Raw genomic sequence first — 57,283 nt, forward strand, 5'->3', positions numbered from 1 at the left:
TCGTCAGCTTTCTGGATGGCGATAGCTCGCAGCCGATCGTCACGGGCAGAACGCACCGGTCGATCAACCCGCCGCCCTACGAGCTGCCGCGCCACAAAACGCGCATGACGATCAAAAGCCAGACGCACAAGGGCGAGGGCTATAACGAGCTGCGCTTTGAAGACGAACGGGATCAAGAAGAGATCTACGTTCACGCGCAAAAAGACCAGAACCTCCACGTCAACCACAACGAGACCACCTTCGTCGGCAACGACCGCAGCGAACAGGTCGAGCATGACGAAACCATCACCATCGGCCACGACCGCAGCGAATCGGTGGGCAGCGATGAACAGGTCCACATCGGCCAGGACCGCCGCCACACCGTCGGCCAGGACGACTTCCTGACCATCGACCGCAACCACACCATCGCCACCGGCCGCGACCGCACGGAAGACGTGGGCAACAACCGCCGCGACAAGACGGTGGCCAATCACTGGATTGAAACGGGCGGCCATGTGGAACACAAGGTGCAGGGGCATTTCCAGGTGCATGCGGGCGAGCGGATCGAGGGCAAGACGGTGACGCTGGAATTGCAGGCCGCGCAAAGCGTGGTCATCAAGGGGCCGGGCGGCACCATCACGATCAACGGCTCCGGCATCACATTGGAAGCACTTGCCATCAACCTAAAAGGCCCGGTGGCGCAGGCGGGCGGCGGCGGCAATTCCCTGTCGATGGCGGGCGATGTCGTCGAAGGCTTGCTGGACGATTGCATGGAACGCGCGCGATGACGGGGCGCACGGTGACGTTGGGCAATATGACGGCGGCTACGAAGGCGGCTACGAAGGGGGCGGTCCGGCCCGCGGCACGCATGATGCCGACAGACACCACGACGCCAGGCACGATGGCCGCCCTGGTCGCAGAGCGCCGCGCAGCAGATGACAGCGTCTACCTGTTGTTGAATCCCCTGGCGGACTGCGCGCCGGAGCATGGGCTGAGTCTTGCGTCGTTGACCCAGGTGTTGGGCGCCGGTGCGTCAACGACCGTCGCGCGCCCCGACCTGGCCCACTCGCCAAAGGCATGCCCAGTGCTGGTCCGGTTGGCGGGATGTGCGGATGTGCCCGCGCCCGAACTCATGGAGCTGGCCCGACGCCTTGCGCAGGCGGACGCCGCCCGCCGCCGTCGCTATGTGTGCGGCTGCCTGCTCAGTCCCCTGGACGGGCAGACGTTGGCCGATCACGTGGCCGCGCGCTGCATGGACTTTTCGGCCGATTCCCCGCGCGGAATGTCACCATGGTTTGAACCGTTGCGCCTGGAACTGCTGGCCGCGTCCATCCACGCTGAAACGCTGGGGCCGCTGATGTGGCCGATACGCACGTGGTTGCTGCCCACCAGTTGGGGATCGCTTGCGATGGTGAGTGGTTTCCAGCGCAGTACGGGGATTGATGTCGGGATTGGAACAACAAGCGCGACGATGACCGGGCCAGCGGCCGGCACCGCGCTTCAGCCGTCGATCCAGCTCCCAGCGCTTGCCCGACAGACTCAACGTGACGCGCCGCTAATTGCGCAACTGCTGTCGGCCTGGCGCCGATCGCTGCAATTGCCATTGTCGTACGCAACGGGTCGCTGGCAAGGTCCCTCGCTATTGCCCCCGCAGGCCGCCGCACAAGCCTTTCGCTGGATACGCCAAGCACGGCAGGCGGGGCTGTCGGATACGCGGGACATCATCGTGCTGGCGCTGCATCAAGCCGCAATACACCCGCGCTTACTCGATTACGAACCGCTGCGACTCGCACTTGCCCGTGCAGCGCCCGGCGGTGCGTCCACCGTGCTGGCTGCGTATGGCGACCATGCCTGGCACCGCATTGCCACCCATCTTGACCAAGTAGGTTCCCCGCCATGACCACCAGCAGCCAATTAGCTATTGCCGCCCAAGAGACGTCGCCCCTGCCATTGGGCAGCTGCCCCGCCTGCCGGCGCACCGGCATCCCGATCCTGTTGCTGCGCCCGGCCGTCATTCCCAAGGCAGCATCGTTGCACAGGCACGGCGCAACGACGCACCCCGACTTGCAACAGTCGCTGCGCATTCTGCGTAGTGGATACGTCTACGTGCTGTTGGACCATGAGGTCTGGCAGGCGTACGAAGTCACTGACGCCGGTCACTTGCGTCAATTCGACCCTTACGAGATGGCCAAGGGCCCACCCGCGCTCTTGTCCGAACGCTGCGTCCAAAGCGCGCACGATCTGCCGGCATCTTTTATCGGTATCGACGTGGATATGTACACGACAGCCTGGGTCGCGTACGCACAAGACCCGTGGCCCGTGGCGGTGCTGGACGCGTACAAGGCCGACGCGGGTGCCGCGAAGGCGGCGGGGGCCTCACAGCCGGCAGCGGGCGCCTCACACGGGACGGCACGCGCGGCACATGCAGTCGCTGGTGTCCAACAGGCGACAGCCAACTCGGACCACGCACTGCGCTTTGTCATCCTGGACCTATCCAAGCTGCGCAAAGAGCCCACGGCGGGAGGCGCGGCGCTGGCGCTGGAACACGCCCACCGCATCGATCGACACATAGCAGAGTACAGCCACGCCGTCCGTGATTTTGGCAGCGTTCATGGCTGGCATTCGCGGGTATTGCAGGCTACGGGCATGCGCAACTATCTGAGGCTGATGGAGCTTCAGCACGATCTGGCCAAGGGCGTGCCCGGGCTGATCCTGCCCGACCCGGTGGGCCTGGCGCAGGAATTGAACAACTTCCGTTTGGCCGCCTACACGCAAAAGCGCATGTGGGCGGAAGAGCCGCAGCGGCGCTATGCGTATCTGACCTCGCAATGTTTGCTGGGCATTGAACAGCTTTACGCCGCACAGGCCGATGCCGAGATACCGGACAGCCCCACCTACATGCTGGACACGATGCCCAGCGAATCCGGCATGGCGCCGATCTTCCGGGATCCGGCCTTGGAGCGCCGCGAACGCATCGCCTACAAGACCGAGCAGCGGATGGATCGGCTGAAGGAACGCTATTGGGAATCTGACCCGCCCTCCGAGCTAGGCCGCAAGGGCCGCGCCAGTTTTCAAGCGAGCTATGACCAGGAGTCCAAACGGCTGGAGGCAATCATCGATGCCTATGGCGAAGACTGGGCACAGGTTGTGCGCGGCGCAGCCTGGAAGCGGGTGGTAGACCTGGATTACAGCGACACCGATGAACGCTCGCGCCGCCTGCGCCTGCTGATGGTCAGCGCGTGCCTGGACGGCGGCATTACCGATGCGGTGTCTGTGCCGCTTGTCGTTGCGGGTAGCGGCGTTTCCTCCGCCGCCGCCAGTTCGGCTGCGACGGCGAATCCGCCGACTGCCGGACATACGGGTGGTGCTGCCGATCCCGCCCGCACCGACAATCCAGGTCCCACATCGCAGGCTTGGAAGCAGCTATTGTCCGACCCCCACAGCGCCGTCTATCTGGCGTTGAACGGCCAACGCAGCGATCTGCAATCCAGCTTTCTGCCCCTGTTCAGTGCCGGGGCTGGGGGCGGGGCCAACGACGCCGCGAAGAAATACTTCGACGCCGTCAAAAACCTGGTCAGCAGCAAAGAGATCGGCGCCTGGCGCGAAGGCTTGGCGGCGGACGCCGCGGACCAACTTCTGGCCGCCGTGCACGGCGCCAGCAGCCGCCTTCACGCCCAGTTAAACGACGCCACCCGCGCGGCCGTCAACGCCGTGCACGTCGGCGGCGCCTGGCTGTACCGTGGTGCGCAAATGACGCAGGTCGTGATCCAACTGACGGTCAGCGAACTCCTCGCCATTTACGCCGACGAACTGCAACGCGTCGGCGAATCCCTGAACCAAAACACCGGCCGCCGAGTACGCGCTTTCATCTTCGCCGGCCTGATCAGCGTCCCAGACCCTGCGTTGCACAAGCTGCTGGTCGACGTGACGATCTGGATGGAAGGCAGCGCGGAGGATATCGCCCAGAGAATAAAAACAATGAGGACCGGCGCGGCGGACGTGTCCGACGCAGCGCGAGACGCCGCGCACAGCATGCAAGCGGCCATTGATGACGTCACGCACAGTACGCGCGCCATGGCGGGCGGCCTGATGCGAAGACTGTCGATAGGCGTCCATCACCTGGAAGCCCCCGTGGCCGACCTGCTGATCGATCTGGAACTGACCGCCGAACAAGCCCGAGAATTCGCCAAGAACGGCTTCGTCAGCTTGAAGCGTCTGTCGGTAGGCTCGGGCTACGGCGCGCTATCGCTCGTCAGCCTTTACTTTCTGCACGACAGCGTACAAGCCAGCCTGGAATCCGCTCGAAACGCGGTGGGCGCGGAGCATGCAGAGGCGATGGCTGCGTTGTACGGAGCGGGCATCGGCATGCTAGGCGCGGGTGTCGAGGCGGGCGGGTTGGCGGTCAGTGTGGCAGGCGAGGCGGTCCAGCCGTTTATGCGGAGGATTGCGAATGCGGAGCTGGGCGTGGTCGCGAAGGCGATTGGGTTGGGGAAGGGGTTGGTGAAAGCGGGTGGGGCGATAGCGGCGTTGGGGGGAGTGGCGGATGGGGTTGGAAGTATGCGCGCCTTGTTGCGTGTTGCGAGGCAAGGCGATACATCAGCAGGACTGGCAAATGTAGTTGCCGCAGTTTTGTCAATCCTCGGAGGTGGCTTTGCCTGGGCTGGCGCGATTGGCAGCGGCGCGCTACTCGGGCCCTTGGGGATCGGTGTTGCGCTTGGGCTCGCGGCCTTTATCGCCGCAGGCACAGCAAAGAAAATGGAGTCGGATGCCCTGGAACTTTGGGCGCGACAGTCATATTTCGGAAAAGCCGAAATGGAGTTGAGGTGGGCCGAGGGGCATCAGATGGACTTTGCCGTTGCTGCGCTAAATGCCGCCGTTTTGGGAATGGAGGCATCCCTTGGATTTGACCCTGACAAGCGTGCCGTAGATTTGGATGGGCTGATCATAATGGACGTTTTGCAGGCTAAGGAAACAGGTGGATTTGAATACGGCACCGTGTTGAGCTATCGGGTCGTTCTCCCCGGTTTCGATCCGATCAGGTCACGCTACGAATTTACTCTGAGCATTGAGCAATTTGGCGTGGCGAAAGGTCGACGTAGCCAAGCGGTAGCGTCGGCTGTGCTCGCATCGGTGTATCACAACAGTCAAGTCGAAGCGCCCAAGTTGAGCGTTGCGCCCGAGCTAGTCCCGGAACAGATTTGGATGCCGGTCGAGGAGAGCCCCGTGTTGCGTTGCCGCTATTGGCTTGGAGGCGCGCACGCTCTCAAGAGCGCCACCATCGATATTCGCTACTGGCCAAACAAGGATGATGAGCTCGGACATGCCTGGCTATGCCGCAGGGAGCAGCCCTGATGCCCAGTCCTATGCTCGACCCGCCGTGTCCGGGGTGGAAGCGCGATTTGCCGGGACCGACTGACCCGCCCAAGGCGTTGGGTGGTCCAGAGCAGCCGCCAAACTACCTGGATGGCATCTATTTGGAACTGTCCAGACGTTCTTCGAGTGTCCGAGGAACCTTTGTTGTAACTGTTCCGTTGTGCGCCTACGCCTTCATTTGGCAGCTGACTATTGCCATCCGCTACGACTGGTTTTCGTCCGGGGATATGACGGATCGACTAATTGCTTTGTTCGTTATTGCGCTTTGTTCCGCAGGCTATTTTTACTTGGCCGCGTTTCTATACCACATAGACGTTTCTACACCACGCGATTTACCGATTCGGTTCAATCGAGTCCGTCGCAGGATCTACGTCTATGGGTTCCACCAGGTATGGTGGAATCCCTTCGGGGGCCGTTATGCAACCACCGCCAGCCACGACTGGAACGATGTGCGAGCCGAAGTGTGGGAGCAATGGGGGCCTACAGCCGGTGGTGGTCTCATCATCAAGTGGGGCGTCTCAATCGCCATCGTCAAGCCCGGCACGAACGAAGTCCTCGAACGCTTCCACCTCAGCACCTACAACAAGGACCTGGACAATCTCTGGGCCTATGTCTGCACCTACATGCAACTAGGCCCCGACGCCTTGCCGCCGTGCGACATCGAACCACGCGATGCGAATGACGTGCCGGCATACAACCTGGCGCTGCGTTGGGCGCCGTTGGTTGAATGGCCGGAGGCAATGGATATCGAATCGCGGAGCGCGCCGTGATGGTGCGGCTAGCGCGGGCGACTGCAATATCTTGGCCCCAGTGCGACTCTGTTTCGGCATACGGCGCGCTATCGCCTGTCAGCCTCTACTCTTTTCACGACAGCGTGCAAGCCAGCCTGGAATCCGCTCGAAACGCGGTGGGCGCGGAGCATGCAGAGGCGACGGCTGCGTTGTACGGAGCGGGCATCGGCATGCTAGGCGCGGGTGTCGAGGCGGGCGGGTTGGCGGTCAGTGTGACAGGCGAGGCGGTCCAGCCGTTTATGCGGAGGATTGCGAATGCGGAGCTGGGCGTGATCGCGAAGGCGATTGGGTTGGGGAAGGGGTTGGTGAAAGCGGGTGGGGCGATAGCGGCGTTGGGGGGGGGGTGACGGATGGGGTTGGGAGCTTTGGGGCTGCGGGGCGTGCCGGTGCGGTGGGGGACGGCGATGCAAGCACGACATACACCATCGCTGGATCGGTCTCATTTGCTGGAGCTGTCTTTAGCTTTATTGGGGCCGCGACTGGGGCCGTATTGATGGGGCCCCTAGGGATCGGGATTGCGGCCGGGCTTTTGGCATTCACTCTGTTGCAGGCTGCAAAAGCTCAAGAGTCAGACGCCCTGGAGTTATGGGCTCGTCGTTCGTATTTCGGTCAGGCAGAAGCCAACGTCCGATGGCTGAAGGCCGACCAAATGGATGCCGCCATCTCGGAGCTGAATGCCGCACTTATCGGTATGGAGGCGATCCTCGGCTTTCGTTCGATCAAGCGGCCAATGGATGTCGATTCGCTCCTGAAGACCGATATATTGCATATCCAGGCAACGGGCGGCATGGAATCGAGCTCGGAGCTCGGCTATCGAATCGTCCTGCCGGGCTTCGATCCGGAGGTGTCACGCTATGAATTCAAGCTTCTTGTAGAGTGCTTCGGGGTAAACAAAGTCGGACGACATACTCCGGCGACGGTAGAAGGCGTTCTTGAGTCCGTCCATCACAACAGCGTCCTAAGTGCTCTCACTCTCGATGAATTCCGGTGGTTGACGCCTAGAGGCCAGGTGTTGCCGACTAAGGAAGCGCCAGTGCTAGCCTGCAATTACTGGCTGGAGCCCTTGCACGGACTCAAGACTGCAACGGTCAGCATCATCTATTGGTGCGACAAGGACGATCTTGCCGGATATGCCAGCGTCACAAGGACGGAGGAGGCGTGATGGCGCGATCCAAACTCATTCCTTCGTGTGCGGGATGGCAGCGCGATTTGTCGGGCCCAAATGAAAAGCCCGTTGTGACGCCAAGCATCAGGACGGATGCCCCCAATCACGTTGACTACATCTACTTGGAATTATCCAGACGTTCATCCACCGTTCGGGGGCTATTGCTGTTCGCGGTGGTCTTAACAGGTTATTGCGCCATCGTTGAGTCGCCACTCGTCCTTTTTAGAGTGATTTTGCGCGCGCTTTCCACTTTCAGTGCATTCCATCTGCTTATGGTTTTAGCCGCGTTGCTCGCCATGGCGTTATGCATCTGGATCACCGTGCTTGTTTATCGAATCGAGGTGACGCAACCCCGCGACCTCCCCATCCGCTTCAACCGTCTCCGCCGAAAAATCTACGTCTACGGTTTCCAAATGGTCTGGTGGAAACCCTTCTCCCGCTGGTACGTCACCACCGCCAGCTACGACTGGGACGACGTTCGCGCGGAAGTCTGGGAACAATGGGGGGCGTCATCCAGCGGCACCCTGATGATCAAGTGGGGCCTCTCACTCGCCATCGTCAAACCCGGCACGAACGAAGTTATCGAACGTTTCCACCTCAGCACCTACAACCAAGACCTGGACAATCTCTGGGCCTACGTCTGCACCTACATGCAACTAGGCCCCGACGCCTTGCCCCCGTGCGACATCGAACCACGCGATGCGAATGACGTGCCGGCATACAACCTGGCGCTGCGTTGGGCGCCGTTGGTTGAATGGCCCGAGGCAATGGATATCGAATCCCGGAGCGCGCCGTGATCCGCGATACCAGAGTGAATCAAGCTCGCGAAACAGCCAGAGGCTGACCCCTCCGCTGCCTTACTTCCAGCCACCGCCCCACCGCCTTCCTCCACGCCTCACTTCGCGATGCGCGCATCCAGACTGTTATCCGCCAGCGCCTTCGCCTGATCTTGCGTCATGCCCAAATGCTCATGCAGCGCCTGAAAATTCTCGGTCACATACCCGCCGAAATAAGCCGGATCATCCGAATTCACGGTGACCTTCACGCCCGCGTCCAGCAGCGACAGGATGTTGTGGTCGCGCATGTGTTCGAAGACGCGTAGCCGGGTGTTGGATAGCGGACAGACGGTCAGGGGGATCTGTTCGTCGATCAGCCGCGCGATCAGGTTCGGGTCTTCGGCAGCGCGCACGCCGTGGTCCACGCGCAGCACCTTCAACAGGTCCAGCGCTTCCCAGATGTACTCGGGTGGGCCTTCTTCGCCCGCATGCGCCACGGCGGGCAGCCCTTCGGCGCGGGCGCGGTCGAAGACGCGCTGGAACAAACGCGGCGGGAAACCTTTTTCGCTGCTGTCCAGGCCGACGGCGATGAATGCGTCGCGAAAGGGCAGGGCCTGTTCCAGCGTGCGCATGGCTTGCTCTTCGGGCAGGTGGCGCAGGAAGCTCAGGATCAGTCCGCTGGATACGCCCAGCTGCTTGCGGCCGTCTTCCAGTGCGCGGCTGATGCCATCCAGCACGACCTGGAACGGAATACCGCGATCGGTGTGCGTTTGCGGATCGAAGAAGGGTTCGGTGTGCACCACGTTCTGCTCGCGGCACTTCAACAGGTAGGCCCAGGTCAGGTCGTAGAAGTCCTGCTCGGTGCGCAGCACGTCCGCGCCCATGTAATACAGGTCCAGAAATTCCTGAAGGTTGCCGTAGTTGTAGGCGCCGCGCAGCGCATCGATGTCGGGCCAGGGCAGCGCAACACCGTTGCGATGCGCCAGCTGGAACAGCAGCTCGGGTTCCAGCGAGCCTTCCAGGTGCAGGTGCAGTTCCGCCTTGGGCAGTGCGTTGAGCCAGTCGTACATGGGTGCTCCGAAAAAAAGGGGCGTGTTCAGAAAAAGAGGATCGGCGAAAAGTGCCGGCGTTATAACGAACGATCACGCGGCCAGCGCGATGTCGTCCGCTTCGATGGCCTGCGCCAGATGCGCCGCGAAAGCGCGGGCCTGTCGGGTGCTGGGGCGGTCGCGCCGCCAGATCGCGGCAAGCGGGGACTTCTTGATCGCGGGGCGCGCGGGCAGCACGACCAGTTCGCCGCGAGCCTGGCGCACTGTGGCCACGCTGCCGGGCAGCATCCACAGGTAGTGCCCGTCCAGCAGCATTTCGCGGCCAAACTCCAGGGACAGGGCGCCGATCATATCCGGAATCGCCAAACCGGCCTGGCGCAGGGACATTTCCAGCTCGCCTCGGATACGGCTGCCAGGCAACGCGGTGATCCAGGGGTAAGCCACATAGTCAGCCAGCGTCGTGCCTGCCACGCCGGCCAACGGATGGTGCGTGGCGCAACCGAGCACGACGGCGTCTTCCAGCAAGGTGGTGGAACGATAGATCTGCGGGTTGACGGTGGACGAAAATCGGCTGATCAGCACGTCCAGCGCGCCCGCATCCAGGTCTTCGATCAGGCGTTCGTGCGTGCCGATCTCGATGGTCAGCGTGATGCGCGGATAGGCTTGTCGAAACGAGCGCGCCGCCTGCGCCACCGGCCAGCCGGCAAACATCGAGAAGCAGCCGACGGTCAGACTGCCTTCGTCGCCGCGCGACACGGCGGCCAGGTCGATCTCTGCCTTGCGAAAATCCGTCAGCAGCAGGCGGGCGTGGCGGCACATCGCCTCGCCCAGCGGCGTGCAGGTGGTGCCCTTGGCCGTGCGCTCGAACAGGCGCGCGCCCACCAGCTCTTCGATCTCGGCGATGGCGCGCGACAAGCCGGATTGCGTGCTGTGCAGCTGCGCCGCCGCTTTGGACAGGTTGCCCAGCTCGGAGACGGTCAGCACGATTTCCAGGTGCCGGATGCGAAGTTTGCCTCGGAACGGTGTCATGGTGCGTGGCCGGTGGAGATGTGCCGATTATTCTCCGCCGCGCACCGCTTGGCAACGGCGGGGCGGGTTTCAGATATAGTTCAGCGCCGATCTCGGCTGGACGCGCGCAACCATGAATTCATCCAAGTTTTCCGCCCGACCGCTTGCTACGCCCTGCGCGAGCCGCGCGCGTTCGCTTGTCCGCATGGGGGCGGCCGGCCTGTTGACGTTGACCTTGGCCGCTTGCGGCGTGTCGCGCGTGGATGAAGTGGCCGTCACGTGGCCGTCGTTCAAAAGCGGCGAGCCGGTGGTGCTGCCTTCGGATCCCGCGCAATGTCCGGAGCTGGCGGGCACCTATCGCGCCCGGGGCGAATTGCGCGCGGGCGAAGAAAACGGGGCGTTAAAGGACTTGCGCACCTTCTTCCTGTATCCGCTGGACTTGCCCGGCATGCGCGAATCGCTGCTGCCGGAATGGCGGTCGACGGATCAGGCGACTGTGTCGATGGCGGCCGAGGGCCGGGGCTGGAGCGTGCTGGCGCTGGACGGGCAGGGCGCGAGGTCCGCCGCGCGGCTGCCGATGCAGGACGGCGCGCAGGATATGACGGCCATGCCGGGCGATGCGCGTTTGAACATGCCCGACGGCATCCGGCGCTACACCGGCTGCACCCAGGGCAGGCTTTGGGTCAGCGTGCGGCACGATTGGCGCCAGCATGAAGCCATGGGTGTGCGACGCCACGTGGCAATGTTTCGACCTCAGGATGGCGGCCTGCTGGTGACGGTGCAGCGCGAGTCTGACAGCATCGGCTTGCTGCCGTGGTATTCCAACGAAAGCAGTGTGTCGCAATATTGGTTCGCGCCGGTTCAGCCCTGATTTTCATCCCGTATTTCATGCCCCCATGACTCGTAAAAACCTGCTTATCGTTGCCTTGGTCTTCATCGCCTTCATCCTGCTGACCGCGTTGTTCTGGCGGCAGCAGTTTGCACATAACCCGCCTTCGCTGCGCGGCATGATCGAAGACCCGGTGGGCAATGACGCGCACGTGTATGGCGAGTCGCCGCGTCAGGACGCCCTGGCGCAGCGCGCCTTGCTGGCCGATGCGCAGCGCGGCAATCCCGATGCGCAGTACGTGCAGGCGATGATTCTGGAACAGACGGATATGAAAGCCGCCCTGCACTGGTACGAAGCCGCCGCTGCGCAAGGCCTGGAGGCGGCCATCGAACGCTTGCAGCAGCTGCGCGGCGACGCGGTGCCTCGGTAGGCGGCGGTGGATACGCCCGGCGCGAAGCGACCTGAAGCCGCATCCACCAGCGTGGGGCTTGAGGCGGGCGTAGACGACCACGCAGCCGGCGGCGCCGGCCAGTCAGCGTATCCCCAGGCTGACCTCTCGGGCGCCCGTTTCATAGTGGGGCCGCTCGGCCCGCATGTGCTGGAAATGGTATTGACCGGCTGGGCCAGCATGCTGGCGGTCTTCGCTGTGGAATTCCTGTCGCTGCTGTATCTGGGCACCTTGCAGAACGAAGCCGTGATGGGCGCGGTGGGCTTTGGGTCGATGACGCAGTTCACGATCACGTCCGTGTGCATCGGCGTCACCGTGGGCGGCGCCGCGCTGGTGTCGCGCGCCCTGGGCGCGGGCAATGCGGCGCGCGCGCGCACGTTGGCCGGTGCGTCGCTCATCTTGATGGCAGGGTCCGCGCTGGCGGCCGGTGTCCTCTTTTTGGCGGCAATCGGCCCGTTCACGGCGGCGATCAATTTGGCGCCCGACATGCGCGAACACCTGTTGTCCTACGTGCTGATCACGACGCCGTTCGCAGCGGTGATGGGCATCGGCATGATGTTGTCCAACCTGCTGCGGGCATCGGGGCGCGGCAGGCAGTCCATGTGGGTGCTGTTGGCGGGCACGATGACGGTGGCGGTGCTGGATCCCATCGTCATCTTCGTGCTGGACGGCGGCATGCAAGGCATTGCGTGGGCGGGCGGGGTGGGGCGCATGGCCACCGTGGCGTTGGGCGGCTGGTTGGTGTTCGGTAAGCATCGCCTGGTGGCTTGGCCTGGGCGGGCCGCGCTGCTTGGCGACCTGGCCGCCATAGGCAGGATCGCGCTGCCGGCCGCATTGACCGCGCTGGCGACGCCAGCGGCCGTGATCTTCACCGTGTCGACCTACGCCACGTTCGGCCCCAGCGTCATGGCGGGGGCGACGGTGGTCGACCGCGTGTTGCAACTGGCTTATTCGCTTTACTTCGTGCTGCCCGGCGCGATAGGCCCCATTCTTGGACAGAACCTGGGCGCGGGCCAATGGGACCGTGTCAGGCAGGCGGTAAGCCTGACGTCGCGCTGGGCTGTGGTGTATGGCCTGGGTGCGGCGACCTTGCTGGCCCTGGCCGCGCCGTGGGTGGCCGACCTGTTCCGCATGACGGGGCCGGGGCGTGACCTGGTGATTTTCTTTTGCCGCTACGGCAGCTTCGCCTGGGCAGTAAACAGCCTGTTCTTCGTGTCGATCGCCGTGTTCAACAACCTGGGGTACGCCACGTATTCGACGATGATCGGTTGGCTGCGGTCCACGGTAGGCACGATGCCGTTTGTGTGGCTGGGCGCGCACTATGGTGGCGCCGAGGGCGTGCTGCTGGGACAGGCGCTGGGCTTTGCGGTGTTCAGCCTGATTGCGATGGCGGTCTGCCTGCGTGTGTTGCGCGCGCCGCCGGTCGATAAAGCGCAGTCCCACGCGGCCTGACGTCAGGCGGGGCGGCAAGGGGCGACGCAAAAACATCACTGCGCCGCGTTCGATTTCGGCGGCCGGTCGCGGTACGATCCGGGCTGACTTGGATTTTTCAGGAATACCATGCGTCTGCGTTCTTCACGCCCTCGAATCGATTCCCCTGGCCTGTCGCGCCTTGTGTTGGCGGCGGCCATCATCGCCGTCGCGGGCGCTGCTCAGGCGCAATCGCCTGCGTCCGCCACCGGCACGCGCGTGCAGAGCGCGCCTGCGCCGGCCCAGCCGCCGCTGACGCCCAAGCGCAGTTTTGACGACGTTGTTGCCGAGCAGGAAGCCACAAAGGCCGGCGCCGCAACGCCCGCGCCGGCCCCCGCGTCGGCCCCCGCGTCGGCCCCCGCGTCGGCGCCCGCTGCCGCTCCGGCCGCTGCCGCTCCGGCCGCTGCTGCTCCGGCCGCTGCTGCTCCGGCCGCCGCTGCTCCGGCCGCCGCTGCTACGCCGGCCACTGCGACGCCCGCCGCGGCCCCCGCCGCTAGCGGGACGCCCGCTACTGCCGCCGCCGCGCCTGCCGCCGCCGCGCCGACGGTCATCATTCCGACCGAGCTGGACACGAAGGCGTGTATCGCCAAGTTGCGCAAGGGTGCCACCGCCAATGGCCTGACCGTGGCGGATTGGGATAAATACACAGCCAGCGCCAAGCTTCTGCCCACTACCGTTGCGTCCGCCAAGGGCCAGCCCGAAGGGCGCGAAAGCTGGTGGGACTACATCGCCAAGACCGTGGACGACGAACGCGTCAATGACGGCCTGGCGGTGATGAAGAAGGTGGGTCCGCAACTGGCCACCATCAGCCAGCAATACCAGGTGGACCCCGCCACGCTGGTGGCGATTTTTGGTATTGAAACGAACTACGGCCGGCAGATCGGCAAGACCGACGTGCTGAACGCCTGGTTGACGCGCGCCTGCACGGAAAACAAAACGCTGTGGGAAAAAAACGCCTACGCCTCGGTGCGCCTGCTGCGTGACGGCACGGTGCCGGCGGACAGCTTCGTGGGTTCCTGGAGCGGCGCTTTCGGGATGACGCAGTTCATTCCGACGTCCTTCTACGAACTGGCCGCCGATGGCGACGGCGATGGCCGCATCGATCTTTACAATTCGCTGCCTGACGCGCTGGCGTCTACCGCCAACCATCTGCGCAAGCGCCGCGCCAAGTGGACGCATGGGCTGCCGGCCGTGGTGGAAGTGCGCGTGCCGGCCGAATTGGCCGCCGCCATCCCGCCTGAACCGGACGCGGAGTATGTGGGCTCGCAAGACCGCCGCACGATTGCCCAGTGGGCGCAGGCCGGCTTGAAGCAGGGTGATGGGTCGGTGCTGAAGCTGCCGTCGGGCAATGACGAGCAAGCCTATCTGTTCGCGCCCACCGGCGCCAAGGGGCCGGTGTTTCTGGCGACGGTGAACTTTGACGCCATCCTGCATTACAACCAGTCGCGCCGTTATGGGCTGGCGGTGTCGTTGCTGCTGAACCGCTTGCAGGGCCGCCCGGGCATCATCGCGGCGTGGCCGACAGATGACCCCGGCCTGTCGCGCGCCGAGATCAAGCAGTTGCAAGAAGAGCTGTACGGCCGCGGCTACGACGTGGGCGAGGCGGACGGCATACCCGGCGCCAAGACCCGCGACGCGGTGCGCGCCGAACAGGAACGCCGCAACCTGCCGCAAGATGGCCGGGTGGGCAAACGCATTCTGGATGCGCTGAAGGCCGACAAGCCCGACGCCCTGCGCGCGCGGCCCGCGAAGTAAGCCCGCCGTACCGGGGCGGCTACTGTCATGCGTCGCCTTGCGCCGCTATGATGTAGCCGCCCCGTTTTCTTTTCGACTGTCATGCCGCACGCCGCATTTCCTGACGTTTTCCTGACACCCCGCTTGCGCGCCGAGCGCATGCGTCAGTCGCACCTGTCGTTCATCACGCGGATGCATGCTAATGCGGACGTGATGGCCACCATGGGCGGTACGCGCGACGCCGCCGCCAGCCGGTTGTACTTGGCGCAAAACGTGGCCCATTGGCTGGACCATGGCTACGGCATGTATGTGCTGCAAACGCGGGAGCATGGCGCGTTGGCAGGGCGCGCCGGCCTGAAGTTCACGCTTACCGATGAAGGCGGCGCCATCGAGCTTGCCTACGCGTTCGAGCCGGATTGCTGGGGCCGGGGTTACGCCGTCGAGATCTCAACGGCGCTGGCCGGATTGGGTTTCAGGCTGCTGCCGGTGGACACGTTGTGCGCGGTCGCGATCCGATCCAACGCGGCATCGCGCCGGGTGTTGGAGAAGATCGGCATGCGCCTGCTTGGCGATGTGGAGGTGGCAGCTGACGACGCCAGCGCCAACAACGCCAACAACGCCAACGCCAAGCCCGACTCCGACACCAAGGTCCGCTACGAGATCCACCGCAGGCAATGGCGCGACCAGCAAGACGTGGCCGATGCAAATACAGCGTTGCCGTCGCGTTAACATCCGGCCATGAGCACCCGCCTACCGACCCCTCCCGACGACGATCCCATCCCCGTCCCGCCGGAACCGCCCGCGCCGGACGAATGCTGCAACAGCGGCTGCATCCCCTGCGTGTACGACCGGTATGACGAAGCCATGGAAAACTATCGCCAGGCCTTGAAAGCCTGGCGTAGCCGCCATGAGGCGGTCAGCCCGCCAGCTTCATGTGAATGATGGGGAAGGGGCGGCCGGCGTCATCGTGCGCCGAGCGGCCGGTGTCGACGAACCCGTAGTGCTTGTAGAAGCCATGCGCCTGCGGGTTTTGTTCATTGACGTCCACCAGCAGCGTGCCATGCAGTGAACGGGCAAAGTTCAACAGGCGGCGGCCCGCGCCCTTGCCGCGCTTGCTGGCATCCACGAACAGCATGTCGACCTTGTTGCCCGTCAGCCCCATGAAGCCGGCGATGTCGCCGTCTTCGTCTTCGCAGACCCACACCCGCACGGACGGCAGGTAAGTGTTGAGGACCTGCGGGTACATGCCCTGGATTTCTTTTTCGGTCAGGAAGGAATGCGTGGCGCGCACCGAACGGAGCCAGATGTCCGCCAGGGCCAGGTCGTCGCCGTGATTGCGTTCTCGGATATTCATTTCTTATTGGTCTTTACAGCCCTGAGCGGTACAGGTCAGTCGCCGCCAGGACGGTTTCCATTTGCACAGTATGCGCGAAGATAAAGCGGTCGCCGTAGACCGTTTCATCCGGAAACTCGGAAATCAGCGCCAGCGGAAGTTCTTCGCGGTCGGTCTCGGTGATCTGCACGGGAATGCCGTTCATGACATCGAATCCCGTTTCGAGCGCATGCGCGTGAAACAGTTCCAATTGGCGCGCATTGAATTCCACCAGCCCCGGCACGTTACGCGCCAGCCGCGCGGTGACGCCTTCTATCAGGCGGCGCGCTCGGTCGCCCCAGCCCGGATGATGGCGCAGCACCAGGAAGAATCCCTTGGGAATCGTCCACAGCTCAAAATTGCGGGGCAGGTAGCCCGATAGCGGCCGGGTCCATTCGTGCGCGGGGTAGCCGTGCAGGTTGATGTGCAATTGCGCGCCGCTGATGGCATGCGCCTGATGGCGCCCGTCGCGTTCGAAAAACGGGGCGTGCTCGCGATACGCGATGTCGTCGCCTAGCGCGCTGTAGCGCGAGGCATGCAGCATGTGGCGCGGGTGGTGTTCGCGCAGGCGGTTGAACAGGGCGTAGCCATCGGGGTTTTCCAAGGCGATCAGCGCGAAGTGCGCGTCGCCGCGTTCGGCCAGCGCCTGGGTGGCGCGCAATGCGCCGACGACGCCCGAGGTTTCATTGGCATGCTGCGCGCCCGAAATGAACACGGCGGGGCCGGGGCCACGGACATAAGTCCCCAGCACCGGGCGGCCTTGACGCGACACTGCCTGGAAGGTGTCGCCGCCAAAAGCCGCCACACAGCCGGCGATCTGGCCCGTCGTCAGCGGCTCGCGGCATTGCGCCAGCGGGGCGTTGGGCAGGACGGGCGTGACCGGTGCGACGTGCGTAAACGGCTCAAGCGATATCTGCACGCGCGCCGCGCCGTCATGCCGGCGGATGTCGGGAATGATCTGGCCGGGTTGCAAGCCGCGGTCACCCGACGGGCGGCCGGAATGATGCTGGAAATGTTCCAGCAACGTGAAATACACGTCTTCGTGCAGGGCTTCGAAGGTGCTGACGATTTCTTCGTCTACCGGCAGCGCGAAGTCCATGCCGGGCAGGTCCACGCGGATCTCCAGGCGGTCGAAATACGGTTCATGCGCGCCCCACGGGTGGTTGCGCACCGTGTCCACGATGCTGCGGAACACCTGCTGGTATTCCGTCGATTGCGCGCCATCGGTTTGCACGACGCCGTCGGCGTCCTGCACGCGCAGCCAACCGGTAGGCGACAGTTCGGGCGTTCCATCCTGGGCCGCGCCCACGACGTTGGGGGCGAACACGCGTGCGTCAACCTGGCGGCCGTCGGCGTAGGTCAGGGTGACGTCGTAATGCAAGTCGTTGGCGCCGGCCTGCATGACGACGCGCACGCCGTCCAGCAAAGCAACCAGCGGATATGCTTCGAGCGTGAAGCGCTTGGCCTGCGCGTGTTCATGCAGCGGGTAGCGCACCAGCGCGGACACCAGGCCCTCGCGCTGGACGTCTTCCAAAAAGAAATGCAGCAGCGGCTTGTAGGCGCTGCGAAAACGCGCGGTGACGCCGGCCTGCGCCAGCCGGGCCTGCGCCGCGCGGCGGGCTTGCACGCCTTCGAACAGCCAGCCTTCCACGACCGCGCCACGCCAGGCGGGCGCCAGGTAGGCATGGGTCCAGGCGTCCAGCGTGCGGTCAAATGTTTTATCAAGCAAAGACATGCTTTGTGTTCCTTCGGGGTTCAGGCGGCGTCCTGCAAATTCACAAATGCCCCTTGCGGGGCATTTGGTCTTTTACACCTTTCCGGTGGGGTCCAGCCGGTCGCGCAGCCAATCGCCCAGCAGGTTCAGGCCTAACACGGTCAGCATGATCGCCACGCCGGGAAAAACGCTGACCCACCATGCGGTCTGCATATACGTGCGGCCATCGGCCAGCATGCCGCCCCAACTGGGAATCATGGGATCCACGCCCAGGCCCAGGAAGGTCAGGCTGCTTTCCAGGAGGATGTTGTTGGCCACGTTCAAGGTCATCAGGATCACCAGCGGGCCCAGCAGGTTGGGCACGATGTGGTGGCGGATCATGGCCAGGTCACGCACGCCGAAGGCGCGGGCGGCCAACACGAATTCGCGTTCGCGCAGCGCCAGCACCTGGGCGCGCACCAGCCGCGCATACTGCACCCACTGCGACACGATCATGAAGAAGATCACGTTGAACAGGCCGCCGCCCAGGATGGCAATGAACGTGATGGCCACCAGGATGAAAGGCAGCGCCAGCTGCACGTCGGCAAAGCGCATGACGATCATGTCCCAGAAGCCGCGGTAGTAGCCGGCGATCAGGCCCATGACGATGCCCAGCAGCGCGCCGCCGATCACGGACGCAAAGCCCACCATCAACGAGATCTTGCCGCCGACGATCACACGCGCCAGCACGTCGCGGCCCAGCGGGTCGGTGCCGAAGGGATGCGCGGCCGACGTGAACGGGGCCATCAGGCGGGCGGCCAGGTCCATGGATTCGCCGCCATCGGGAAACAGCCAGCCCGACGTCAGCACCAACAGGATCATCACGCCGGTCAGCAACGCACCCAGCACGAATTCCAGCGAACGATAGCGGCTGCGCGGCTTGAAAGGCTTGGGCGCGGCGGCGGTGGAGGAGGTTGTCTGCATAAGGCTCAACGCGTGCGGATACGGGGGTCGACGATGCCGTAGGCGATGTCGACGATCAGGTTGACCAGGACGATGACGGTGGCCAGCACGGTGACCGTGCCTTGCAGCACCGGGTAGTCGCGGCCCGAAATGGCGTCGAACGCCAGCGTGCCCAGGCCCGGCCAGTTAAAGACCATTTCAATGACGACGATGCCGCCGATCAGGCCGCCAAATTGCAGGCCCAGATACGTGATGAGCGGAATCGCGCAATTGCGCAGCGCATGCTTGTACAGCACCACGCGCTCCTTCAGGCCCTTGCTGCGCGCCACCATGATGTACTGCGCGGACAGCGTTTCCAGCATGGTTGTGCGCACCAGGCGGATGTTGGTGGCGCTAAGGATGATGGCCATCGTCAGCGACGGCAGCACCAGGCTCGCCGGTCCGCTCCAGCCCGAAGGCGGCAGCAGCGGAAAGGTGATCGACAGCAGCAGCACCAGCATCAGCGCCAGCCAGAAGTTCGGAAACGACAGGCCCACCAGCGACAGGATGCGGATGGCCTGGTCGGTGGCCTTGCCGCGCTTGATGGCCGCCTGGATGCCTAGCGGCAGCGAGATCAGAATCGACACGATCAACGACGTAAACGCCAGCATCAGCGTGGCGGGCAGGGCGTCGCCGATCAACTTGGCGACAGACGTGCCGCCCATGAAGCTGCGGCCGAAATCGCCGTGCAACAGCCCTTGCATGTACGACAGGTATTGTTCGTGGAAGGGGCGGTTCAGGCCCAGCGCCTGGCGGATGTTGGCCAGGTCTTGTTCGGTCACGCTGCCCGACCCCTGGCTGAGCATCAGCGCGGGGTCGCCGGTCAGGCGTACTGCATAGGAAACCAGCAATGTCACGGCGACGATCACGAAGACCGCCTGCAACACGCGCTTAATAAGAAATCCGGTCATGAGGCGCCGCCCCGGTTTTCACCGGGGCGGATCAGTGAGTGAATGCTATGAGTCCTGCTCGAACCCTGCCAGGGAGGGCCGCGAGGCCGGCCTTGCCGGCCGCGGGCTTGTCCCTGGGGCGAAGCGCCTGGCGCTTCGGGGCCGTTACTCCACGCTGGTCTGAAGGAAACGGAAGCGGATATCGCCGGGCACTTCCAGGTTCTTCACGCGCTTGTTCACGCCCACGATCGTGTTCAGGCTGTACAGCGGCATTTCCAGCGCCTGATCGGCGACGTACGCAGCGATTTCCTGCAACATGGCTTCGCGCTTCTTCACGTCATAGACGGTGCGTTGCGCTTCCAGCATGCCGTTCAGTTTGGCGTCGTTGTCGTACGGGTTCCATTTCTGGCCCGTGTGATACATCAGGTACGCGGTGTTGTCGTAGTCGTACGTCCAGCCGCCCCATTGGTTCTGCCACATCTCGCCCGTCTTGCCGCCCGGGATGATGTCGTTGAGCAGCACGCCGGTTTCATACGGCTTGATGGTGGCGCGCACGCCCACGCCTTGCAGGTAGCCGGACACGGCCTGGGCCACTTCGCGGAAGTTCGAATCGCTGCCGCGCACGTCGATCTGCACGGTGGCGCCCGGCTTCACGCCGGCGGCGGCCAGCAGCTTCTTGGCTTCGGCGGGGTTGAAGGGCAGCGGCTTTTGGTCGGGGTTGTAGCCGAACGATTGCGGGCCCTGGAAGCTGGCAATGACCTTGGCCTGGCCCAGCAGCAGCTGCTTGACGATGGCCTCGCGGTCCACCGCCATGATCAGCGCGCGGCGCACGTCACGGTTCTGCGTGATGCCGCCGGTGGTCTTGTAGCGCAGCGCAAAGGCAACCGGGCCGCCCGTCGAGATCACGTCGGCGTTGCCCGACTTCTTCACCGTTTCGATCAGGCCCAGCGGGATCAGCGTGGCAATGTCGATGCGGCCGGCTTGCAGCTCGGCCACTTGCGTGCCGGGTTCGCTGATGAAGCGGTACACGACCTTGTCCAGCTTGGGCTTGCCGCCCCAGTAGTCGTCGTTGCGCGCCAAGGTCACGTTGACCTTGGGCTGATAGCTTTCAAACTTGAACGGGCCGGTGCCGACCGGGTTCGTGTTGAAGTAGTCCTCGCCCTTTTCCTTGATGTACTTGGGCGGCACGATCATGGCGCCGTAGCCGGCCAGCTTGGTCAAGAGCACGGGGTCCGGCTGCTTCAGGATGAAGTCGACGGTGTAGTCGTCCACCACCTTGATTTCGCCGATGGAATCGTAGTTGGACTTTTGCGGGCCCTTGGCGCCTTCCGCGCCCAGAAGGCGTTCAAACGTGAACTTCACGGCTTCGGCGTTGAAGGGTTCGCCGTTATGGAACTTGACGCCTTCGCGCAGCTTGAAGCGCAGGCGCTTGTTGTCGTCCAGGTATTCCCAGCTGGTGGCCAGGCCGGGTTGCAGCTTCAGGTCGGCGCCGCGCATCGTCAGGCCGTCGTACAGGTTGCCGCCCACCGAGCCCCAGAACGTCACGAAGGTGTCGATGGGATCCCAGCTGCCCGGGTCCTGGTTGATGGCTACGCTGAGCGTGCCGGCGGCATGCGCGGTCGAGAAGACGGCGGGCATCGCGCCGCCCAACGCCAGGGTCAGGGCGGTGGCGGTGAAGGTGGTGCGTAGGAATTGCATGTTCGCTCCAGGGACGGGAACTCGGATCACACCGAGGAAAAAAGGGGGGCTGAGGCTAGGCCGCGCGGGCCACTTGGTGGCCGGGCGCGAATTCAGTCAGCGGAATGATGGCCGGTTCGTCGCCGACGCGGCGTACCGGGCTGGGGATTTCACCTTCGATCAGCGACGTGTCGATGTGGCGGCCGGGCTCGGCCACCGGCACGGCGGCCAGCAGCTTGCGCGTGTACGGGTGCTGCGGCGATTCAAAGATCTGCCGGCGCGTGCCCAGTTCCACGATCTGGCCCAGGTACAGCACCGCGACACGATGGCTGACCTTTTCCACCACCGCCATGTCGTGCGTGATGAACAGGTACGACAGGCCGCGGTCCTTTTGCAGATCCATCAGCAGGTTCAGGATCTGCGCCTGGATGGACACGTCCAGCGCCGACACGGATTCGTCGGCAATGATCAGCTTGGGGTTGCTGGCCAGGGCGCGCGCGATGCACACGCGCTGACGCTGGCCACCCGAGAATTCATGCGGATAGCGCTTGGCATGCTCGGGCTTCAGGCCCACCTGTTCCAGCAGCTCGCCCACTCGGCGCGCGATGGCGTCTTCGCCATGCAGCAAGCCGTGCGTGCGGATCGGTTCGGCAATGCTGAAAGCCACCGTCTTGCGCGGGTCCAGCGACGCGTACGGGTCCTGGAAGATGTACTGGATTTCCTGGCGCAGGCGTTGGCGGCCGGCGGCGTCCATCGAAAAAATGTCCTGGCCGTTGTAGCGCACGGCGCCCGAGGTGGGCGCCACCAGCTGCTGCAAGGTCTTGCCGATGGTCGACTTGCCGCTGCCGGACTCGCCCACGAGCGCCAGCGTTTCGCCGGGATAGACGTCAAAGCTGACTTCTTCCACGGCGTGCACGCGGTGCGTGACGCGGCCGAACAGATTGTGGCCGACGTCAAAACGCGTCGTCAGTTTTTCCACGCGCAGCACGGGGGCGTCGTAGGTGGCCGTGTCTTGTTCGCGGGTTTCGCCCACTTCGCGCAGCGTGTCGCCTTCCAGCACCGTTTGCGGCGTGCGCAGCGGCAGGTCGCGGCCGGTCAGGCTGCCCAGGCGAGGCACGGCGGCCAGCAGCGCGCGCGTGTACGGGTGCTTGGGCGCATTGAAAATCTGCTCGACGGTGCCTTGCTCGACTTTCTTGCCGCGCAGCATCACGACCACGTCGTCGGCCATCTCGGCCACCACGCCCATGTCATGCGTGATGAAGATGACGGCGGTGCCCAGGTCGCGTTGCAGTTCGCGGATGGTGTTCAGGATCTGCGCCTGGATGGTGACGTCCAGCGCGGTGGTGGGTTCGTCGGCGATCAGCAGCCGCGGCTGGCACGACAGTGCCATGGCGATCATCACGCGCTGGCGCATGCCGCCCGACAGTTGATGCGGATAGCGGTCCAGCAGCTGCTCGGCGTCCGGCAGGCGCACCTTGTCCAGCAGCTTGCGCGCGGACGCGCGTGCGGCCGAGCGCGACAGCTGCTGGTGCAGCATGATGGCTTCCACGATCTGGTCGCCGATGGTGAACACGGGGTTCAGCGACGTCATCGGTTCCTGGAAGATCATCGCAATGTCGTTGCCGCGAATGGCGCGCATCTGCTCGTCGGTGGCACGGGTTAGATCGGTTTCGCGGCCGTTGTCGTCGCGAAACAGGATCTGGCCGGTGGCGATGCGCCCGTTCGAGTAATCCGTCAGCCGCATGATCGCCATGGACGTGACGGACTTGCCCGAACCGGACTCGCCAACAATCGCCAGCGTCCGGCCCGGCTGGACGTCAAAGTCCAGGCCGTCGACGGCGCGAAACACGCCGTTGTCGGTATTGAAGTCAACCGATACGCCGCGCACGGACAGCAGCGGGGCGGATGAAGAAGCGGTGGTGCTAGACAACGTGGATTCTCACAGCGAGGTGGCGGCGCGGGCAGCCTGGTCGTACAGGCCCGACAGGGCGCGCAGGGTGTTGGCCAGCTGGTGGCTGGCTTCGTCCGCGGCGGGCGAGTCGATGAACGACTTGACCAGGCACTGCTCGCGCACTTCGGCGTAACGCGCAATGGCGGCGGCGCCGGCGTCGGTGGTGGTGTAGATCACTTCCTTGCCCGTCTTGGCGCTTTGCACGACGCCCAGCCGCTCAAGTTTCTTAAGCGAATAGTTCACCAGGTGCGTGTCTTCGACGTTCAGGGTGAAGCAGATGTCGGCCAGCTTCTTGCCGCGTCCACGGTGATACACGTGGTTCAGCACCAGGATGTCCAGCGAGGTCAGATCGGGCAGGCCGGCGCAGGCCATGCAGCGCACCATCCAGCGGTTGAACGCGTGCGACGCGATGATCAGGCCAAATTCCACCTCGGATAACTGCGGGGCGGACGTGGCCAGATGGGCGGAAGAAACGATGGCGTCCCGGATGGAGGTAGACATGGCACGTGTAAAGGGACGGATCGATGACAAAACGTTGGCGAATTATTGACGATTTGTTGTTATGCAGGCATTCGGGATAACCCTGGGTAATAAGGGCCAGTGCCGGGCGCACACCTACAAGCGGTGCGAGAGTCGAGGGCTACTCAGATTCATTTTAGTAATCGTCCTGGTGCTGATTGGGAATCTTCTGATAGTTCTTGCGCGTCCGCTCCCTATCATTTTTCAATCGCTTTGGCCTCAAGTCGGACACGGGCCGCCTTGATGCCAAAGCCCTTGAAAATCACAATAAAAATGGAAGTGGGATGCGGGATCTCAAGACGTTACTTAAGCGGGTGCTGTTCAAGTTGTCCCCAAGAACGGCCGAACGGTTGAATATCGATTTCCGCCTTCGCGCGCCGAACCGCGACTTTTTGGAGGAATCCGTATTCGGTTATCTGAATGAAATGGCGGCCGTAGCGGACCACGACATCAAAACCCTGTTCGTGGGCATCGACAAGCACAACTGGCATTACCCGCGCTTATTGCTATGCCAGTTTCATTCGCTGGATATCGAGGCGCGCAAGGCAGTTTATGGGCGGCCGGGTAGCCATTGGACGGGGAGCGCCATCCACATGGCGGATCACTATGGCCCGAACGCATTCGATGTGGTGGTGGCAAACGGCTTGTTGGGTTTCGGTATTAATAACGCAGCCGAGTTCAGGCGTCTGCTGACGCAATGCGAACTCGTATTAAAGCCGGGTGGCCTGCTGGTGCTGGGCTATAACGACCGACCGGATCGGGCACCGTTTCCAGTGATGCCCGTAGTACGCGAGTATTTCGAATCGTTCGTGCCGCCGATTGTCGGGGTGCAGGCTGACATTCATCGCGTGGACGACGACTTTCAGCACGTGTTCGTCTTTGCTAAAAAGCGCAAGGCGCCGCCTCGCCAGGCGCGACTAACCGACATGGCAGAGGCCACCTCCGGCGTCTGAAAAATCTATGCAGGAGCGCTTTCCCGTAGCGACCACGTCCCGTCGTCGCCGCACGTTAAATAGTGCGTTGGGCCGATCCGGTCCAGGAACGCCGCATCGTGCGACACCACCACCATGGCGCCGGGGTAATGCGCCAACGCGTCTTCCAGCGCCTGCGCCGAGGCCATATCCAGGTGGTTCGTGGGTTCGTCCAGCAACAGCAACTGCGCGGGTTGCTTGCGCCACAACGCGCAGGCCAGCGCGGCCTTGATGCGTTCGCCGCCGCTTAACGTGGCTGCGGGCGCCTGGACCTGCGCTGCGCCCAGGCCCAGCAGGGCCAGTCGGCTGCGCAGTTCGCCCGGTGACAGCGGCGCGCCCTGCGCCTCCAGGGTTTGCAATAGCGACGCGTTTGCCGGCAATTCGTTTGCCGGCAATGCGCTTGCGGGCAATGCGTTTGCAGGCCATGCGCTTGCAGGCAATGCATTTGCGGCCTGGTCCAGCATCGCGGTGGGCACGCGCACGTCGCAGCGGCCGGCACGGGGGGCAAGCACACCGGCCAACATCGCCAGCAGTGTGCTTTTGCCGCAGCCGTTGGGGCCTTGGATTGCCAGCCGGAACGGGCCGTCCAAGGTCAAGCTAAGCGGTTTGGCGCGGGGCGGCCACGGGGGCAGGGCGGCCTCCAGGTGTAGAACGCGCCGCCCGGCCGGCACCGTGGTATCGGGCATTGCCAGCGCAACCTCCGCGGCCGTGGGGACCCGCGAGGCGGCCTGTCTGACGGCGACGTCCAAGGCGGCGGCGGCGTCCTGACGGCGCTGGCGATCACGTCCCGCGTGCGCTTGCGCGCTGGCCTTTTTGCCGCCCAGCAACACGGCGGCCTGATTGGTTTCGCGGGCGTTGCGGCTGTTGCGTGCGGTGCGCTGCTGCTGGGCGTCGTGCTGTTGCCGCAGCGCACGCAGGCCCTTGGCGCGTTCATGGCGCGCATGCGCCAGGGCCGTGTGCGCGGCGGCGTCCTGGCTGTCGCGTTGCGCGCGCCAGGCGCTGTAGTTGCCGGCGTGGCCGCGAAGGGCGGCGTTGTCCAGTTCGACGATGCTGTCCATGGCGTCCAGCAAGCGGCGGTCGTGGCTGACGACGATCAGCGCGCCGCGCCATGCGTGGATTTTTTCTGTCAGCCAATCGCGGGCGCGCGTGTCCAGGTGGTTGGTGGGTTCGTCCAGCAACAGGGCGTCGGCGCCTTGCAGGAAGGCGCCGGCCAGTGCCACGCGGGTCAACTCGCCGCCACTTGCCGCGCAGGCGGGATGTGCGGGTTGCCAGTTAGGCAGGGCGGCGTCGGCAAGCATGCGCGCCCAGTCTTGATGGATCAGCCAATGGCCTTCCGCCAAGTCAAAGTCTGCCCGGTCGGTGCTGCCTGCTTCGATATTGGCCAAGGCGCGAAACACGGGACCCAGGCTCGCAACATCCGCCAGCGTGGCGGTATCGGGCCAAGCCGGCGTCTGCGCCACATGGGCCAGTTTCCCGTGGCGCACAACGCGGCCGGACTGCGGCGGCAGGGTGCCGAGCATGACACGCAGCAGCACTGATTTACCCGCGCCGTTGCGCCCGATGACGCCATGGCGGACGGGCGCGAAGTCGTGGGTGACGTCGTCTAGCAGCACGCGGCCGTCGGGCAGCGCGAAGCTGACATGCTGCAAACCAAGGAAGGGCGACGCGGAATGCGTCAAGGGTTGCGCCGGGGGCGGCGCGCTGGATGACCGGGCCATGGAAAGCTCTCCGAAATAATGAAACGCTTTGCGCGGCAGCGGCCATAGGGCAGCGGACTGCAGGGCAAAGGGAAATCAAAGGGAGTGCTTAAAGAATCATGGCCTGGGGGGTCTCCGGGATAGTGCGGGCGGCACTGGCGTTCGAACCGCATCGTACGCAAAAGTTCCCGCCCTGGCCCACCGACGTAGCCCCTTCAGGCCTCCAACAGCCGCAGATCGGGCGGCCGGTTTTCAATGATGGCTTCCATGCTGAAAAAGCCCGTCACAGTCGACAGTTCGAAGTCTGTGATGAGCTTTTGGTAGAAGCGGTCGTAGCCGGCCATGCCCCGGCAGACCACCTTGATCAGGTAGTCCCAATCGCCACCGATGCGATAGAACTCGGTCACTTCCGGCAGGCGCTCGACGTGTTGGCGAAAGCCGTCGGCCCAGGCCTTGGCGTGGTGGCTGGTCCGGATCATCACAAACACGGTCAGGTCCAGCCCCAGCGCCACCAGGCTGACCTCGGCGCGGGTGCCGCGAATGATGCCGCAGGCATTCAAGCGCTGTAGCCGACGCCAGCACGCGTTCTGCGAAAGGCCGACCCGGTCGGCCAGCTCGCGCTGGGACAGGGAACCGTCTTTTTGCAGGCAAGCAATGATGCTTAGATCAAGCTTGTCTATTTTCTCCATCCGTTCGTTCATATGACCCAAGTTATATCGATTTACGCAAAATAACGGTGATGTTTGTTGTCGGCTTCCATCGTATGATATTTCGCATCAATTGGAAGACTCATCATGACGACGCTTAATGCCTCGGCCACGGCCGGGGCCTCAAACACCGCAAGTCCCTTGCAGCAGTTTCAAGATAGCCTGGCATCCCCCGACATCGCGGCCCAGCTTGCCGATGGCCTGATTGGCAAAGACGCGTTCGTCGACGGCCCGTTTGGCCGCAAGCCGCTGGTCTATGCCGACTACGTGGCCTCGGGCCGCGCGCTGATGCAGGTCGAGCGCTTTGTCATGGAACAAGTGCTTCCGTATTACGCCAATTCGCACACCGAAGCCTCGTATTGCGGCGGTTTCATTACCCGCTTGCGCCGCGAGGCCCGCGCCGCTGTCGCGCGTTGCTGCGGCGCCACCGACGCCCATGCCGTGATCTTCGCCGGGTCCGGCGCCACGGCGGGCATCAACCGCCTGGTGCATTTGTTTGGCGTGCAAGCGGCGGTAGCGGCAGGCAAGCCCGTCCGCGTCATCATCGGCCCGTACGAGCACCATTCCAACATCTTGCCGTGGCGCGAATGCGGCGCGCAGATTGTGGAAGTTGCCGAAGCCGCCGAGGGCGGTCCCGACTTGGCGGCGCTGGACGCCGCGCTGAACGCGCCCGCCGGCACGCTGCTGATCTGCGCGTTGTCGGCCGCGTCGAACGTGACCGGCATCGTGGCCGATGTGGCCGGCATCACCCGGCGCGTCAAGCAGGCAGGCGCCAAAATGTTGTGGGACTACGCGGGCGGCGCGCCGTACCTGCCGGTCCGTATGTCGCCCGCGCCGGACGCGCACATCGACGCCATTGTGTTCTCGCCGCATAAATTCATTGGCGGGCCGGGCGCATCCGGTGTGCTGATCGTTCGCCGCGATGCGGTGATCGACACCACGCCCACCTGGCCGGGCGGCGGCACCGTCAAATTCGTGTCGCCCGAGGGTCATGACTACAGCGCCAGCCTGGAATCGCGCGAAGAGGCGGGTACGCCCAACGTGGTGGGCGACATCCGCGCCGCCTTGGTGCTGCTGGTCAAGGAAGCGCTGGGCGCCGACTTCATGCGTGAGCGCAACGCGCATTTCGTGCAGCGCGCGCTTGCCGCCTGGCAAGGCGCGGAACCCCTGGAATTGCTGGGCTCGCTGACGGCCGAGCGCTTGCCGATCTTCTCGTTTCGGGTACGCGACGGCAAGGGCGGCTATGTGCACCAGCAATTGGTGACGCGCATGTTAAGCGACCGTTTCGGCATCCAGGCGCGCGGGGGATGCGCCTGCGCGGGGCCGTATGTGCACCGGCTTCTTGATATCGGGCCGGCGCAGTCGCGGCAGATGCGGCAAGCCATCCTGGATGGTCGCGAGATTGAAAAGCCCGGCTTCATCCGCCTGAACTTCAGTGTGCTGTTGCCGGACGCCAAGGCGGATTTCATCCTGGAGTCCGTTCTGGCGCTGGCGGCCGACGCGACGCAGTTCGAATCGCGTTACGGCTTCGATCCCAGCCGCGCCATTTTCTACCCGCAAAGCGTGGAATTGGAAATGACGATCTGAGCGATCGGCAAGGCGGCGGCACAACGGAGGGCAAGGGCCAATGGGCTTATTGACCGACCGGTCGGCCCTGCGACCCCGCTTGCCGTCTGTTCTGCGGTGGGTCCGCGGTCAGTCTTTCATCTGGCGGCCGCAGGTGCGGACCCACGCCGCCTTTGCGTCGGCCAACTTGTCCGACGCGCGAGTCAGGTCGCGCACGACCGACTCCGAGAACGTCGTGCCGTTGCGGCGGCACGCCTCGAAATCATCGACCAGCGCATAGCGGGCATCCAGCAGGTCCAGCCGACCCTGGCACAGCTCGCGGTTCAATTGCAGATTGTTGGCGGCTTCGCGCGTGCGCTGCACATCCTGCGCGCGCTTGATCGTGCGCAGTTGCTCGTCGACGCGCGACACGCACGCGTCGTCCGCGTGCGCGGACCCGGCGGCGCATGCCGTCAGGATCAAAAAAACGGCCAGGGGCCGGCGGGGGTTTGCTGCCATGCGAAAAGCCTTGGTATGACGTGGTGTGCATCATAACTGGTGCGAAAAATGCCCCGTGGCATGGTGCGCCGCACGCCTGCCACTGCATGGAAAACCAGTATGGTGAATCGCCCGAACGCGTCTACCATCAATCAGCACATCAATCAGCACATCAATCACCGGTCACATTTTCAAAATGACCCGACCCGCAACGGGATCGGGCGCCTTCTTGGCTGCTGTTCTGTTTTATCAACACGTACGTTGGAGATGAAAGAGAATGACGACACCCCTCATTACGGTCGACCTGGACCAGTCCCCTTACGAAAACAAGCACATCCATAATCGGTGGCACCCCGATATCCCCATGGCCGTCTGGGTCAAGCCGGGCGACGACTTCGTGCTGGAAACCTATGACTGGACCGGCGGCGCCATCAAGAACGACGACAGCGCCGACGACGTGCGCGATGTGGACCTGTCCACCGTGCACTTTCTGTCGGGGCCGGTGGGCGTAGAAGGCGCGCAACCCGGTGACTTGCTGGTGGTTGACCTGTTGGATATCGGCGCCAAGCCGGACAGCCTGTGGGGGTTCAACGGCTTTTTCAGCCGTAATAACGGGGGCGGTTTCCTGACCGAACATTTCCCCCATGCGCAAAAATCCATCTGGGATTTTCACGGCATGTTCACGTCGTCCCGCCATATCCCCGGGGTGAATTTCGCGGGTCTGATCCACCCGGGCCTGATCGGCTGCCTGCCGGACAAGAAGCTGCTGCAAACGTGGAACCGGCGCGAACAGGCGCTGATCGACACCAACCCCAACCGTTTACCGCCGCTGGCGAACCCGCCCGCGCCCAAGACGGCCCACATGGGCGCATTGCAAGGTGCTGACCGCGACCGCGCAGCAGCCGAGGGCGCACGTACCGTGCCGCCGCGCGAGCACGGCGGCAACTGCGATATCAAGGACTTGTCGCGCGGCGCCCGCGTGTTCTTCCCGGTGTACGTCGACGGCGGCGGCTTGTCGGTCGGCGATCTGCACTTCTCGCAGGGCGATGGCGAAATCACGTTCTGCGGCGCGATCGAAATGGCGGGCTGGGTGCACATGCGCGTGTCGCTCATCAAGGGCGGCATGGAAAAATACGCCATCAAGAACCCGATCTTCAAGCCCAGCCCCATCACCCCGGCCTACAAGGACTACCTGATCTTCGAAGGCATCTCGGTGGACGAAGAAGGCAAGCAGCACTACCTGGACGTGAACGTGGCGTACCGGCAGGCGTGCCTGAACGCCATCGAATACCTGAAGAAATTCGGCTATTCCGGCGCCCAGGCCTATTCGCTTCTGGGCTGCGCGCCCGTGCAAGGCCACATCAGCGGCGTGGTCGACATCCCCAATTCCTGCGCCACGCTGTGGTTGCCCACCGAGATCTTCGACTTCGATATCCAGCCCTCGGCATCCGGGCCGATCAAACATATAAAAGGCGGGGTAGACATGCCGCTGTCACGCGACCGCCAGGAGAACCGCGATGCCCATGTATGACTATTCCTGCGGCGGATGCGGCGACTTTGCCGCGTTGCGGCCGCTGGCGCAATGGCGCGACCCGGCCGCGTGCCCGCAATGCGGCGCGTTGTTCGCGCGCATCATCGGCGGCGCGCCGGCCATTTCGGCCTTGTCGTCCGCCGTGAACCGCGCGCGCGCGGTCAATGAACGCAGCGCAAACGAGCCGCGAAGCTCGCGCGCGGGCCATGGCATGAACTGCGGGTGTTGCTCGGGCGGCCGTGCGTCCGGCAAGACGCGAACCAGCACCGACGGGGCGAAATCCTTCGCGGGCGCCAGGCCCTGGATGATCAGCCACTAGCCCGGCGAGCAAGGTCAGGGCGCGTCGTCTTGCGGCGCGTCCTTGTCCATGCCTTGCATGTTCTCCAGCAGCTTCAACAGATAGTGCAGCGTGTGGCTCAGGTCGCCAACCGAGAAGTCGGCCAGCGCGTCTTCGTAGTAATCATGGATGCGCGGAACGGCGTCGTGCACCCACACTTTGCGACCGGATGGCGTCATCGTGATCAAGCGCGAGCGCCGGTCGCGCCCATCCGGCGCACTGCCAATATGGCCGTCACGCTCCATCCGGCCAAGCAAACCCGACAGGCTCTGGCGGCTGACCATCAGGTAGCGCGCCAGATCGCCCACGCTCATGCCGTCGGCCGCCTCTGGCCGCGATAACGCGCCCAATACCGCCCATTGCTGCGTGGTCAGCCCCAGGTGTTCCACCGCTCGGCTACCTGTTTTATGCAGCATGTTGGCGCATTGGTATAACCGGAAGAACAACCGGTTGGCTAACTCCATTCTGGCAATTTCGGTGTTTTTATTAGGGTTTTTCATAAGCTTCGTACCGTGTTTCGCAACTTGATGCGGCGTCGCCAAGTCTCTAATATACGTCAACATGTTTACGTATATGGGCTTGGCCTGATTCGTTGGCAAGGATACCAAGCCTGCAACCCGCGCAGAGGAAATCATGCAAAGACTGGCAGGCAAGACGGCTGTGGTAACGGGCGGCGGTGGGGGGATAGGGGGCGCGACCTGCGCGCGTTTCGCCAGGGAAGGCGCCGCCGTGGCCGTGCTGGACTTGAACGAAGAGCATGCGCGGCGGGTAGCCGAAAAGATCGAAGCGGCGGGCGGGCGCGCGTTGGCCATCGCTTGTGACATTACTCAGCGCCACGAGGTGGACGCGGCCATCGCCGAAACGGAAACCGTGCTGGGGCCCATCGACATCCTGGTCAACAACGCCGGGTGGGACGTGTTCAAGCCATTCACCAAGACGGAACCCGCGCAATGGGAACGGCTGATCGCCATCAACCTGGTGGGCGCCTTGCATTTGCACCACGCCGTGCTGCCCGGCATGGCGGCGCGCAAGGCGGGGCGCATCGTCAACATCGCGTCGGACGCGGCGCGCGTCGGGTCTTCGGGCGAAGCGGTGTACGCGGCGTGCAAGGGCGGCTTGGTGGCGTTTTCCAAGACCATCGCCCGCGAGCACGCGCGCCATGGCATCACGGTCAATGTGGTGTGTCCTGGCCCGACGGACACCGCGCTGTTCGCCGATTACAAGGAAGGCGCCGGCAACCCCGAGAAATTGCTTGAGGCGTTTACCCGCGCCATTCCCTTGGGCCGCATCGGCCAGCCGGACGACCTGCCCGGCGCAATCCTGTTCTTTGCCAGCGACGACGCCGCCTACATCACCGGGCAGGTATTGAGCGTGTCGGGCGGTTTGACGATGAACGGCTGAAGGCGGACGACATCGCTTTCGCATGCCCCTTGAGGAGCCAAGATGGACTACGAAGATATTCTCTACGACGTGCGCGATGGCGCCGCCTGGATCACGATCAATCGGCCCGAAAAGATGAACGCGTTTCGTGGCCGCACCTGTGACGAACTCATTCACGCCATCAACCGCGCCGGCTACGCGCCCGACATCGGCGTCATCGTGCTGGCGGGCGCGGGCGACAAGGCGTTCTGCACCGGCGGCGACCAATCCGCGCACGCCGGCCAGTACGACGGACGCGGCACCATCGGCCTGCCCATGGAAGAACTGCACAGCGCCATCCGCGACGTGCCCAAGCCGGTGATCGCGCGCGTCCAGGGCTACGCCATCGGCGGCGGCAACGTGCTGTGCACCATTTGCGACTTCACGATCGCGTCCGATAAAGCCGTGTTCGGCCAGGTGGGCCCGAAGGTCGGGTCGGTGGACCCGGGGTACGGCACCGCGTACCTGGCGCGCGTCGTGGGCGAAAAGAAGGCGCGCGAGATCTGGTACCTGTGCCGGCGCTATCCGGCCTCGGAAGCCTTGGCCATGGGCCTGGTCAACGCCGTTGTGCCGCACGAGCAACTGGACGACGAAGTGGCCAGGTGGTGCGCCGAGATCATGGAGAAAAGCCCCACTGCCATCGCCATCGCCAAGCGCTCGTTCAATATGGACACGGCGCATCAGGCGGGCATCGCCGGCATGGGCATGTACGCGTTGAAACTCTATTACGACACCGAGGAATCCCGCGAGGGCGTGCGCGCCTTCCAGGAAAAGCGCAAACCGGATTTCCGCCGCTACGCGAAATAACCGAGCCTGCGCCGCAACGACCGGCGCGCCGGAGGAGACAACATGAATCCGTACATCGACGAAGACCTGTCCGTCTTGGCCGAGCACGCGGGGCGATTCGCGGACGGCCGCGTGGCGCCCGGCTACCTGGAGCGCGACAGGACCCGCGTGCTGGATCGCGGCCTGATGCGCGAAATGGGGCAGTTGGGGTTCATCGCGCCCGAGTTGCCCGAGGACCGCGGCGGACAGGGCCTGGGCTGCATCGCGGCCGGCGTCATCCACGAGCAGATCGCGCGCGCCGACTTGAGCTTTTCCTACGTCAATCTGCTGGCTTCGTTGAATGGGCAGATCCTGGCGCAGCATGGCCAGCGCGAGGTCGCCGCGCCGTGGCTGACCCGGCTGACGCAGGGCGATGCGTTGCTGTCCATTGCCTTGACCGAGCCGCGCGGCGGTTCGGATGCCGCCAACCTGCGGCTGCGGGTCGAGCGCGTGGACGGGCACTACGTGGTCAACGGTGAAAAAACATCCATCTCCGCCGCGGACCAAGCCGACGCCGCCATCGTGTTCGGCCGCAGTGGCACCGTGGAATCGGGCGCGCATGGCGTGACGGCCTTGCTGGTGCCGATGGACTTGCCCGGCATCACGCGCAACCGCTTTGACTGCCACGGGCAGCGTGCCATCGGACGTGGCTCGCTATTCTTCGAAAACGTGCGGGTGCCGGCGGACCACCGGCTGGGGCAGGAAGGCCACGGCTTTGTCCAGGTCATGCAGGGCTTTGATTATTCGCGCGCGCTGATCGGGCTACAGGTGCTGGCGGTGGCGCGCGCAGCGCTGGATGAGACGTGGGCGTATGCCGCCCAGCGCGAGGCCTTCGGCAAACCCTTGACCGCATTCCAGGGCGTGTCGCATCCGCTGGCCGAGGCCGAAACCCAGCTTGAGGCGGCGCGGCTGCTGTGCCTTCAGACCTTGTGGCTGAAGGACCGCAACCTGCCCCACAGCGCGCAAGCCGCCATGTGCAAATGGTGGGCACCGAAGCTGGCGTACGACGTGGTGCATCAATGCCTGCTGACGTTCGGCCATGGCGGATACGACCACGGGCTGATGGAGCAACGGCTACGCGACGTGCTGGGATTCCAGATCGGCGACGGCACCGCGCAAATCATGAAAATCATCATCGCTCGCGAGCGCGCGGGTCGACGCGTCGTGCCCGCTTGATATCCCCGCATTCCTTGCAACCTCTCTGGGAGACGCATCCATGGAATTTGACGCCGTATTGATTGCACCGCGCCGGGCGTTGAGCATCGCGCGCGGCTGGTGGCGGGACCTGACCATCAACGACCTGCTGGACAAATGCGTGGCGGCGCATCCCGACAAAGTTGCATTGACGGCCGTGCAGTCCGACGCCGGCACGCAGCGCACGTTCACCTATCGCGAACTGGCGGCGCTGGCCGACCGCGCTGCCGTGGGGCTGGCGCGCCTGGGCGTCGGGCGCGGCGACGTGGTGGCGTGCCAACTGCCCAATGGCTGGGAATTCGTCGTCACGTATCTGGCCTGCTCGCGCATCGGCGCGGTGATGAATCCGCTGATGCATATTTTTCGGCAGCGTGAACTCTCTTTCATGCTGCGCCATGGCGAAGCGCACGTGCTGATCGTGCCGCATCGGTTTCGGGGCTTTGACTACCCGGAGATGGTGGCCGGCTTGCGCGCGGATCTGCCGGCGCTACAGCATGTGATCGTGGTCGGTGGCCAGGGCGCCGACAGCTTCCAGGCGCTGCTGGCGGGGCCTGAATGGGAACGCGAGCCGGATGCCGAACGCATCCTGACCCAATCCCGCCCCGGCCCGGATGACGTCACACAGCTGATGTACACGTCTGGCACCACGGGCGAGCCCAAGGGCGTCATGCACACCGCCAACACCTGCTTGTCCAACATCGCCGCTTACGCCGAGCGGCTGCGCCTGGGCTCGGACGATGTTGTGCTGATGGGCTCGCCTATGGCGCACCAGACCGGCTTTATGTACGGCTTGATGATGCCGTTCTACCTGGGCGCGAGCGCCGTCACGCTGGATATCTGGAATGCCGAGAAAGCCGTTGCGCTGATGCGCGAACTGGGCGTCACGTTCAGCATGGCATCGACGCCGTTCCTGACGGATATCGCACGTCAGGTGGCGCAGTCGGGCTTGACGGTGCCCACGCTGCGCGTCTTTCTTTGCGCGGGCGCGCCCATCCCCGGCCCCCTTGTCGAACAGGCCACTCGCGCGCTGGGCGCGAAAATCATCTCGGCCTGGGGAATGACGGAAAACGGCGCGGTCACGTTGACCCTGCTGGACGATGACGACACGCGGGCCTGCACCACCGACGGCAAGCCACTGCCCGGCGTTGAAATCAAAGTCAGGGACGCGTCGGGCGCAGCCTTGCCCGCCGGCGTCGAAGGCCAGCTTTGGCTACGGTCATGCTCCAATTTTGGCGGCTACCTGAAGCGGCCGCAGTTGAACGCCACCGACGCCGACGGCTGGTTCGATACGGGCGACATGGCCCGCATCGACGCCGACGGCTACTTGCGCATTACGGGGCGCAGCAAGGACGTGATCATCCGAGGCGGCGAGAACATCCCCGTGGTTGAAATCGAGTCGCTGCTGTATCGGCATCCCGCTGTGGAGATGGCCGCCATCGCGGCGTATCCGGACGCGCGCCTGGGCGAGCGCGCTTGCGCGGTGGTCACGCTCAAGCCCGGGCAGGTGTTGAGCTTGCAGGATCTGGTGCAGTTCTTGAAAGGCTTCGGCGTGACCAGGCAGTACATTCCCGAGCGCTTGGAAGTGCTGGACCAACTGCCGACCACGCCCACGGGCAAGGTCCAGAAGTTCAAGCTGCGAGAGATGCTGAGTGCAAGCCTGGGCGAGGGGCAGGGCGGGACACCGGGGTAGGCGCGGACATCGGACATTACAACGGACATCGCATCGGACATCGCATCGGACATCACCTCGGAGCCCGCGTGTCGGACATCACACCGGCTAGCGCACCTGCTAATTCACCGGATAGCGCACCGGATAGCGCACCGGACGTCACCTTGGACAACGCCCCGCCCGCGTCGCTCGCATAACGAAGCGGCGGGGCGCGCCCGCCAGAACGATCCGGCTCAGGCCCCCGTCGCTTCGAGCGGCGCCACCGCCGCGCCCTGGATCTTGTGACGCGCCAGCGCGTCGGCCACGAACCCGGCCTTCTTCATCGCTTCCACATAGGCCGACAGATACGCGCTGGCCTTCTCGCCCCGGCTCTTGGGCACGCCCATTGCCTGGCGTATCAGCATGAAATGGCCGTCCAGTAGCCGCAGGCCGCCCAGGCGCGCGGCGTCGGCTTGCAGCTGCTGCTTGACGCCCGCGGCCACTTCCAGATTTTCTTTCATGAAGGTATCGACGACGGCGGGCGAGGTCGGCGCGCGGAAGATCTCGGCGTGCTTCAGTTCGCGCGTCAGGTACAGGTCGTAGGCGCTGCCTTTGCCGACCGTCACTCGCACGCCCTGGCTGTCGACCTGTTCCATGGCGGTGATCGGCGAATCGTCGCGTACCAGGTAGGCGCCTTCGATCACGACGTAGGGGGCGGTAAAGGCGATTTGTTCGCCACGCAAGGGGTCGATCGCGAAGAACCCCACGTCCGCCTGCTCGGCCGCCACCGCGTTGACCGATTCGCCGGCCGATTTGAAAACCACCAATTCCAGCTTGACGTCCAGGCGCCGCGCCAGTTCCGTGGCCAGGTCCACCGAGACGCCAACCGGCTGGCCGGTGGCCGGGTCGGTGTTGGCCAGAATGGGATTGCCCAGGTTGATGGACGCGCGCAGCGTGCCGGTGGGGGCGAATGCGGAAAGCAGCTCGTGGTCGGTCTTCATGGCTTCCTTGATCGGTATGCGCCGCGCCGTCAGGGCGCAGCGGTTTGCCCTCAAGAATAGCCGGATCGGCGGCGCCTGTGCATTGCGGGATTGGCGCCCGCACACCGCCGCACCTGCCTCCTGGAAGTCGCACCTGTGTCCGCGTGCTTTCGCGCCGGCACGAAGCCCGACCCGCGCCTTATTGCGCGCGGCGCAGCACGTAGTGCGGGGCCAGTGGACCCGTGGGGCGGGTGCCGTCGCGGTACAGCATCGTCACCTGGTTCTCGGCGACGAAGTAGCGCTGGCTGTCGCCGGAAGCGTCCAGGCGGATGGTGCTGCCGTCCGACTCCCAGCTGAACGTGCCGGTCACGATTTCGGGTTGCGGCTCACGGTCGAGGTACTGGGTCTGGCGCTCGTAGCGGTCGCCCTTGAGCAGTGTCAAGCGCGTCTTGATGCCGGGGCAATCCGCGCAGGGCAGTGTGCCTTCGTAGCTGCCTGGCCAGTCCAGCGCATTGCGGGCGGTGTGGTTATCGGCGGGCGTATCGCGCGCGTCATGCGACTTGAAGGGCGCGCAGCCGGCAAGCAAGGCCAGGCTCAGGGTGCAGGTCAGGGTGGTTTTCATCATGGCGAGCTCCTGTGGGTTAGTGTTTTTGCCGGAACATGTCCTGCCGGATTCACGATACGGACAGTAACGGGAGGGTGCTGAAACGGGATGTAAAGCGCCGCAATCCGTTGCGGGAAGGGTGCATGGCAAGGCAGAACGGCTGGGGTAGACTGCCGGCTCAATCTCTTGATGCGCCATGGACCCTGAACTGCTCAACCTGCTGGTGACCCGCGACATGCCGTTCGGCAAGTACAAAGGGCGACTCATCGCCGACCTGCCCGGCCCTTACCTGGCGTGGTTCGCGCGCAAGGGCTTTCCGCCCGGCGAGCTGGGCCGCCTGCTGGCGCTGATGCATGAACTGGATCACAACGGCTTGTCGTCCTTGCTGGCGCCGCTGCGTACGTCGCGGTCCGGGTCTGCGCCCAAGGCGTAGCACCGGATTCAGGCCCAGATTCAGCGTCGGATTTAGCCCCAGATTTGGCCCCGGGTTCAGGCCCGGATTTAGCCCCGGATTTAGCCCCGAGCTTTGCTTCGGACCCAGCCATCTGGGGCCGCCCCAATGCCCGATGGCATGGCCGGGTCGGAAACGGCGCGAAACAACTGCGGGGGCGCTTGTAGCGGTTTGGCACGACGAGAGCGCGCACCGGGCGCTACGATTAGCCGGCGCGCCCCGGGCGGCCGCGCATCCACAATCCGGTCGCCAAGGGCGCTTGCCCATTAAAGAAGAGGTCCCCATGAAGAAATTCTCCGTTCCTGCCGCCGTGTTCGCCGCGCTTTGCACGCTGGGCGCCGCAAGCGTGACGCATGCACAGTCCATGCAAAGCCCCGCGCCCGCTTCCCAGGAAATGCAATTTCCCAGCATGCCTTCCAAGGACGGCAGCCAGTCGCCGCCGTCGACCTTGCGCATGACCGTCACGCCTGACCCGAGCGCACCCCCGCCAGTCATGCGCGACACCGAGGAAAGCCGTGCGCAGTATGTGCGCTGCCGTGAAGTGTCTGACCGCGCGGCGGTGTCCAACGCGCAGATGCAGGCCGGCGTTGCCCAGTGCCTGAAAGAACTGGAACAGCGCCGCCAGCAGCAGTAAGCCGTACACCGGACGCGCCGGACCGGGCCGGCATCGGCCAATTGCTGGATCCTGCCGGGTCCAGTTGCCCGCCGGACCGAGCCGACTTCAGCCGTTTGCACGAGCCGGTCGGTTTCGGTTGCCGGCCGACAGCAGCCGCGCCAGCCTGGATGCCGGTTGCTCATGGCGTGCATTGCAAAATGCCGCTGCGGCGTTCCCAAGATTCATCAGCGCGGTGCCGCATTGATGGCCAGCTTGGGCAGCGCGGCCCCTGCCTTGGGGGGCGAACGCGTCGGCCCCTTGGGCGTGCTTGCCTTGGGGTTGGCCGCCGGTGTGAAGAGGGGCGCGGGCGGAGCCGGCGTCGGCTTGGATGCCTCGGCCAGCAGCGTTTGCGGCAAAACGAACCCGTCAAAACTCGCTTGCGTGAACGGGTTGTTGGATTTCTCGGCCGTGATGCGATAGCGCATCGCGCCGTCGTTGGCGGAAAAGCTCAGGTCCACGCTATTGGCCGTTGCGCTGTCCAGGCGCGCCTGGCTCAACAGGCGAAACATCGACCACGACCCGCGATACACCAGCCCGCTGCTGGTGCCCGCCGCGCTGACCAGCGTGATGCGGCTTTCCGTCGAGTCGCCCAGATTGTTCGGCCAGATCAGGCCGACGCTATTGCTAGGCCCGTGGCTGTAGGCAATCAACTGCCCTTCGACGCTTAGCACGCTGCTGCGCCGGCTGGACGTCAGCCCCAGCGGTTCGATACTGAACTGCACGCCCAGCGCCCCTCGGCTGTTGAAGAAGGCATCGCGGATTCGGTCGGCTGCCTCAAGCTGCTCCAGCACGTCCATGCGCACCAGGTACCCGCCACGGCGTTCCGAATACAAGGCTTCAAGGTTGTCGTCAAAGAACAATTTCAAGTATTGCTCCTTGAACTGCGCCAGCCTGCCTTGCGGCCCGAACAGCGCCGTGAAGTCTTCCAGCGAGGCGTCCACGCGGCTGTTCGGATTGAACGGGTAGCGCCCGGCCAGCCGTTCCTGGTAATAGCGGTAGACGTCGGTGTCCCACCGCCGTCCCAGTTCCTTCAGCGCCTCGATCAGCAGCACCTGCGAGGATTCGTCCGCCAGCTTTTTCACTTGCCGGTTCAGCGGTTCGGGCAGGCCCACCGCCACGCGTTGCAGGTTGCCGATGGGGTCGGCCCCCTTGAGCGCAAAGCGGTCCAGCACGACGGCCAGCGCGGCCTTGCCGGGTTCAGCGCTGTCATGCACGCCTTTCAGCGTGTCGTGGACGCGGCCGATGGCGCCCATGCTTTCGTCCAGGTACGAAGGCTTGTCGCCCTTGGACAGCAGCAGTTCCGACAAGGGCGCAAACGGCCGCGCAATGACCGCCACCTGCGGAACGTTGGCGCCGGTGATGGCATTGGCCGTCACCGGCTCGACCTTGTCGGTGGGCTGGCCCGGCGTGGCGACCCCGGGCGAGGGCGGGCTCAATACCGTGTTGTCGCGCACGGTCTCGAGCAGCCGGCGCAGCGGCGCGGCCGGGCTGGTGACATTGCCCAGCACCGTTACCGCCTGGCCCAGGTCGTTGAAGTCCACCACTTCAAGCTGGTTCAGGTTGCGTTGCCAGGTGTCGATGTAGTCGCTGCTGTACAGCGCGCGCACGCGTTCGGCCAGCACCTGTTTATCGGCCTCTGAATAGTCGATGCGTTGGCGCTCGCCCAGCGTCCAGCGGTCGATCATTGCCAGGTCGGTAAAGTCCTTGCCGTGCGCGGCAAAGTAGCCGTGGTAGCCCGCCGCCGTCAGCAGCGGATCGATGCGCGTGGTCGCGCCCGCCGTGCTGCCCGGCGCGGCCGGATCCTTGTACAGGATGTCGAACGCCGGGCCGACCTCATGGCGCAGGTCCAGCGGCGAATGCAGGATCTTGCCCGCCTGTTCGCGCATCGTCATGTAGACGCGCTGCGGCATGGGCAACTGCCGCAGGCGCTGCTGGACGTCGGCGATGCGCGCCTGGTGTTGGGGAAGCTCGGCGTCGGCATATTTCATGGCGTAGTCCAGATGCCGCATCAGGCCGTTCTGCACCGAGCCCTGGCCCGGGTAGGCGGCCTGCCATTGCTGTGTCATCCAGTCTTCGACAATGGGCGCGCGGCGGTTGTCGCGGTCTTCGATCATGCGATAGACGCGCAGCGCCGCCAGTTGCTGGTTGCTGCCCGAGGGCGCGCTATTGATGGCGTGCATGACGCCGCTGGCCAACTCCGGCAGAAAGCGCTTCGACAGCAATTGCAAATAAGCCTCGTCGACCTTAGGCCCGATCTTGCGGCCTTGGTACAGGCCCAGCTCGGACACCACCGGCCAGGCACTGCGGTAATCGCCCACGACCGCGACGGCGCTGCGAATCTGGTCCAGCGGCTGCAACAGGTTGCGGCCCGTGGGGTCGCTGCTGCCGTCAATCTTGTGGACGCTGAATTCGCGGCTTTTTTCCAGCACGGACATTGCCATCTGGCGGTTGACGCCGTGGTAGTGGTACCAGCCGCCGGCCATCAGCAGGCAGCCCAGCCCGGCCACGCCAAACCCTACCAGCAGCGTGCGGCGCTTGTCGGCCATGACCTTCAGGTTGTCGCCCGCCAGCCCGGCCTCGGGGTAGATGATGCGTTGGAACACCTGCTGCGCAAAATACACCACCGAGCGGCCGCTGGGCTTGGCATGCGCGGGCGCCTCTTCAAGGCCATACGATTGCGACGCGGCATTGATGAAGGCGTCGCACAGCAGCCCCTGCTGATAGACGGACGAAAAATACACGCCGCGCGGCAGGGCGGGCGTGATGTATCGGTCACTGCCAAGGACGTCTTCCAGAAAGCTCAGCAGCACCGGCCGCATGCCGGCCAATTGCCGCACCAGCGAAAACAGCGCTTCGCGCGCCTGCATCGTGGCGGCCTCGCCCAGCGCGTCGAATATCTGTTCGTTCAAGCGTAGGATGAAGCCGTCATAGCGGCCGGCCAGCTCGTCCAGCCACGCGTCGTAGTCATGCACCGAGTCCAGCGTGAAGGTGAAGCCGAAGATGTCTTCGCGCACGGCACGCGGCAGACGGGCAAAGAAGGGTTCGAATCCGTTGAGCAGGTCGAACTTGCTCAGGACCACATACAGCGGCGGGCGCGTGCCCAGGTGGCGGCTTAGTTCGGCCAGGCGCGTGCGCAGCAGAATCGCCAAGGCCTTGCGGTCGCTGGCTTTTTGATTCAGCAGCGTCACCAGGTCAACCATCAACACCACGCCGTTCAGCGGGCGCCGGCTGCGGTTGCGACCCAGCCAGTCCAACAGCCCGGCCCACAGTCTTGCGTGCGCGCCGGGCGGCAACAAGACCTGCCCCAGCGAGCGCGAAAAGGGCGCCGCCTGCGGAGGGGATTGTGGGGGAGATTGCGGGGTGACTGGACCGTCGGCTTGGCCGGCGACTTGCGCGCCGCTTTGCGGGGCGGCCTGAGCAGCAGCAGCAGCTGCCGCGCCGCCGGACAAGGCCCGATCCGATACACGGTCCGCGACTTCGGGCGCGGGCGCGGCCTCTGTCTGGCTGACAAGTTCGCCGGGTGGGTCGATCAACACCGCTTCATCACCCATCCACCAATCGATGTCATACGCCAGGTCCGGGTCCGCATACGCGCGGCGCACGCCGGCCTTGATCTCGTTGCTTAGTGAAAAGCTTTGGCTGGATCGGTTGATGAAGCTGGTCTTGCCGGTATTTTCCTGACCCAGCACCAGGTACCACGGCAGCTCGTAGATCGCGTTGCGGCCCTTCAGGTTGGAACGCAGCACGTTCAGGCTTTGATCCAGCGCGCGCTCTTGCGCCTGCACGAAGCGCAGCACCGGGTCGTCTTCGCGCTGCGCCAAGGCGCCGCGCTCGGCCTCCAGCCGGCGATTGCGTCGGCGCAGCGCCCACAGCCACCCCAGCGCCGGCGCCATCAGGATCAGCAGCGTACACAGGATACGCAAGGTCAGATCGGCAAGGGGTTGCTGGCCACGCCAGGTCCAGAACGGGCCCAGCCACCAAAGGCCGATCAGCAGGAACACGATGGCGATCAGCACCAGGATCGGCATGGCGCTTTTGAACTGGCTGGCGACCGGCATGCCGTAGCGCTTGATCATCGACCACACATTCTTCATCGCAGGACTCCTTGGCTCTTGCTGTCCGCGTCGCTGGCGGGGCGGACGGGCAGGTATGGGTTCAATTGTTCGGCCAGCTCGGGCTCCCATTCGTGGGCGGGCATCGCGCGCAGCGTGACGGCCACATTCGTGTAGAGGTTCTGAGCCAGCCATGACAGGCCGCGAGCGGCAAGCAGGTCCGCTGCGATGACGGTGGCGTACGCGCGCTGGCGTGGCGATTCCGAATTGCCCTGTTGTTCTTGCAGCCGATGCAGCACGGTTTCGACACCGTCGCTGTCCAGCTGCGCAATCAGTTCTTCACGCAGGGCGGCAAATTCCGGATGCGGGCCGACGCTGCCGTCGTGGGCATCCGCGCCGCTGATCCAGGCCAGTGTTTCGCTGTCGACAAAGGCCCGGCCGTCGCTGAAGCTCAGGTCCACTAACGCGGGTATGCGGCGCACGAAGCGTTCCGTGGCAAGCCGGATCGCGGCGGCGGCGTCCTTCATTTCAAGGCGCGCGGCGATACCGGCTGCCAGAAAGCTGCCGCGTATCCAGTAGGGCGAGGCGACGACGCTTTTTTCAACCCGTTGCAGCAGCGCCGGGTTGACGGCGTTGCCGGCCAGGGCTTCGCCGTAGCCGTCCACGATATCGGCCGGCACCGCCATTAATTCGGTGCGCATGCCGTGGCGCGTGTTGGGCGCCGCGTGCAGATGCGCCCACAGGGCGAAGCGGCGCAGCTGGTAACCGGTGGGATCGTAAGCGTCCTGCTGGTTGATGAATTCGGCCACGCTCAACAGGGAACGGCGGTTCTCGCGCTCGTCGCCGGCGCTAAGCGAGGCGGTTGGCGCGGCGCTGGAAAAGGGGCTGGCAGGGGTGCCAGCAGACCCCCCGGCAGACCCACCGGGTCCGCCGAAAAAGCTCTCGCTGATGGCCTGGCCGCCTTGTTGCCCGGCACCTCTTCTGGGGGCGGCCGATGCCGCGGCGTCGGGATAGCGGGCCTGTTCGACACGGCGGGAAAAGTGCGCTTCCAATCGGGTCAACAATGCCTGGTCCAGCTTGGCCTCGGGCGCACTGGCCTGAAGCCGGTCCAGCGCCTGCTGCGCGCGCGCCTGATCCGCCTGGTTGAAACTGGCGGCCGGCAGCGTTTCCAGCGCGTCGCGCAGGCGGTCGGCCAACAAGGACACCAGTCGGCGCTTGCCCAGGTAACCCGTCGGGCCGGGCTTGGGATGCCCGGTCTCCCAGTAGTGCTCGACCATGCCCGCCAGCACATCGGCCGCTTCGGCCCAGCGGCGCCATGAGCCCGCCTTGATGCGCGCGGAAATCAAGTGGCCCGCGACGCGAAAATGTTTGCACTGTGACGCCAGGTACTGGCGAGCGGCCTCGTCCACGTACAACCAGTCCAGCCGCGCTTCTTGCAGACCGCCCAGTTTGATCATCTCGTGGTCGATCGCCTGGAAGGTTTCGTCTTCTTCGTCGAAGTGGCCGGCGGGCTGGCGGGCATCCAGTGGCGCCAGCAGGGCATCCATGTCAAGCGGGGCGTAGTGCGTCACCAGTGACACGCCTCGCGCTGGCGCGACAACAGCGCTTGCAGGCCCGTGGCGTCGAACGTCAGGCCGTTGACGGGCGCATAGTCGCTTTCCACACGCAGCCGCGCGCCCGCGACGAACGGCCGCAGTTGTTCGATGGCAACCAGACCCCGGCCGGCGTCCGCCACGTTGCCTTCGTCCAGCACGCGCCACGGCCGCGCGGGCGACAGCGGACGGTCGTCCATGTACAGCCGCACCGACATCTGGTGCCGTTCAAAAGGCCGGTCGGCCAGTAGCTGCAACCGCGAAATGTTGGACAGGCAGGTGATGGCCAGATAGATAGGCGGGCGCATGTTCAACACGGGCGCGGAAATCACCACGCGCTGCTGTCCGGCGGGCGGCTCGTTCGAGTCGCTTATCAAAAACGACCTGTCGTCCTCCGGGCGTGTCGATTCGTTCTGCCTGACGATGTCGTACGCACGGGCCGAAGGCGGCAGCAGCGCGGTCGACGCGTCGGGGGCCGGGGCCGGCTCGGCGGTCGACGGGATGCCTGCGGCCGGGTCCAGCGCAACCGTGTGCCGATGGCCGCTCAGCGGCGCGGAGAGCGTGGGCGGTGTGCCCGCCGCCGCGTCAAAGCAGGCCAGCCGTTCAACGCCGGACACGATCTGCGTGCAGTCGCGCGCGAACGCGTCTAGGTCGTTGGCCGCCTGCCCGACGGGCGCGGCCAGCATCAGCACAACCAAGCTAGGGGCAAGTTTCATGAAGTGTGGTCCTCCCGATCCAGATTCCACGCCTGACAGCGGCGCGCCAGCGTACGTTTGGGGATACCCAGGCTTTGGGCCGCCCGGGTGCGAGATCCATTGACTTGCCGCAGGCGCGCACGGATGACCAGGCTTTGAAAGGCGTCCAGCGCCTGCGGCAGGTTGTCCGTATGCAGCAGGCCATGCAGCAGATCGGCGCCGGCGCTGTGACCCGCCAGCGGCGGCACGTCGCCCTGCGACAGTTCAAGCGTGTCGGCGCGGATGGCCTGGCCTGGCGCTGTTCTTTCGGACGCCACCAGGATCAGGCTGCGAAGCTGGCGCACGTTGCCCGGCAGGGCGTGCGCCGCCAGCACCGCGAGGGCGTCCGGCGCGATACCCGCCACGCGAGTCTGCCGTTCTCGGTTGTGTTGCAGAACGGTGTGCAGGGCCAGCGCGGGAATGTCTTCCGGACGCTCGCGCAGTGGCGGCAGGGCCAGCGTCAGCTGCCGGATCCGAAAGTACAGGTCTTCGCGAAAACGGCCATCGCGGATCAGCTGCGGCAATGGTCGGTGGGTAGCGCAGATCAGGCGGAAGTCCGAGCCGTGCTCGCGCGTGGCGCCCAGCGGCCGGAACTTCTTTTCATTGAGCAGCCGCAACAGCGTGCCTTGCAACGCCATGGGCATGTCGCCGATCTCATCCAGGAACAGCGTGCCGCCGTCGGCTTCGGCAACCAGGCCGGTACGCGCCTGCACGGCGCCGGTGTACGCGCCGCGCACGTTGCCGAACAACTCGGCTTCGATCAGGTCTTGCGGAATGGCCGCGCAGTTCACGGGCACGAACTTGCCGTTGCGTGACGAGGCCTGGTGTATCAACCAGGCGGCGTGGTCCTTGCCTGTGCCCGTTTCGCCCGTCAGCAGCACGGCCAACGCCGAATCCGCGAAACGCAGCATCGCTTCCCGTGCCGCTTTCGCCGCCGCGCTGACGCCAATGAATTCGGCCGCCAGCAAGCGCGCGGCGCGCTGCTTGCCTGCGTCGGCCGCCGGGGTCTGGCGTAGCGCTTGTTGGTATCGCGCATCGTCGGCGGCATGCGCCTGGGCGTGCAGCCGTGTGAAGAGCGCTTCGTGCATCGCTTGCAAGGCACGCCAGACGGGGTGGTCGCGCCACGTGGACAAGGTCAGCGACGGCCCCGCCAGAACCAACACGGCCAACGACTGCCGGCGTGCATCGAGCAAGGGCAGGACCAGCAAGCCATGCCGCGTGCCCAGGCGTTCACGCAGCCGTTCGAAGCCGGACCCCACGCCCACCAGAGCGGACATCTGCTCTACCAGGCAGGGCTTGCCACTGGTCATTGCGTAGACCAGGGGGTCGTCCAGCGCGTCCATGCTGATGTCGTGCAGGTCGGGGCCGGGAGACCCGGCCGACGCCAACGGCACCAGCGCGTCGCCCGTGGCGTTGCGCGCGTACAGGCAGGCGGCCGAGATGGCGGGCGCTGCCGCGCAGGCGGCCACGAACACTTGCGCCAGCGCGTCGGGCCGGCTGGCGCTTGCCATGTCGCGGGCAACGTTTGCCACGCTTTGCGCGTCCATGTCGGGCCTCAATGCAACTGGGCGGTGAATGCGCCCTCGGCCCAATGCAGATGCGCGCCGCCAATGGACTCGCCCGTAGCCAGCCGCCGCAGCACGGCTAATGACAGCGGCGGCAGCAGTTCGCCATCGATGCTGGCGTCGAGCAGGCGCGCACCGTTTTCGTGGCGGATGCAGCGTCCGCGCAACTCGTCGCGGGCGCTTGCCGTAATGTCCAGGGTGGCGTCGTAGCGGGCGGCAAACTGCACGCGCAGGCGCTCAAGGCGGCTATGGATGATCTGGTCCAGCACGTCTTCGCCCAGGTACTGGTAGGGAACCAGCTGCATCCGCGCAAGCAGAGCGGGCTTGAAGAAGGCGCCCAAGCGGGCGCGCAAGGCGTCTTCGGACAGGTCGGCAAGCTGGCCGTCCTGTTGGTCGAAGCCCAGGTTCGAAGTCAGGAAGAACAACACGTTCTTGCAGTCGATCTGGCGGCCTTCGCCGTCGGCAAGCTCGCCTTTGTCGAAGGCCTGGTAGAACAGGCTCATGACTTCGGGGTGGGCCTTTTCCACTTCGTCCAGCAGCACAATGGAATAGGGCTGACGCCGGATGGCTTCGGTCAACACGCCGCCTTCGCCATACCCGACATAACCGGGCGGCGCGCCCAGCAGCCGCGACACCGTGTGCCGTTCCTGGAATTCCGACATATTGATCGTCGTCAGGAACTGCCTGCCGCCAAAGAGCGCGTCGGCCAGCGCCAGCGCCGTTTCGGTCTTGCCCACGCCGCTGGGGCCGGCCAATAGAAATGCGCCCAAGGGCGTTCCGGGCCGGCGCAGGTCGGCCATGGCGGTCAACAGGTGCTTGTGGATGCGGTCGATGGCCGCGTCCTGGCCCTTGATGCGCGCGCGCAGAACGTCGGGCAATTGCGTCAGCCGTTCCATCTGGCCACGGCTGATGGTGGTGGCGGGGATGCCGGTCCAGTCGGCGATGACTTGTGCGATCTGTTCGTGGCCGACGTCGGCGTGCAGCAGCGCGCCATCGCGTTGCAGGTGGTGAAGTTCAGCGACAGTGGCGGCCAGCACGTCGCCATCGCCCGAGCCATCGCCCGAGCCGTCGCCATCTGCGACGGCGCCATCCGCAACAGCGCCATCCGCGACGAGGGTATCCGCGACCCCGTCTTGCGACGGCAGCGCGGCGCGCAGGCCCAGGATCTTATCCACCAGTGCCTGTTGGCGCTCCCATGCCTGTTGCAGCGCCACCATGCGCTCGGCCACGGCCACGCCATCTGTTTCAAGCTGGGCAATGCGACGCGGGTCGGGCGTGCGGCCCGCGCGCGCATCGCGCCGCAACTGGGCCAGTTCCGCCGTGATCTGCATCTGCTCGTGCTCCAGCGCGGTCAAGCGGCGAGGGGGCTCGGCCAGCGCGGTCGCAACGCGTGCGCTGGCGGTGTCCAGCACATCGATGGCCTTGTCGGGAAGTTGACGGCCGGACAGGTAACGCGCGGACAGGCTGACGGCGGCCCGCAAGGCGTCATCGCCGATGTAGACGCGATGCGCCTGTTCGTAGGTCGCCCGCAAGCCGCGAAGAATATGCACCGCTTGTTCCTGGGTGGGCTCTTCCAGCTTCACCAGCTGAAAGCGGCGCGTCAGCGCGGGGTCTTTTTCAAAGTACTTTTTGTATTCCGACCATGTGGTGGCGGCGATGGTGCGTAGCTCGCCGCGCGCCAGGGCGGGCTTGAGCAAGTTGGCGGCATCGCTGCCGCCGGCCACATTACCCGCGCCGATCAGCGTATGGGCTTCGTCAATGAACAGGACGATGCGGCCCGCCGACGCCTTGACTTGGTCAATGACGCTTTTCAAGCGCTTTTCGAATTCGCCCTTGACCGACGCGCCTGCCTGCAACGCGCCCAGGTCCAGGCCCCACAGCGCAACATGACGCAATGGTTCGGGCACACGCTGCTGCACGATGCGCAGCGCCAGCCCTTCCACCACCGCGCTTTTGCCCACGCCCGCGTCGCCCACCACGATGGGGTTGTTCTTGCGACGCCGGGAAAGGATGTCGATCATCAAGTCGATTTCGGCATCGCGGCACAGCACCGGGTCAACCGTGCCCGCGCGGGCCTGCGCGGTGAAGTCGTGCCCGTATCTGGCAAGGGCCGTGTCGTCGCCATCGATCGGCGTGGCAGGCGCGTCCGCCCCGGGACCGGGCGATTCCGCCGACTGCGCGAACAGCGTGTTGAACGCTTTGCGCAGCGCTTCGCGGTTGACGTGTTCGAACAGGGTGATGGCGGCCAATGGCAGGTAGCGCCCGGGGTTCAACAGCGCGGCTAGCGCCAGACTGCCGCCGCGCAGCTTGACCTGTGCAAGTTCAAGCGACGCCAGCAGCCAGGCCTCTTGCAGCCATTCGATCAGCAGCGGAGAAAAGCTGGGGTATTGGCCCGGCGCGGCCTCGTGATAAGGGTTGCCGCCGGCCAGCGCCTGCCGCACGGAATCGGCGTCAAGGCCGGCGTGCTGGATCAGCACGCGCATGTCGGACAGCGGCTGATCCACCAGCTTGGTCAGCACATGCGCAACGGTGATTTCGGCGCAATGCTGGCTGATGCACAGGCTGGCGGCTTCTTCGACCGCCTGGCGGCAGATGGGGTTCAAGCGATCGATGAGGGAAGAGAGATCAATTCTGATCATGACTCACACACTTTCGAACAAAGAAGTAATCCGCAACGACACCATGGCGCGGTTTTTATTTCCATAGGAGGAATCAGAAAGACATAAATATCGCGGTTACTACTAAGTCGAAAAGCCCACGTTCGCGAATGTTCCGGCGTTTTCTTATTCGTCCTATTGCGACTTCGTATCCCACGCTCTTAGCATCCCAGCACTACTTATCGCGGTAGCCCCGAGTGGTTTGTCTTATTCACAACAGGAGCTTTCATGTCGAAGAAATCGGTCTCCGTCGCCCCGCCGGAACGGATCAACATCAAGTACGTGCCCGCCACCGGCGACCAGCAAGCCGAAGTGGAATTGCCGTTGAAGATGCTGATCACCGGCGACTTCAAAGGCCACGGTGAAGAGACGGCGTTGGAAGAGCGCCAGGCCGTTCGCATCGACAAAGACAACTTTGACGACGTCATGGGCGAAGCCGGCCTGGCCCTGACGATGCAAGTGCCTTCGCGTCTTGGCGAGGCGGGGCAGGAAGACGACACGCTGAACGTGTCGCTGAACTTCAAGCGCATGAAGGACTTCGCGCCTGACGCCATCGCCCGGCAGGTGCCCGAGCTGAACAAGCTGCTGGACCTGCGCGAAGCGCTGGTGGCGCTTAAGGGCCCGCTGGGCAACGTGCCGGCGTTTCGCAAACAGTTGCAGACGCTGCTGGCCGATGACAAGGCGCGCACGGCGCTGGCCAAGGAACTGAACCTTGTGTTGGACAAGCCGGCCGCGTAAGCCGCCCTTGCTGTCGCAATGCCAAACCGCAATCAAAGGATATGAGCATGAAGGCCCAAGCCGCCGCCAAGTTGGAAGATAAGCCGTCGATCGGGTTGCTGGAGCAGATCATGGCCCAGACCCGCATCGAACCCAGTCACGAAGGCTATGCCGTGGCCGAGCGCGGGGTTGCCGCGTTCATCTCGGAAATTCTACGAACGCAAGAGCCGCAACAACAGGTCAACAAGCAGCTGGTCGACCAGATGATTGCGCAGATCGATCGCAAGCTGGGTCTGCAAATGGACGCCATCCTGCACCAGGCGCCGTTGCAAGAGCTGGAGTCGGCCTGGCGCGGCCTGAAGCTGCTGGTGGACCGTACCGATTTTCGCGAGAACATCAAGATCGAAGTCCTGCACGTCACCAAAGACGAAATGCTGGAAGACTTTGAAAGCGCCGGCGACATCACGCGCAGCGGCTTGTACAAGCAGGTCTACACGGCTGGCTACGGGCAGTTCGGCGGCGAGCCGGTGGCCACCATCGTCAGCAACTACACGTTCGGCCCGTCGTCGCCCGACATCAAGCTGCTTGCCTATGTGGCTTCCGTGGGCGCCATGTCGCACGCGCCGTTCCTGGCCGCGGCCGGGGCAGAGTTCCTGAACATCAAGAGCTTCCAGGAACTGCCCAACCTGAAGGAAGTGCGAGACATCTTCGAAGGCCCGCGCTTTACCAAGTGGCGCGGCCTGCGCGAATCCGAAGACGCGCGCTACCTGGGCCTGACGATGCCGCGCTTCCTGCTGCGCCAACCGTACGACCCGCTGGAAAATCCCGTCAACAGTTTCAACTACCGCGAAACCATCGACGGGGCTCACGAGAACTACTTGTGGGGCAACACGTCGTACCTGCTGGCCAGCCGCATCACCGACAGCTTTGCCAAGTACCGCTGGTGCCCCAACATCATCGGCCCCTTGTCGGGCGGCGCGGTGGACGACCTGCCGGTGCACCTGTACGAATCGCTGGGTCAGTTGCAGGCCAAGATCCCCACCGAAGTGCTGATCTCGGACCGCAAGGAATTTGAGCTTGCCGAAGAGGGCTTCATCGCGCTGACGATGCGCAAGGACAGCGACAACGCCGCGTTCTTCTCGGCCAACTCGGTGCAAAAACCCAAGCTGTTCCAGAAGACGCCGGAAGGCCAGGCCGCGCAGACCAACTTCAAGCTGGGCACGCAACTGCCGTACATGTTCATCGTCAACCGCCTGGCGCACTACATCAAGGTGTTGCAGCGCGAGCAGATCGGCAGCTGGAAAGAACGCCAGGATCTGGAGCGCGAACTGAACACGTGGCTGCGGCAGTACATCGCCGACCAGGAAAGCCCGTCCGCCGATGTGCGCAGCCGTCGCCCGCTGCGCGCCGCCAAGGTCATGGTGCAGGACATCGATGGCAATCCCGGTTGGTACCAGGTGTCGCTGGCGGTGCGTCCGCACTTCAAGTACATGGGCGCCAACTTCGAGCTGTCGCTGGTTGGCAGGCTGGACAAGGAATAAAGGGGCAGGCGGATGCCCAGGTCGCGGGGGCAGGGCAGTTTGTTCGAACGGCTGGTGCCGGACGCCCAGCCCCGGCGCACCCGTTCCCGGCAGGAGCTGGCCGCCGAACGCATCCACGCCATCAAACGCCACCTGGAACGCATCCTCAATAGCCGCCGGGGCTGCTCGATGAGCAGCCCCAAGCTGGGGCTGCATGATTTCAACGACGCCGCGATGGGCAGCGCCGACTTGCTCGCGCACGTCAGCCAGGACATCCGCGCGTCGGTTCTGGCTTTTGAACCGCGCATCAAGGTCCTGCATGTGCATTCGCGGCCGGACCCTGCCCAACCCCTTAGTTTGAACTTCAGGCTGGAATGCCTGGTGCCGGTCATGAACCACGAAGAACAAGTGGAGATCGATCTGGTGATTCACCATCAGGACCGGTACGCCCGGGTTGTTTGAGCGCGGTGCCACGGAGGCGGGACGACATGCCGTTGCGAGGAAAATTTCGCGAAGAGATCGATTACCTGCGGCGGCTTGGACGCGAGTTCGCGCGTGACAACCCACAGCTGTCGCAGTTTTTGGGGGACGAGGCCGCCGACCCTGACGTGGAACGGCTGCTCGAGGGCTTTGCGTTCCTGACGGCCAAGCTGCGCCTGAAGATCGAAGACGACCTACCGGAACTTACCCATTCGCTGCTGCAACTGCTTTGGCCGAATTACCTGCGGCCCTTGCCCAGCGCGACCATCATGCGGTTCACCCCGGTCGAACGCGCGATCACGACGCGGCAGGTGATTCCGAAGGGCACGCGCGTGCTGTCGCGACCGGTCGATGGCACCCGTTGCCAGTTTCGTACCAGCACGGATGTGGTGATCTATCCGCTGGAAATCGTCGAGGTCAGCGATGCGCATACGCGCGAAAAATCCATCATGCGCGTCGATCTGGCGCCGCTGGCGGGGAATGCCATCGATACCTTCGACTGCGACAAACTGGATTTTCATCTGTCGGGCGACGACACCACCGCCATGACGCTGTACCTGTGGCTGTCTTGCTACCTGGGCGAAATCCGCCTGGAAGCCGGGGGGCAGACGCGCACGCTCTCGCCCCGGCAGGTCACGTTTCCCGGTTTTGCGCCCGAAGAATCGCTGCTGCCGTATCCCAGGAATGTCTTCGATGGGTATCGCATCCTTCAGGAATATTTCATTTTTCCGCGTCGCTTCCTGTTCTTCAGCCTGAATGCGCTGCGCTCGTTGTGGCCCGAGGCCACGACCGAACGCGTGCGGCTGGAATTCCATTTCACGCGGCCCATGCCCGCCGACATCCGGCTGCGCATCGGTGATCTGGCCTTGTATTGCGCGCCCGCGGTGAATCTGTTCGAGCAGGATGCCGAGCCGATCAACCTGAATGGGCGCGCGGTGGACCAGCGACTGTTGCCCGGCGGCCACCGCGCCGACGCATGCGAAATATTCAGCATCGACGAAGTTACTGGCTGGCAGAGAGTCGCCGAAGGCAAGCGCGGCCGCTACCTGCGCACGTTTCATCCGTTTGAATCGCTGCAACACGAAATCGAACACGCACGCGGCCGCCACGCGCTGTACTACCGCAGCCGCATCGAAAACGCCATCGGCGAGCAGGGCGTCGCGCATCGCATTGCGTTTATCCGTGGCGACGAAACCGACTACATCGACGAAGACGAAACCGTCTCGCTGGCGCTGACGTGCACCAATCGAGACTTGCCGCTGGCATTGGGCGTGGGCGATATCTGCGTGCAGACGCAGACGACGCCCACGTTCGCCACGTACAGCAACATCGTGCGCCCGACCGCGCCGTACCGGCCGGTATTGGACGGCGCGTTGCAGTGGACGCTGATCTCAAACCTGTCGCTGAATTATCTGTCGCTGCTGTCCACCGAACCGCTGAAGGCTGTCTTGCGTGCCTATGACTTCGCGGCCTTGCATGACATCCAGCATGCGCGCGCCGGCAGCAAGCGGCTGGACGGAATCGGCGACGCCGTCACGCAACCCACCGACCTGCTCATGAAGGGCTTGCCGATACGGGGCCTGAAGACGCGGCTCAAGCTGGATCCCGCCGCGTTTCTCTGCGAGGGCGATCTGTATCTGTTCGGCACGGTGTTAAGCCACTTCTTTGCCTTGTACGCCAGCATCAATTCCTTCCACCTGCTGGAAGCCGCCAACACCGGTAACAACGAGCACTACGAATGGCCGATGCAAACAGGAAGACAACCGCTGATCTAGCGGACCATTTGCTGGCCGATGCGAAGAACTACGACTTCTTCCGGTTGCTGGAGCAACTGCACGGCCTGCATGACGATGACCTGGAGTCCCGGGATAGCCACGAGCCCGAGCGCCAGCGTGTGCGCCTGAGCAGCTACGCGGGGCTGGGGTTTCCCGCATCGGACGTGGCGTTGGCGGAACGCATGCCTGCCGGCGCGCGCGCCGACTACCACGTGCAGGCCACGTTCTTCGGCCTGCACGGGCCGGATTCCCCGTTGCCCGGCCACTACCTGGACCGGCTGGCCTACGAGTACGGCCAAGGCGTGGGCATCCGCCCGGCGTTTCTGGATTTTTTCAACCATCGGCTGTTGACGCTGCTGCATCAGGCGTGGCGCAAATACCGCTACTACGTCAGGTTTCGGCGGGAAGCGCGGGATCGGTTTTCTCGCTATGTGTTTGCCATGGTGGGCCTGGGCGACGTCGAACTGCGCGGCGCCACGCCCATCCCCTGGAGCCGGCTGTTGAGTTTTGCCGGCGTTATCGCCAGCCGCAGCCGCTCGCCGCAGGTGGTGTCGGGCATCGTCGCGCATTGCTTTGACCTGAAGCACGTGGGCGTGCGCGAGTTCGAGCAGCGCTACATGCATGTGGCGGACAGCCAGCGCTTGCGGCTTGGACGTCGCAACGGAGTGCTGGGCGACAGCTTCGTGGTGGGCGGGCGGGTGCGCACGCGCTACAGCAAGTTCTCCATTGTGATCGGCGACCTGGATCAGGCGCGGTTCCGGGAATTCCTGCCCAGCGGCGAGAACTTCGAACGACTGCGCAAGCTGATCGACTTCCTGTTGCGCGACCCCGCCGCCTATGACCTGGAACTGGGCTTGCGGCATGACCAGGTGCCGCCCTTCAACCTGGGACGCGACACCGGCGCCCACCTGGGCTGGACCAGCTTTGTCCAGCACACGGCGGCGCGCCGACCATTCACCGTTCGTATCAAGGCCCGTCTATGACCGCTACCGCAACCTCGCCCACGGCGTTGGCGCTTGTTGTCGCCAACCCCGGATCCCTGATTCACGGCAGCAAGCCGCGTCACAGTTTTGACGCCGCCGGCGGCACGATAGGGGGACGTGGCGCCGATTGGACGCTGCCCGACAAGAGCGGACGCGTCGACCCGATTCACAGCGAAATCGTCTATCGCGATGCCGCCTTTTGCGTCGTGGACCGCAGCGGCCAGACGCGCGTGAATGATGCCGACGCGCCGCTGGGCAAGATGGTCGGCGCCAAGCTGCGTGACGGCGACGTCCTGCACATTGGCCCGTACCACATCACCGTGCACCTGAATCATCCGCACCAGGAATTGCTGGACCCGGCGCGGCACCTGGCGCAGTACGGGGTAGGCGAGATCCTGGAAGGCGAGTCCAGCGGCCATGACGACTTGCCTGCCGGTTCCTACGTGTTTGAACAAGACGCCGCGCCAGCGCCTGTGGACGCGGACTTTCTGGCGCTGAGCACACCGTTTGACGCGCGTGCCGACAGCGACCCCTTGCGGGCGCTGGATGCCGCCGAGCGCGCCGCCGCGTCGCCTCCCGTGGTGATGGAACCGTGGGATGTGCGCCGCGGCGGCTCGGCCGCGCCGACCCAGGCAGACCTTGCCACCACGCGATTCGAAGCCGTGACGGGGTCGCCCGTGACCGGCTCTCCCTTGCCATTTCCCGGAGAAGTTTCCATGCCGAAGTCCCTGCATAAACCATCGCCCCAACCGTATCGCCTGAACAACCGGCAGGCCATGGTGGGCGATCCGACCGAGGCCGCCGAGCTGTTGATGCAAGGGCTGGAGGTGCCGCTGGGGCCGCTGGACGTGCAGGCCGGACAGGCGCTGTTGCACGAGGCCGGGCAGGCGCTTAATGCCGCCATTCGCGGCATCGCCCGGGTCTATGCTGAGCAACCGGACGCCGCGCAGCCACGGCGGCTGTTGGGCCGCAGCCTGCAACCGATTGAAGACAACCCCTTGCGACTGGGCCTGAGCTATCCCGACACGGTGCGCGCCATGTTCGCCACCGATCGCAGCGTGGTGCACCTGTCGCCCAAGGCGGCGGTCGACGAAAGCCTGGCGCAGTTGCACGCGCACCACGGCGCGGTCACGCTGGCAATCCAGGCCGGGTTGGACGCGGTGTTGCGCAGCCTGGCGCCGGCGCTGCTGCTGCAACGCTTCAACCGTTACCGCCCCGACCAGGCATCGGATGCGGGCGGCGGCGATGGCTGGGCGTGGGGCATGTACACGCACTACTACGACGAGCTGGCATCCACACGCCAACGCGGCTTCGAAAAACTGTTCTGGGACGTGTTCGAGCAGGCGTACGACCGGGTGTTGCGGGCGGAGGCCGAATGAAGCGGCTTGTTGTCGTTGTCTTGCTGTCCACGCTGTTGACTGCCTGCGGCACGGTGGGCGATGTGCTGTCCAAGACGGGGCAGATTCTGATGGACCCGTCCATTCCGATCGGGCCACCCGATGAACAGCCTTCGCTGGTGGGCCTGAGCCTGTACGCCGCCGCCGACGTCAACCCCAACCCCGCCAGCATGCCGGACGACAGCGCCGATACCGGGCCGGACCCCGCGTCCAACCGTGAGGAAGGGCCGCTTGAGGTCAAGCTGAAAAGCGGCGACCGCCAGGAGCTGATCGAAAGCCTGCGCAGCCTGCTTGAGGAACTGGAAGAGGGGCGCCCGTCCTTGCACCCCTTGCGGCGCGTGGATACCGGGTCGTCCAAGTTGTGGCGTGATCCGGCCGAGGTGGCGCAGGAGACGGAGGCGGCGGACGTGGCGGACGCGCAGGGCGTGGAGGGTGTGGCAAGCCATGCACCGCCCAAGTCCGTGCCTGCGTCCGGTCCGTCGACGGGCGCCGTCGTCACGCGCGACCTGACGGTGCCGCCGGGCATTTCGGCGCACTACCTGCCGGGGCGGCAATTTGGTTCCGGGCGGCACGTGCTGGAGCAGGGCTTTTCAGGCGTGCCCTTGCCGCTGGGCGGTGGCTTGGCCAGCGCGCCGGCGACCGAGGCGCCCGGCGCGATGGCGCCGATGGGGGGCGCGGGCGACCTGGGTTCCGGCACGGGCGGCGACACGGGCACGGGTTCGGGCACCGGCACAGGCCTGGGCCTTGGGCTGGGCCAGTACAGCCGAGGGGCCAGCCTGCCACCGGCCGATCCCGCCCCGCCGCCGCGCGGCGCCGCGACCCCCATCGCCTTCAGGGTGCTGCAACTGAAAGACGATTCGTTGCTGCTGAACGCGGACCCGGAGCAACTGGCCAAGGATTTGAAAAAGGCGCTGGGCAGCACCTATATCAGCCAGGACGACTATGTGTTGCAGCCGGGCCAGTTCAAATTCATCGACTTTGCCCGCATCGATAAAGACACCCGCTACGTCGCCATCGTGGCCG

General features: G+C 64.7%; 49 protein-coding genes (1 of these 49 cut by a window edge). 29 read left to right on the forward strand and 20 right to left on the reverse strand.

Features of this window, described 5'->3' with window-relative positions; all coding sequences use genetic code 11:
* The 6 genes from AC6LJY_RS19725 to AC6LJY_RS19750 form a co-directional block, all read left to right on the forward strand.
* The coding region (locus tag AC6LJY_RS19725) for a bacteriophage T4 gp5 trimerization domain-containing protein (RefSeq protein ID WP_498136586.1) at positions 1 to 767 on the forward strand (767 nt) is incomplete at its 5' end.
* 80 nt (positions 768 to 847) lie between these two features.
* Positions 848 to 1,879, forward strand: coding sequence for a hypothetical protein (locus AC6LJY_RS19730; protein ID WP_498136587.1), 1,032 nt, complete (start codon positions 848 to 850; stop codon positions 1,877 to 1,879).
* Positions 1,876 to 5,331 carry a T6SS effector BTH_I2691 family protein gene (locus AC6LJY_RS19735; RefSeq protein ID WP_498136588.1) on the forward strand — a complete coding sequence of 1,152 codons (3,456 nt, stop codon included), beginning with the start codon at positions 1,876 to 1,878 and terminating at the stop codon, positions 5,329 to 5,331. The genes AC6LJY_RS19730 and AC6LJY_RS19735 overlap by 4 nt, the downstream gene beginning before the upstream one ends.
* Positions 5,331 to 6,122 carry a DUF6708 domain-containing protein gene (locus AC6LJY_RS19740; protein WP_498136589.1) on the forward strand — a complete coding sequence of 264 codons (792 nt, stop codon included), beginning with the start codon at positions 5,331 to 5,333 and terminating at the stop codon, positions 6,120 to 6,122. The genes AC6LJY_RS19735 and AC6LJY_RS19740 overlap by 1 nt, the downstream gene beginning before the upstream one ends.
* A gap of 550 nt (positions 6,123 to 6,672) precedes the next feature.
* A complete protein-coding gene (locus AC6LJY_RS19745; protein WP_498136590.1) occupies positions 6,673 to 7,305 on the forward strand; it encodes a hypothetical protein in 633 nt (210 codons plus the stop codon).
* Positions 7,305 to 8,105 carry a DUF6708 domain-containing protein gene (locus AC6LJY_RS19750; RefSeq protein WP_498136591.1) on the forward strand — a complete coding sequence of 267 codons (801 nt, stop codon included), beginning with the start codon at positions 7,305 to 7,307 and terminating at the stop codon, positions 8,103 to 8,105. The genes AC6LJY_RS19745 and AC6LJY_RS19750 overlap by 1 nt, the downstream gene beginning before the upstream one ends.
* A gap of 98 nt (positions 8,106 to 8,203) precedes the next feature.
* Here AC6LJY_RS19750 and AC6LJY_RS19755 read toward each other — a convergent pair whose 3' ends face one another.
* Positions 8,204 to 9,154, reverse strand: a complete 951-nt coding sequence (locus AC6LJY_RS19755; protein WP_498136592.1) for an adenosine deaminase — start codon at positions 9,152 to 9,154, stop codon at positions 8,204 to 8,206.
* A gap of 72 nt (positions 9,155 to 9,226) precedes the next feature.
* Positions 9,227 to 10,162, reverse strand: coding sequence for a LysR family transcriptional regulator (locus tag AC6LJY_RS19760; protein ID WP_120156300.1), 936 nt, complete (start codon positions 10,160 to 10,162; stop codon positions 9,227 to 9,229).
* Positions 10,163 to 10,274: 112 nt separating this feature from the next.
* On the opposite strand from AC6LJY_RS19760, the gene AC6LJY_RS19765 reads away from it, so the two are divergent.
* The 6 genes from AC6LJY_RS19765 (at position 10,275) to AC6LJY_RS19790 (ending at position 15,564) form a co-directional block, all read left to right on the forward strand.
* On the forward strand, positions 10,275 to 11,012 hold the full coding sequence (locus tag AC6LJY_RS19765; protein ID WP_498136593.1) for a hypothetical protein: 738 nt from the start codon (positions 10,275 to 10,277) through the stop codon (positions 11,010 to 11,012).
* Positions 11,013 to 11,037: 25 nt separating this feature from the next.
* A complete protein-coding gene (locus tag AC6LJY_RS19770; RefSeq protein WP_498136594.1) occupies positions 11,038 to 11,400 on the forward strand; it encodes a sel1 repeat family protein in 363 nt (120 codons plus the stop codon).
* A 6-nt stretch (positions 11,401 to 11,406) separates the two neighbouring features.
* Positions 11,407 to 12,870, forward strand: coding sequence for an MATE family efflux transporter (locus AC6LJY_RS19775; protein ID WP_498136595.1), 1,464 nt, complete (start codon positions 11,407 to 11,409; stop codon positions 12,868 to 12,870).
* Between the two features lie 108 nt (positions 12,871 to 12,978).
* Positions 12,979 to 14,643, forward strand: coding sequence for a lytic murein transglycosylase (locus AC6LJY_RS19780; protein ID WP_498136596.1), 1,665 nt, complete (start codon positions 12,979 to 12,981; stop codon positions 14,641 to 14,643).
* Positions 14,644 to 14,724: 81 nt separating this feature from the next.
* Positions 14,725 to 15,351, forward strand: coding sequence for a GNAT family N-acetyltransferase (locus tag AC6LJY_RS19785; protein ID WP_498136597.1), 627 nt, complete (start codon positions 14,725 to 14,727; stop codon positions 15,349 to 15,351).
* Positions 15,352 to 15,360: 9 nt separating this feature from the next.
* A complete protein-coding gene (locus tag AC6LJY_RS19790; protein WP_082134625.1) occupies positions 15,361 to 15,564 on the forward strand; it encodes an oxidoreductase-like domain-containing protein in 204 nt (67 codons plus the stop codon).
* Here the strand turns inward: AC6LJY_RS19790 and AC6LJY_RS19795 are convergent.
* The 7 genes from AC6LJY_RS19795 to AC6LJY_RS19825 form a co-directional block, all read right to left on the reverse strand.
* The gene (locus AC6LJY_RS19795) at positions 15,539 to 15,976 is read right to left on the reverse strand and encodes an acetyltransferase (protein ID WP_120156295.1); all 438 of its coding nucleotides are present in this window, start codon (positions 15,974 to 15,976) and stop codon (positions 15,539 to 15,541) included. The two genes, AC6LJY_RS19790 and AC6LJY_RS19795, sit on opposite strands and share 26 nt — an antisense overlap.
* 13 nt (positions 15,977 to 15,989) lie before the next feature.
* On the reverse strand, positions 15,990 to 17,729 hold the full coding sequence (locus AC6LJY_RS19800) for a M14 family metallopeptidase (RefSeq protein WP_498136598.1): 1,740 nt from the start codon (positions 17,727 to 17,729) through the stop codon (positions 15,990 to 15,992).
* 72 nt (positions 17,730 to 17,801) lie between these two features.
* Positions 17,802 to 18,671 carry an ABC transporter permease gene (locus AC6LJY_RS19805; RefSeq protein WP_046806973.1) on the reverse strand — a complete coding sequence of 290 codons (870 nt, stop codon included), beginning with the start codon at positions 18,669 to 18,671 and terminating at the stop codon, positions 17,802 to 17,804.
* Positions 18,672 to 18,676: 5 nt separating this feature from the next.
* On the reverse strand, positions 18,677 to 19,600 hold the full coding sequence (locus tag AC6LJY_RS19810; RefSeq protein WP_046806974.1) for an ABC transporter permease: 924 nt from the start codon (positions 19,598 to 19,600) through the stop codon (positions 18,677 to 18,679).
* A 144-nt stretch (positions 19,601 to 19,744) separates the two neighbouring features.
* Positions 19,745 to 21,277, reverse strand: a complete 1,533-nt coding sequence (locus AC6LJY_RS19815) for an ABC transporter substrate-binding protein (protein ID WP_314358794.1) — start codon at positions 21,275 to 21,277, stop codon at positions 19,745 to 19,747.
* Positions 21,278 to 21,332: 55 nt separating this feature from the next.
* Entirely contained in the window at positions 21,333 to 23,186 is a 1,854-nt protein-coding gene (locus tag AC6LJY_RS19820; protein ID WP_046806976.1) for an ABC transporter ATP-binding protein, read from the reverse strand.
* A 9-nt stretch (positions 23,187 to 23,195) separates the two neighbouring features.
* Positions 23,196 to 23,708 carry a winged helix DNA-binding protein gene (locus AC6LJY_RS19825; RefSeq protein WP_314358788.1) on the reverse strand — a complete coding sequence of 171 codons (513 nt, stop codon included), beginning with the start codon at positions 23,706 to 23,708 and terminating at the stop codon, positions 23,196 to 23,198.
* Positions 23,709 to 23,905: 197 nt separating this feature from the next.
* Here AC6LJY_RS19825 and AC6LJY_RS19830 point away from each other — a divergent pair, with 197 nt between their 5' ends.
* Positions 23,906 to 24,679: a class I SAM-dependent methyltransferase gene (locus AC6LJY_RS19830; protein WP_498136599.1), complete on the forward strand. Its 774-nt coding sequence runs from the start codon at positions 23,906 to 23,908 to the stop codon at positions 24,677 to 24,679.
* A 5-nt stretch (positions 24,680 to 24,684) separates the two neighbouring features.
* Here AC6LJY_RS19830 and AC6LJY_RS19835 read toward each other — a convergent pair whose 3' ends face one another.
* Together AC6LJY_RS19835 and AC6LJY_RS19840 are read right to left on the reverse strand one after the other, a co-directional pair.
* Positions 24,685 to 26,415 carry an ABC-F family ATP-binding cassette domain-containing protein gene (locus AC6LJY_RS19835; protein WP_498136600.1) on the reverse strand — a complete coding sequence of 577 codons (1,731 nt, stop codon included), beginning with the start codon at positions 26,413 to 26,415 and terminating at the stop codon, positions 24,685 to 24,687.
* 194 nt (positions 26,416 to 26,609) lie between these two features.
* A complete protein-coding gene (locus tag AC6LJY_RS19840; RefSeq protein ID WP_319302376.1) occupies positions 26,610 to 27,083 on the reverse strand; it encodes an Lrp/AsnC family transcriptional regulator in 474 nt (157 codons plus the stop codon).
* A 105-nt stretch (positions 27,084 to 27,188) separates the two neighbouring features.
* On the opposite strand from AC6LJY_RS19840, the gene AC6LJY_RS19845 reads away from it, so the two are divergent.
* Positions 27,189 to 28,688, forward strand: coding sequence for an aminotransferase class V-fold PLP-dependent enzyme (locus AC6LJY_RS19845; protein WP_498136601.1), 1,500 nt, complete (start codon positions 27,189 to 27,191; stop codon positions 28,686 to 28,688).
* A 108-nt stretch (positions 28,689 to 28,796) separates the two neighbouring features.
* Here the strand turns inward: AC6LJY_RS19845 and AC6LJY_RS19850 are convergent, their stop codons facing one another.
* Positions 28,797 to 29,165 carry a hypothetical protein gene (locus AC6LJY_RS19850; protein WP_498136602.1) on the reverse strand — a complete coding sequence of 123 codons (369 nt, stop codon included), beginning with the start codon at positions 29,163 to 29,165 and terminating at the stop codon, positions 28,797 to 28,799.
* Between the two features lie 256 nt (positions 29,166 to 29,421).
* On the opposite strand from AC6LJY_RS19850, the gene fmdA reads away from it, so the two are divergent.
* Together fmdA and AC6LJY_RS19860 are read left to right on the forward strand one after the other, a co-directional pair.
* Entirely contained in the window at positions 29,422 to 30,675 is a 1,254-nt protein-coding gene (gene fmdA / locus AC6LJY_RS19855) for a formamidase (RefSeq protein ID WP_498136603.1), read from the forward strand.
* The gene (locus AC6LJY_RS19860) at positions 30,662 to 30,994 is read left to right on the forward strand and encodes a zinc ribbon domain-containing protein (RefSeq protein WP_498136604.1); all 333 of its coding nucleotides are present in this window, start codon (positions 30,662 to 30,664) and stop codon (positions 30,992 to 30,994) included. Before fmdA ends, AC6LJY_RS19860 begins: the two co-directional genes overlap by 14 nt.
* Positions 30,995 to 31,008: 14 nt before the next feature.
* On the opposite strand, the gene AC6LJY_RS19865 is transcribed toward AC6LJY_RS19860, so the two are convergent.
* Positions 31,009 to 31,512, reverse strand: a complete 504-nt coding sequence (locus AC6LJY_RS19865; RefSeq protein ID WP_485858135.1) for a MarR family winged helix-turn-helix transcriptional regulator — start codon at positions 31,510 to 31,512, stop codon at positions 31,009 to 31,011.
* Between the two features lie 133 nt (positions 31,513 to 31,645).
* On the opposite strand from AC6LJY_RS19865, the gene badH reads away from it, so the two are divergent.
* From badH to aliA, 4 genes are read left to right on the forward strand one after another with little or no spacing between them, the layout of a single operon-like run.
* Positions 31,646 to 32,413: a 2-hydroxycyclohexanecarboxyl-CoA dehydrogenase gene (gene badH / locus AC6LJY_RS19870; protein WP_046806985.1), complete on the forward strand. Its 768-nt coding sequence runs from the start codon at positions 31,646 to 31,648 to the stop codon at positions 32,411 to 32,413.
* A gap of 42 nt (positions 32,414 to 32,455) precedes the next feature.
* A complete protein-coding gene (gene badI, locus AC6LJY_RS19875) occupies positions 32,456 to 33,238 on the forward strand; it encodes a 2-ketocyclohexanecarboxyl-CoA hydrolase (RefSeq protein ID WP_046806986.1) in 783 nt (260 codons plus the stop codon).
* A 42-nt stretch (positions 33,239 to 33,280) separates the two neighbouring features.
* Positions 33,281 to 34,432, forward strand: a complete 1,152-nt coding sequence (gene aliB / locus AC6LJY_RS19880; RefSeq protein ID WP_104144375.1) for a cyclohexanecarboxyl-CoA dehydrogenase — start codon at positions 33,281 to 33,283, stop codon at positions 34,430 to 34,432.
* A gap of 40 nt (positions 34,433 to 34,472) precedes the next feature.
* Entirely contained in the window at positions 34,473 to 36,140 is a 1,668-nt protein-coding gene (gene aliA / locus AC6LJY_RS19885; RefSeq protein ID WP_314358766.1) for a cyclohexanecarboxylate-CoA ligase, read from the forward strand.
* A gap of 212 nt (positions 36,141 to 36,352) precedes the next feature.
* Here aliA and AC6LJY_RS19890 read toward each other — a convergent pair whose 3' ends face one another.
* Together AC6LJY_RS19890 and AC6LJY_RS19895 are read right to left on the reverse strand one after the other, a co-directional pair.
* Positions 36,353 to 37,099: a transporter substrate-binding domain-containing protein gene (locus tag AC6LJY_RS19890; protein WP_314358763.1), complete on the reverse strand. Its 747-nt coding sequence runs from the start codon at positions 37,097 to 37,099 to the stop codon at positions 36,353 to 36,355.
* 178 nt (positions 37,100 to 37,277) lie between these two features.
* Positions 37,278 to 37,703 carry a copper resistance protein NlpE gene (locus tag AC6LJY_RS19895; RefSeq protein WP_046806990.1) on the reverse strand — a complete coding sequence of 142 codons (426 nt, stop codon included), beginning with the start codon at positions 37,701 to 37,703 and terminating at the stop codon, positions 37,278 to 37,280.
* Positions 37,704 to 37,878: 175 nt separating this feature from the next.
* On the opposite strand from AC6LJY_RS19895, the gene AC6LJY_RS19900 reads away from it, so the two are divergent.
* The gene (locus AC6LJY_RS19900) at positions 37,879 to 38,115 is read left to right on the forward strand and encodes a DUF3820 family protein (protein ID WP_104144378.1); all 237 of its coding nucleotides are present in this window, start codon (positions 37,879 to 37,881) and stop codon (positions 38,113 to 38,115) included.
* Positions 38,116 to 38,416: 301 nt separating this feature from the next.
* A complete protein-coding gene (locus AC6LJY_RS19905; RefSeq protein ID WP_120156282.1) occupies positions 38,417 to 38,767 on the forward strand; it encodes a hypothetical protein in 351 nt (116 codons plus the stop codon).
* A gap of 206 nt (positions 38,768 to 38,973) precedes the next feature.
* On the opposite strand, the gene tssM is transcribed toward AC6LJY_RS19905, so the two are convergent.
* From tssM to tssH, 5 genes are read right to left on the reverse strand one after another with little or no spacing between them, the layout of a single operon-like run.
* Complete coding sequence (gene tssM, locus AC6LJY_RS19910; protein ID WP_314358757.1) at positions 38,974 to 42,882, reverse strand: type VI secretion system membrane subunit TssM; 3,909 nt, start codon at positions 42,880 to 42,882, stop codon at positions 38,974 to 38,976.
* Positions 42,879 to 44,411, reverse strand: coding sequence for a type VI secretion system protein TssA (tssA, locus tag AC6LJY_RS19915; protein ID WP_498136605.1), 1,533 nt, complete (start codon positions 44,409 to 44,411; stop codon positions 42,879 to 42,881). The genes tssM and tssA overlap by 4 nt, the downstream gene beginning before the upstream one ends.
* Positions 44,408 to 45,148 (reverse strand): type VI secretion system-associated protein TagO, encoded by a 741-nt coding sequence (locus tag AC6LJY_RS19920; RefSeq protein WP_498136606.1) that lies wholly within the window; start codon positions 45,146 to 45,148, stop codon positions 44,408 to 44,410. The genes tssA and AC6LJY_RS19920 overlap by 4 nt, the downstream gene beginning before the upstream one ends.
* Positions 45,145 to 46,713 (reverse strand): sigma 54-interacting transcriptional regulator, encoded by a 1,569-nt coding sequence (locus AC6LJY_RS19925; RefSeq protein WP_314358750.1) that lies wholly within the window; start codon positions 46,711 to 46,713, stop codon positions 45,145 to 45,147. The genes AC6LJY_RS19920 and AC6LJY_RS19925 overlap by 4 nt, the downstream gene beginning before the upstream one ends.
* Positions 46,714 to 46,721: 8 nt before the next feature.
* Entirely contained in the window at positions 46,722 to 49,370 is a 2,649-nt protein-coding gene (tssH, locus tag AC6LJY_RS19930) for a type VI secretion system ATPase TssH (RefSeq protein ID WP_498136607.1), read from the reverse strand.
* 246 nt (positions 49,371 to 49,616) lie between these two features.
* On the opposite strand from tssH, the gene tssB reads away from it, so the two are divergent.
* The 7 genes in view from tssB to tssJ are tightly spaced (at most 41 nt apart) and all read left to right on the forward strand, a layout consistent with a single transcriptional unit that may run on beyond the window.
* The gene (gene tssB, locus AC6LJY_RS19935; protein WP_046806996.1) at positions 49,617 to 50,126 is read left to right on the forward strand and encodes a type VI secretion system contractile sheath small subunit; all 510 of its coding nucleotides are present in this window, start codon (positions 49,617 to 49,619) and stop codon (positions 50,124 to 50,126) included.
* Positions 50,127 to 50,167: 41 nt separating this feature from the next.
* Positions 50,168 to 51,646: a type VI secretion system contractile sheath large subunit gene (gene tssC, locus AC6LJY_RS19940; protein ID WP_046806997.1), complete on the forward strand. Its 1,479-nt coding sequence runs from the start codon at positions 50,168 to 50,170 to the stop codon at positions 51,644 to 51,646.
* Positions 51,647 to 51,658: 12 nt separating this feature from the next.
* Positions 51,659 to 52,087, forward strand: coding sequence for a type VI secretion system baseplate subunit TssE (tssE, locus tag AC6LJY_RS19945; protein WP_498136608.1), 429 nt, complete (start codon positions 51,659 to 51,661; stop codon positions 52,085 to 52,087).
* 26 nt (positions 52,088 to 52,113) lie between these two features.
* Positions 52,114 to 53,880 carry a type VI secretion system baseplate subunit TssF gene (gene tssF, locus AC6LJY_RS19950; RefSeq protein ID WP_046806999.1) on the forward strand — a complete coding sequence of 589 codons (1,767 nt, stop codon included), beginning with the start codon at positions 52,114 to 52,116 and terminating at the stop codon, positions 53,878 to 53,880.
* A complete protein-coding gene (gene tssG, locus AC6LJY_RS19955; protein WP_046807007.1) occupies positions 53,844 to 54,863 on the forward strand; it encodes a type VI secretion system baseplate subunit TssG in 1,020 nt (339 codons plus the stop codon). The genes tssF and tssG overlap by 37 nt, the downstream gene beginning before the upstream one ends.
* Complete coding sequence (gene tagH, locus AC6LJY_RS19960) at positions 54,860 to 56,242, forward strand: type VI secretion system-associated FHA domain protein TagH (protein ID WP_498136609.1); 1,383 nt, start codon at positions 54,860 to 54,862, stop codon at positions 56,240 to 56,242. The genes tssG and tagH overlap by 4 nt, the downstream gene beginning before the upstream one ends.
* Positions 56,239 to 57,283: the 5' portion of a type VI secretion system lipoprotein TssJ gene (gene tssJ / locus AC6LJY_RS19965; RefSeq protein ID WP_498136610.1), read on the forward strand. 152 nt of this gene lie beyond the right edge of the window; only the first 1,045 of its 1,197 coding nucleotides appear in the window; the start codon lies at positions 56,239 to 56,241; the stop codon falls past the right edge of the window. The genes tagH and tssJ overlap by 4 nt, the downstream gene beginning before the upstream one ends.

This window comes from Achromobacter sp. RT286_PF (genome assembly GCF_059760425.1).

Bases quoted from the DNA above. Each gene is read 5' to 3' on its own strand.
- AC6LJY_RS19765 (WP_498136593.1), top strand. From the start codon at position 10,275: ATGAATTCATCCAAGTTTTCCGCCCGACCGCTTGCTACGCCCTGCGCG.
- fmdA (WP_498136603.1), top strand. From the start codon at position 29,422: ATGACGACACCCCTCATTACGGTCGACCTGGACCAGTCCCCTTACGAA.
- AC6LJY_RS19860 (WP_498136604.1), top strand. From the start codon at position 30,662: ATGCCCATGTATGACTATTCCTGCGGCGGATGCGGCGACTTTGCCGCG.
- AC6LJY_RS19795 (WP_120156295.1), bottom strand. From the start codon at position 15,976: ATGAATATCCGAGAACGCAATCACGGCGACGACCTGGCCCTGGCGGAC.
- AC6LJY_RS19920 (WP_498136606.1), bottom strand. From the start codon at position 45,148: ATGAAACTTGCCCCTAGCTTGGTTGTGCTGATGCTGGCCGCGCCCGTC.
- tssG (WP_046807007.1), top strand. From the start codon at position 53,844: ATGGCCGATGCAAACAGGAAGACAACCGCTGATCTAGCGGACCATTTG.
- tagH (WP_498136609.1), top strand. From the start codon at position 54,860: ATGACCGCTACCGCAACCTCGCCCACGGCGTTGGCGCTTGTTGTCGCC.
- badI (WP_046806986.1), top strand. From the start codon at position 32,456: ATGGACTACGAAGATATTCTCTACGACGTGCGCGATGGCGCCGCCTGG.
- aliA (WP_314358766.1), top strand. From the start codon at position 34,473: ATGGAATTTGACGCCGTATTGATTGCACCGCGCCGGGCGTTGAGCATC.
- AC6LJY_RS19900 (WP_104144378.1), top strand. From the start codon at position 37,879: ATGGACCCTGAACTGCTCAACCTGCTGGTGACCCGCGACATGCCGTTC.
- tssC (WP_046806997.1), top strand. From the start codon at position 50,168: ATGAGCATGAAGGCCCAAGCCGCCGCCAAGTTGGAAGATAAGCCGTCG.
- badH (WP_046806985.1), top strand. From the start codon at position 31,646: ATGCAAAGACTGGCAGGCAAGACGGCTGTGGTAACGGGCGGCGGTGGG.
- AC6LJY_RS19925 (WP_314358750.1), bottom strand. From the start codon at position 46,713: ATGGACGCGCAAAGCGTGGCAAACGTTGCCCGCGACATGGCAAGCGCC.
- AC6LJY_RS19780 (WP_498136596.1), top strand. From the start codon at position 12,979: ATGCGTCTGCGTTCTTCACGCCCTCGAATCGATTCCCCTGGCCTGTCG.
- AC6LJY_RS19895 (WP_046806990.1), bottom strand. From the start codon at position 37,703: ATGATGAAAACCACCCTGACCTGCACCCTGAGCCTGGCCTTGCTTGCC.
- tssH (WP_498136607.1), bottom strand. From the start codon at position 49,370: ATGATCAGAATTGATCTCTCTTCCCTCATCGATCGCTTGAACCCCATC.
- tssM (WP_314358757.1), bottom strand. From the start codon at position 42,882: ATGAAGAATGTGTGGTCGATGATCAAGCGCTACGGCATGCCGGTCGCC.
- AC6LJY_RS19825 (WP_314358788.1), bottom strand. From the start codon at position 23,708: ATGTCTACCTCCATCCGGGACGCCATCGTTTCTTCCGCCCATCTGGCC.
- AC6LJY_RS19730 (WP_498136587.1), top strand. From the start codon at position 848: ATGATGCCGACAGACACCACGACGCCAGGCACGATGGCCGCCCTGGTC.
- AC6LJY_RS19755 (WP_498136592.1), bottom strand. From the start codon at position 9,154: ATGTACGACTGGCTCAACGCACTGCCCAAGGCGGAACTGCACCTGCAC.
- AC6LJY_RS19785 (WP_498136597.1), top strand. From the start codon at position 14,725: ATGCCGCACGCCGCATTTCCTGACGTTTTCCTGACACCCCGCTTGCGC.
- AC6LJY_RS19845 (WP_498136601.1), top strand. From the start codon at position 27,189: ATGACGACGCTTAATGCCTCGGCCACGGCCGGGGCCTCAAACACCGCA.
- AC6LJY_RS19835 (WP_498136600.1), bottom strand. From the start codon at position 26,415: ATGGCCCGGTCATCCAGCGCGCCGCCCCCGGCGCAACCCTTGACGCAT.
- AC6LJY_RS19735 (WP_498136588.1), top strand. From the start codon at position 1,876: ATGACCACCAGCAGCCAATTAGCTATTGCCGCCCAAGAGACGTCGCCC.
- AC6LJY_RS19850 (WP_498136602.1), bottom strand. From the start codon at position 29,165: ATGGCAGCAAACCCCCGCCGGCCCCTGGCCGTTTTTTTGATCCTGACG.
- tssF (WP_046806999.1), top strand. From the start codon at position 52,114: ATGCCGTTGCGAGGAAAATTTCGCGAAGAGATCGATTACCTGCGGCGG.
- tssB (WP_046806996.1), top strand. From the start codon at position 49,617: ATGTCGAAGAAATCGGTCTCCGTCGCCCCGCCGGAACGGATCAACATC.
- AC6LJY_RS19750 (WP_498136591.1), top strand. From the start codon at position 7,305: ATGGCGCGATCCAAACTCATTCCTTCGTGTGCGGGATGGCAGCGCGAT.
- AC6LJY_RS19890 (WP_314358763.1), bottom strand. From the start codon at position 37,099: ATGAAGACCGACCACGAGCTGCTTTCCGCATTCGCCCCCACCGGCACG.
- AC6LJY_RS19840 (WP_319302376.1), bottom strand. From the start codon at position 27,083: ATGGAGAAAATAGACAAGCTTGATCTAAGCATCATTGCTTGCCTGCAA.
- aliB (WP_104144375.1), top strand. From the start codon at position 33,281: ATGAATCCGTACATCGACGAAGACCTGTCCGTCTTGGCCGAGCACGCG.
- AC6LJY_RS19760 (WP_120156300.1), bottom strand. From the start codon at position 10,162: ATGACACCGTTCCGAGGCAAACTTCGCATCCGGCACCTGGAAATCGTG.
- AC6LJY_RS19805 (WP_046806973.1), bottom strand. From the start codon at position 18,671: ATGCAGACAACCTCCTCCACCGCCGCCGCGCCCAAGCCTTTCAAGCCG.
- AC6LJY_RS19865 (WP_485858135.1), bottom strand. From the start codon at position 31,512: ATGAAAAACCCTAATAAAAACACCGAAATTGCCAGAATGGAGTTAGCC.
- tssE (WP_498136608.1), top strand. From the start codon at position 51,659: ATGCCCAGGTCGCGGGGGCAGGGCAGTTTGTTCGAACGGCTGGTGCCG.
- AC6LJY_RS19800 (WP_498136598.1), bottom strand. From the start codon at position 17,729: ATGTCTTTGCTTGATAAAACATTTGACCGCACGCTGGACGCCTGGACC.
- AC6LJY_RS19740 (WP_498136589.1), top strand. From the start codon at position 5,331: ATGCCCAGTCCTATGCTCGACCCGCCGTGTCCGGGGTGGAAGCGCGAT.
- AC6LJY_RS19790 (WP_082134625.1), top strand. From the start codon at position 15,361: ATGAGCACCCGCCTACCGACCCCTCCCGACGACGATCCCATCCCCGTC.
- AC6LJY_RS19815 (WP_314358794.1), bottom strand. From the start codon at position 21,277: ATGCAATTCCTACGCACCACCTTCACCGCCACCGCCCTGACCCTGGCG.
- AC6LJY_RS19810 (WP_046806974.1), bottom strand. From the start codon at position 19,600: ATGACCGGATTTCTTATTAAGCGCGTGTTGCAGGCGGTCTTCGTGATC.
- AC6LJY_RS19770 (WP_498136594.1), top strand. From the start codon at position 11,038: ATGACTCGTAAAAACCTGCTTATCGTTGCCTTGGTCTTCATCGCCTTC.
- AC6LJY_RS19905 (WP_120156282.1), top strand. From the start codon at position 38,417: ATGAAGAAATTCTCCGTTCCTGCCGCCGTGTTCGCCGCGCTTTGCACG.